The sequence below is a fragment of the Pseudonocardia broussonetiae genome, from assembly GCF_013155125.1.
Taxonomy (GTDB): Bacteria; Actinomycetota; Actinomycetes; order Mycobacteriales; family Pseudonocardiaceae; genus Pseudonocardia; species Pseudonocardia broussonetiae.
This window is the reverse complement of sequence record NZ_CP053564.1, coordinates 4168812-4226482: the sequence shown is the minus strand read 5'-3', so window position 1 is coordinate 4226482 and position 57671 is coordinate 4168812. Positions and strand designations below refer to the sequence as shown.

Below are 57671 nucleotides of genomic sequence, written 5' to 3'. Positions count from 1 at the left end.
CACCTAAGCGTTCGCCGTTGTTGTCAGAACCTGTGTCAAACGCCCCCCACCGCGTCGCGGTGAGGGGCGTTTGTGCTGGTGGGCGATACTGGGATCGAACCAGTGACCTCTTCGGTGTGAAGCAGGGGCACCTCGCCGTTGACCACGGTGACCACCCAGGTCAGGACGTGGTCGCAGTCCGTGCACGTCCGCCGTTGTCGGGTGCGGCACAGGGGTGTAGTCACTCAGGCCAACCGGACCCGGGACCCGCACCACCCCGATTCCACATAGTCCTTCCTTCAGCAGTCGATGACATCGACGTCGACGGCACCGGCTCGCCACAACACGTCCGCAACGCACTGGTTTCGGCGCTCGGCACGCTGGTCCCGCGTCTCGGAACCAGCCTCATCGATCCACGGTGGCCAGTGCGGGAACACGATGTCTGCCCGCCGACCGTCCGCGAGCCGACAGTTGGCCACCTTGTCGGCCAGCGTCAGCAGCATCTTGCCGAGCACGGTGATTTCCGTGCCCGGGTCGCCGAGCGACCAGCCGAGCTGCGCCATGCGACCAGCGACGTCGCGGCCGGACCAGCCGAGGACGTGGGCGCGGCGCCGGGTGGGCATGACTGGCCAGGCGAGCGCTGTGGCGACCCGATGCAGGCCGGTGCCGGGCTCCAGGGTCATCCGCAGCGCGATCGTGGTGCCGCTGGCCGCCAGCGCGTCGTCGCGGGCCGCGAACGTCTCTCCGGCGAGCACCGTGACCCGGAACCCGACGCCGGTACCGGACACCGACGGGCTGACGACGCAGGTGCCGGCGGTGAGCACGACGGGGCCGGGCCGCACCGAGCCGTCCACCAGTACTCCTGCCCCGCGGCGGCCGCTGACGGCCAGGCCGACCGAGCCCACGCGCAGTTCGAGGTGGTTGACCGACAGGTCGGCCGACGCGTCGGGCACGCCCAAGTGCCACCGGGCGCGGTCGGGATGATCCCGGAGGAAGCGGTTGTCGCGACGGCCGACAGACCAGACCTCGTCGGCGTTGACGTGCACCGGCGCGGGCTGGGAACCGCCGGGGGGTAGCAGCCCGTCGATGCGGGCCGTCGGGCCGTTCACATGTCCCCCTCGCGTGCGCTCACCACTCGGTCATCGCACCAGGGCGGTGTGTCGTTAACCGGGGAAGAACTCTTCGTCGACCGCGGCCACGTGGTCGGTAACAGTGGTCCCCACGCCCACGACAGCGTGCGTGACCCCCGAATGAAGGAGATCGTCATGGCCAGGATCGGTGTTCAGTCCGAGGAGCTTCGCGAGCAGTCCAGCCGGGTCGCTATGGGTTCGACCGAGGTGACCGACATCCTGAACCGCCTCACCGGTGAGATCGGTGCCCTGGCGGCCAGCTGGCAGGGTGCGGCGTCCGAGGCGTTCCAGAGCAGGTGGGCCGAATGGCAGGCCGGCGCCCAGCAGGTCCAGGCGGCGATGGACAACATGGGCGTGTTCCTGGAGCAGGCCGCGACGTCGTATGAGGCGACCGAGGACGAGCTGCGGTCCGCGGTCGGTCGCTGACCCGGACGCCGAGACGGACGAGCAGGCGATGAGCAGCTCCGGCGCGGTCCGGTTCTTCGTCGACATCGACGCCCTGGAGGACATCGGTCGGGAGATCCGGTCGCTCCTCGACGCGCTCGGCGACGGGGGGAGTCGGCCCAGCACCGACGACGGCGTCTACGGCGGCCACGACGTCGCCCATGCCGTGCGGTGCTTCCTCGGTGCGGCGACGCGCGGTCGCGACGACGTCGTCGAACAGCTACAGGCCTGCGCCCAGCTCGTCGATCTCGCCGCTCGCGAGTATGCGGCCACCGAGAGCGCGTTGTCCTGCCAGCTGGCACCCGCGTCGGGGGTGGCACCGTGAGCCCGTGGCCGGCGCTGGGCTACGACCCGGTGCCCGGTGACCCGTCCGCCGTACGAACCGCCGGACTGACGATCCGCGAGGCCGGGGACCGGGCAGCGACGCTGACCGACCGGTTGCGCAGTCTCGACGGCGGCGCCGGCGAACAGGTGTGGCGTGGGGATGCGGCGGACCTGTTCCGCAGGCTGCTGCGGGAGATCGGGCCCGAGCTGACCCGGCTGACCCAGGCCCACCACGACGCCTCCGACGCGGTCGTCACCTACGCCGGGGCGCTCGAGGACGCCCAGGGCACGGCGCGGTCGGCCGAGTCCGGCGCGGCCGGGGCCTCGGCCGACCGGGACAGCGCGGCACAGACCCGCCGGCGCTGGCGGGACCAGGCCGCGGATGCGGGCAGCTCGGCCGGGCGGCTGGAGTCGGACCTGCGCGGAGCCGGGGTGCGGCGCCTGCTCGCCCCGGGCGACCCCGTGTATCAGGCCGACATGGACCGGTACGAGGCCCAGCTGCACTCCGCGCTGGCGGACAACCGGACGCGCGCGGCGGACGCACGGACGATGGAGGCGGCCGCCCGCACGGCCGAGGACGCCGCCGCGGCCCGGGTGCAGGCCGCGCACCGCCTCGCCGAGCAGGCCCGCGAGATGCGGCAACAGGCCGCGGACCGGGCCGTCGGGCAGCTCGACGACGCCGCCGGGCAGCTCGGCGACCGGCCCGGCCTGCTCGTCCGGCTGGGCCGACAGATCAATCAGGGCCTCGGCCGGATCACCTCGAACCCCGAGTTCGGCCGGTGGATGCAGCGGATCAGCGACGCGGGCAGCGTGCTCACGACTGTGGGCACCATCGCCGCGATGCTGCCGATTCCCGGTGCTCAGGTGGTCGGGGGAGCGCTGTTGGCGGCAGGCCTGGTCGCGAAGTTGGTCGCGCTGGGTGGCACCGCGATCGCCAACCAGTACGGGAACGCATCCGGTCGTGATGTCCTCTACCGGGGCCTCGACCTTGGCCTCTCCGCACTCGGAGCGGGCCGAGCTGTTCTCGGAGCGGGCCGGGCGGCTCTCGGTGCGTACCGGGTGGCCCGCAGTCTGGGCGCGACCGGCGCGCCGCTGGCCCGGGCCACCCTTCTCGTTCGCGGGCGGTGGGGCGGACTCGTGGTCAACCGCACGCCGGGAGCGGGCGACCTTGCGGTCGCCCGGCGGCTGGGCATCCCCGACCCGCAGCGGTTCTTCCAGGTCAACCAGGCCGTACAGGCCGGCGGCACGGTGGTCGGCTCCGGGATGGAAGGGGTCGAGAGCGCCCGCCGCATCGCCTCGCCGAACCCGCAACGGCCCGACATGACCAGCCTGATCGGCCCGGCGATCGGAGCCGGCGGCGGCCAGGTCGCGACAGTGATCAGGGCGCCGATCGTGGGGGGCGCGGTGTCCGCGGTGGGCGACCCGATCGCCCGGGCGGCGACGAGATGAGGGACATGGACGAGCTGACGGCCACCGAGATCGTCCTGCACCTCCCCGGATCCTGGGTCGAGTGCGATCCTCGCGCGCCGGACCTGGTCGAGGAGCTCCGGAGAATGGTCGCGGTACCCGCCGGGGCGCGGGACGCGGCGGTCGACCTGCTCGCCCCGCTCGCACTGGAGCTGCGCCGGACCACAGTGGGCGCCGACGTGGTCCTGGTCGGCTTCTACGCCGATGCCGTGGAGATCGAGGGGGCCGCCGATCCGTTCGTGGTCACCGCGAACGTGACGCTGGCGATCTCACCGCCGGTTGCGGGCATCGAGGGGGCCACGGCCGCATTGCGGGACGCGGGCGCGGATGTCGCGCCGGTCGACCTGCCCGCCGGGCGAGGCGTGCTCGCGACCGGCGTGACGACGGTGACCGGTGAGTCCTGGGAGGGCGAGGTGACCGCTCGGACCCGCCGCTACCTCGTCCCCGTCCCGGGTTCGGACCGGATGGCGGCACTCAGCTTCCTGACCCCGAACCTGGACCTCGCCGGCCAGCTCGACGAGGTGTTCGACGCCATCGCGCACACGCTGGAGTTCGTGGTCGACGACACCGTTCACAGCCCCGTGAGGTCGGGGACCTGACCCAGCACGGGCTGGCCGTCGACGACGAGGTGGGCCCGCCCGGGTGGCCCGATGAACAGATCGGTCCGGGCGAGCTTGACGTCCAGGTAGCCCGGGCCAGTCACGGCGGGCGGGCTGAGCAGCACGATCGGGCCGAGCCGACTGCGCACCGCGCGGAGCAGCCCCTTGGTCGTGAAGCCACCCGCCTCCGGGCCGAGCACGACGGCCAGGCGGGGTTGGTCCGGGCCACACAACCGGGCGACGACGGCATCGTCCAGGGTCAGGCTCTCCAGATCGTCGACGGCCAGCAGGTCGAACCCGCTGTCCGCGCCCGCGACCAGGTCGAGCGGGCCCAGCAACACGACGCCGCGCTCCGCGGCGGCCCGGTGCACCGGTCCGGGGCGGCTGCTGACCAGCCCGGCCCGGGCCCCGGACAGCTGAGCGGACGCGGTGAGCGCCGCTAGGGCGGTGCTGCGGCCCGACCGTGGCGGTCCGGCGACCACGAGGTGCCCGGTCAGGCCGTCGAGGTCGCACCACAGCGGGGCCAGCCGGTCACCGCGGACGCCCAGCAGGATCGACCGCGCCGGTACCGGCCCGAGCCGGACGGCGTCGTCGAACCCGATCCCCTCGGGCAACGGGTCGAGCCGGAGCGGCCCGGCCTGCCCGTCCGGGACGCTCCAGCGCGCGTGCAGCTCCGCGCCGAACGCAGCAAGGGCTGCTGCCTGGGCGGGACCCGCGACGTCGGCGGCGAGCAGCGGTACCTGCACCTCGCTGCCGTCCGCCGCCCATAGCGCTCTTCCCGCAGGCAGGCCGGCGGGCTGGTTGCGGATGTCCAATCCGAGCAGCACTCCGTCCGAGGGGGTGTTCAGGCGCAGGCACAGCCGGTGCTCCACCCGACCCAGCAGGCGGGCCTTGAGCAGCCGCTCGTCCCCGGCCAGGCACACCGTCACCCCGGCCGCGGCCGTGCCACCCCCGCCGAGCAGGTCGTGCATGGCGGCCGAGGCTCCGGAGTCGGCGGTATCGGTTAGCCCCGACCAACCGTCGACCAGCAGCACGACGTGCGGGACGGTGCCGGGCAGCTCGGCGATCGTCGATGCGCCGTGCGTGCCGAGCTGTTTGCGACGCTCCCGGACCAGCTGCAGCAGCCGGTGCAGCAGCCGCTCCAACCGCTCGGCGTCGTCGACATCGGCGATCACGCCGACATGCGGCAGCGCGGCCAGCCCGGCCAGACCTCCGGACGGGTCGATGACGTGCAGGTGCAGCGCATCCGGCGGCATCGCGGCCGCCAGTCCGACGGCGACGGCACGCAGGGCGGCCGTGCGCCCGGTCCGGGCGCTCCCCACGATCGCCAGATGTCCCGAGCCGAGCGGGACGTGCAACGGTTCGTGCCGGTGCAATGCGTCGCGCGCGCCGATGGGCAGCACACCGGCGGCCGGGGACATCCGGTCGAGGGTGACGACGGTGGGCAGCGGGTCGGTGAACGGCCTGAACGGGGCCGCGAGGCCCTCCTGGGCTGCGGCGGCCCCGATCGCGGCGACCAGTTCGTCGAGGTCGGTGCGCAGCCCGTCGCGTGCCTCGGCGGGGAGGACGGGGGCGGCCACGTCGTCCCACCTCACCGGGACCGTCCGCCGCACCACCTCGGCAACCGCACCGAGGGGTGTGGTGATCCGGGCGGTCTGCAGGACCCGTACTGGGGGCCCACCTCGCAGTACCAGAGCCCGTCCAGGGCGGTCGGCGGGGATGTCGGCGGCAGTGGGGACGTCGACCACGTCGAGGCTGTCCGACGCGGTCGCCGTGCGTAGGCAGACCCGTAGGCCGACGTTCGCGCGGATCTGGCTGTCGATGACGCCGGCGGGCCTCTGCGTCGCGAGCACGAGGTGGACGCCGAGGGAGCGGCCGATGCGGGCCACGTTGACCAGGCCGTCGACCATGTCGGGCAGCTGTTCCTTCAGCTCGGCGAGCTCGTCGACGATGATCAGCAGCCGCGGGAATGGCGGCAGGTGCGGCTGGCCTGCGGCCCGGCGGAGGTAGTCGCCGCGGTCGGCGGCCCCGGCGGCGGCGAGCTGCTGTTGGCGGCGGCGCAGCTCGTTGTGCAGCGACGCGAGCGCGCGGGCTGCCAGCCGGTCGTCGAGGTTGGTCACCGAGCCGACGCGGTGCGGCAGCGCGTCGAGGTCCTTGAACGCGGCGCCGCCCTTGTAATCGACGAACAGCATCGAGAGCCGCTCGGGCGTGTTGGCCAGGGCCAGCGCCGCGGTCCACGTCTGCAGCAGCTCGCTCTTCCCGGCCCCCGAGGTACCAGCGACGAGCGCATGCGGACCGTCGACGGCGATGTCGAGGACCGCGGGCCCGTCGGCGTCGCGGCCCACCACGACCTCGGTGCGCTCGGGCGCGATCCGCCACGCCGCCCGGATCCCCTCGATATCGGGCAGCGGCTGGACCTCGGCGTAACGCACGCTGTCCGGGAGCCCGGCCGCAGGCCGGTCCCCGACGCGCCGCATCGGCGCGAGCCGCCGCGCGACGGTCTCGGCCTGCCCGGCCGCGAGCGCGTCGGGTAGCAGCGTCGTCTGCGCTCCCCGGTCCAGCCGCAGCTCGCTGCGTCCCCCGCCGCCGATGAGGACCGCCCGGCAGCTGTCGGGCAGTCGCCGGTCGTCGGTGTCGGTACAGATCAGCCGGAATCCGAGCGCCGGGCCGCGGGTGAGCAGATCGACGACGGCCGGGAGGTGGGCAAGTTCGCCGCTGTCGGTCAGCATCACCAGCACCTGCTCGACGGACCCGCCGCGATGTGCGCGTGCCTGCTCGGCGCGCCGGTCCAGCTCCCGGGTCAGCTGCCGCACCAGGTCCTCGACGCCGTCGGCGTCCCAGGCGACGAGCACCCCACCACCGCTGTCACGGACATGGGGCAGCCACCGCAGCCAGCCGAGCGACTTCTCGTCCGCTCCCGGCGCGAGCACGACCATCCGCAGCTCATCGGGGCTGTGCAGCACCGCGCACTGCACGAGCAGCCAGTCCAGGCGTGCGCCCAGCCATTCGCCGGGGCCGGCCAGTCCCAGCACACCCACGGCGTCGAGATCGACCCCGACCGGGACGCGGACGAGCACGGGCTCGACCCAGTCGGCGGGCTTCTCCCCCATCACCTGCACCGCCGCGGGCCGGTCGGCCGTGCCGAAACGCAGGCTCAGCCACTCGTCCTCCCCCGGGCGGCGCGACCACAGCTCGACGCGGGGCTCGACCGCGATCCCGGCGACCGTCATCGGGTCGGGCAGACGGCGGTGCGCGTCGGCGTCCTCGTCGGCGACCGCGCGCTCCACCGCGGCCCGCGCCACCTGCAGGGCCTCGGCGTAGGTGCTGTCCTGCGTGGCGCCGATCCCGGCGCGTCGTCGGCGCTCGGTCCACCAGTTCCCGCCGACGAGCAGCGGGCTCATCAACCCGAACAGCAGATAGAGAGGCGAACCGAGCACCAGCGCCATGACGATCGACATGGCGGCCGGGACCATCATCGGCAGAAGCGGCAAGCCGCGCCGCTCCTGCTCGTGGGGTCGGGTCGGCAGCGTCACGGTGGGCGCGGCGAACGGGGTGCGCCGGTCCGGGAAACGCCGGTTGATCAACACGGCTCCCTGCCCGTCGCGGGTGACGGGGGCACGCTGCTGCCTGGTCGACTCGAGCAGCAGCCGGCTCCCGCCCAGCTGCACGACCTCCCCGGTCCGCAGGGGGTGCGCGGACGGGCGGGCGTCGCCGTCGACGAACACCCCGTTGTTCGAGCCGAGGTCCGAGAGCGTCACCGATTCCCCGGCCGTGGTCACAACCGCGTGCCGGCGGGAGACGTCCGGGTCGTCCAGCACGAGCTGGGCGGCCGAGCTGCGGCCGATCTCCACCGCACCGTGTTCGGGCAGCGCGACCGAGCGCCCGGCGGACGGCCCCGACACCACGCGCAGCACAAGACCGGCCGGAGCCGGTCGTACACCGGCTGCACCGTTCCCGAAACCCACCAGCACCCCATCGGCGAGCACGTCCACCACCGGCGCGGCGAGGTCGACCGGGAGGCCCTCAATGGTCGGGGCACCCGGTAATGCGAGGTCGCGGACCAGCGGCCCGAGCGCCGCACCGACCGGGTCGGCCGGGTGGCATTCGAGGAACACGTCGGTCCGCAGACCCGAGTGGCCGTCAACAACGGTGATGCGGACGCGCACCACGCCTCCTCCACTGATGGCCGATACGCTCGGCCGTGTGACGCAACCGACGTTCCCCGGCTACTCGGACGTCTACCAGATCGGGCAGGGCGGCTTCGCCGACGTCTACCGGGCCCGCGAGGCCGGCCCGATGGGTCGCGACGTCGCGATCAAGCGGTTCCGGACGGCCTTGGACGACCCGGCCTCGGTCGAACAGTTCCGGCACGAGTGCCAGGCCATCAAGCGGGTCGACTCCCAGGACGTCGTACTCGTCTACACCGCGGAGATCCCCCGCGACGGCCAGCCCTACCTGGTCATGGAGCTGTGCGGAGGCTCTTTGCTCGACGAGATCCGCCGGCGCGGGCCGCTGCCCGTCGACCAGGTCACAGCCGCCGGCCGGTCGGTCGCCGCCGCACTGCGCTCCGCGCACGAGGCCGGCGTGCTCCACGGAGACGTCACCCCGCAGAACGTGCTCTACCGCCGCGGTGGCGCCGCGGTGCTGAGCGACTTCGGCCTGGCCGTCGCCCGGGACTACCGCGGCAACGTCGCATCGGGCTTCAACCCGGTACACGCGGCCCCGGAGGCTCTCCGCAGCGACGGGAGTGCCTCCGGAGCCAGCGACGTCTACGGATTGGGCTCCACGCTGCACCACGCGCTCACCGGGCAACCGCCGTTCCCACCCCGCGCGGGCGAGCGAGACCTCGCCCGCGCCCAGCGCGTCCTGACCGAACCGGCTCCGCGCGCCGCCGAGGCCCCCGCCTGGCTGGCCGATCTGGTGCAGCGGATGTTGGCCAAGGATCCGGCCACGCGCCCGACAACGAACGAGGTGCTGACGACCCTGCTCGAGGGCGGCACCCGAACCGCACCCGCTGATCAACGGTCCGCGGCGCACCAGCCCCCGCCTCCGGCGTACGGCCCACCGGAGGGGCACGCCGCCGTCTCGCAGGAGATGACCCGCGACCGCGCCGGGGCGGGCGCACCGGGTGGCACACCCGACGGCGGGTTGTCCGGGGAGCACACGAGGAACCGGCAGGACGGTGCAGGACGCCGGCCGGAGCCCCCGGCGCCCGCGCCGAACCGTCGCTGGGTTCGGCCCGCGGCCGTCGGCGTGGCGGTGCTCGTGCTGGCCGCCGCGGTGCTCGGCGTGGTCCAGCTGCTCGGCGCCGGGACCCCGGATGCCGCACCGGACCCCGCCGCGGCTCCGGCCGGGCCCGCCGGATCGGTCATCCGGCTCGACCCGCCGCGGGAGGAGGGCGACGCGGTGACGCTGAGCTGGAGCATCGACCGTCCGGTCGCCGACGTCGGGGTCGCCGTCGCCCGGGACGGTGCCGCAGCCGCGGTGCAGCCGGTGCCCCGCAGCGGTGGCGAAACCCCGACCTCGGTCACCCTGCCAGTGGACGCCGGCGCCGGCTACTGCTTCCAGATCCAGGGCTACGAGACCAACGGAGCAGTGTACGAGAGCAACGTGCAGCCGCTGCGCGGCGCGGTGTGCCGGTTCCAGGCCCCCTGAACTGATAACTCTCACAGCCGCGGCCCGGTAAGGGTCCGCAGCCGCAGCGCCGCCCGCACCCGTTCGGGCACGCGTCGTCGGGCCAGCGCACCGTCGACGGCCGCCACCGACGCCCAGGCCTCGTCCGCCGCCGCCCGGTCGGTGTCCGCCCCGGACCATAGAGCCGCGTCGACCCGGCGGGCGAGGCGCTCAAGCTCGTCGGGCGGGACGCCCACGGCCGGTGCCGCAGCCCGGCCCGCCTCGCGCACCGTCATGCCGCCGTGCACCGCGACGCCGTGGTCGCGCAACCGGTCCCGGGTCTCCAGCCACGCCCCGACCACGACGTCCGCGGGACGGCCCCGACGGCGCCTGATCCGCCGCACCCACTTCGCCACCGGGACCCCGACGAGCCAGGCGAGAACGACGGCGAAGAGCCCCGCCACCGTCGCCAGCAGTGGTCCGAGCAGGCCCGGTGCGCCGGGAGCGGGCCCCGGCTGCGGGGCACCGACGGGCTGCGGCGGGGCGAGTGCCGTGGATTCAGGCAGCCGGTCGCGGGCCTCGGCCGCGGCCCGCGACACGCTGCCGGGCGCCTCGGACTCCTGTTGGGCTCCTCCGGTCGGGTCCAGAGCCACCCAACCGACGCCGTCGACGGCGACCTCGGGCCACGCGAACGCGTCCCGGTTTCGCACCACGAACCGCCCGGCGGCGTCGCTTTCCCCGGACTGCCGGAACCCGACCGCGAGCCGCGTGGGTATGCCCGCCGCGCGGGCAACGAGGGTGTATGCCGCCGCGAACTGCTCGCTCGTGCCCTGCCTGCTCTCGTCGAGGAAGTAGAGCAGCGCGGCGTCGCCGTGGCCGGTGGACGGGCGGTCGGCGGGCGCGAGGGAGTAGGTGTCGCGGAACCACTGCTCCAGCGCCAGGGCGGCCGGGAACGACGGCCCAGCCCCGCGCAGCACCTCGTCGGCCACCGTGACGATCCCGGCGGGCAGTCGGTCCACCGCGAGCAGCGGTACGTCGGGGTCGACGGCGGTATCGACGAGGGCGTCCCCGGCGAGTTCCGGTGATCGCCAGCGGACGGTGTATGTCGGTGCGCCGACGGAGTCGGGCAGCAGCAGGGTTCCGGTCGCCTCGTCCACGGCGGGCGCGACGCCGGTGACCGAGGCCGTCCGGTTCTGGGTGGGCAGCCACGGCGCGTCCAGCCCGGTGTCCGGGGTGACGTCAGCGGCGAACGTGCCGGTCGCGGTGCGCACACCCGGATCACCAGGCAGGTCCACGCCGAGTGGCCGGTAGCGGGCGCTGCTGGTCCAGTTGACTCCGTCGTAGCCGTCGAGGACGACCAGCGTCCACCGGTCCACCGAGGCCTCGGTGGTGACGGTGAAGGCGATGTCGTCGGGGCGGGCGAGGCGGCCGCCGAGCTGCGCGAGCGGGCTGACCGCCGTCTCCGGAACCGGCGTGAGCGGGCGCTCACGCAGCGAGTACGCGGGCGAGCCCAGCGGGTCGGCCACGGCGAAGAGTGCCGCCGCGCTGGACGCGACCAGCGCGACGGGCAGCCCGAGGAGCACGACGGTGCGCAGCCCGGTGCGCCCCAGCCCCCGATCTGCCGTCAGCACCAACGCGACCGCGACGCCGTAACCGCAGGCCAGCAGCACAGCCGCCGGGCCAGTGGCGGTCGCGTAGAGCTGCGCGAGCACCAGCACGGCCGCGCTGGGAAGCAACGCGGCCAGCGGTGCGATGCCGCGACGCAGCCACTCCAGCCCGATCACCGCGGCCAGCAGGACCAGCAGCGGGACGAACGCCAGCAGCTCGGGATCCGGGCGCGCAGGCAGCGTCGACTCCAGCGTGCGCAGCCAACCGGTGCGCAGCCCGTCCAGCACCTGCGTCGGCGTCGGGCCCCCCGCCGTCAGCGCGACCAGACCGGCCGCGGCCCCGAGGGACGCCCCGAGCGGTGCGCGGAGCCCGGCGGGCACCGGCGTGCGCAACACGAGTAGGTCGACCAGCCCCACGGCGAGGACGACGGCGAGGACCGGGATGAGCAACGCCGTCGCCGCGAACACCGTCGAGAACCCGAGTCCGGCCACCAGCGCGGCGCCGAGCACGCCCACTCCGGCGTACGGGCGGGGGGTCACCGCGCCCGCCGGCGCACGAGGCCGGTCACCGCACCGCCATCGCGTTCCAGGCCCCGATCGCACTCTCGGCGTCCACGGCGATGATCGTCGGTGTCCGGCCGCCGGTGGGCGCATGCGATCCCGTCCCGGACAGGTCGACGGCCACTCCCCGACCGAACCGGCCGGCCAGCACCGACGTCGACGCCGACGGGATCCCGCCGACGTGCACGAACCATCCGTCGCCCCGGCGTCCGGCGGTCACCGCCGGGTCGAGAGGGCGATCGGGCCTGTCGGACTGGCGCAGCTCGCAGAGCCGGTCGAGCACCGTCCGCGCCCCCACGGCCCCACCGGCGGTGTCCACGACGACCCCGGAGGTGGTGCACAGCAGCGAGGGACGGTCCTGCTCGCACGACTCCCAGAGGATCGACGCCGCCACCTCCACGGCCTCGTCGAACGCCTCGGGCGACAGCGCGGACGCGCGGTCGTCGAGCACGACGACGCACCACGGCTGCGCCGGGTCGACGTATTCCCGCACCATCAGCTGACCGGTGCGCGCCGTGGCCTTCCAGTGCAGGTGCCGCGGCTCGTCGCCCACGACGTACTCGCGCAGCGACCGCATGTCCATCGAGCCGGCCATGGGGAAGGGCGGCGGGTCACCCTCGTGGTGGTGCCGGGACCTGCCAGCCGGCGCGAGCCGCACCGCGTGGCGCCGCGGGTACACCCACAGCTCGGCGGTGCCGCCGATCTCGCCGCGCGAGCGGGCGAGGCCCAGCAGGTCCGAACGCTGCACGACCAGCGGCCCGACGACGATCCGACCGCGGCGCCCGGTCGGCAGGTCGTACACCCGACGGGTGGACCCTCGCGCGGGCAGCGACCGGATCTCGATCTCCTGCACGGTGTTGCCGATCCGCTCCACAGCCGTGAACGCGGACTGGCGGGAGTCGGTGGGGTTGGCGACGACGAGCTGGGCGACGGCCGGGGTGCCGCGCTGCACCCGGTCCGGGTGCAGCTCCCTGGTGATCGACGGGCGCAGCCGACCGAGCGCCGGCACCACGGCGACCAGCACGGCACCCGCGGCGACGCCGGCCAGGGCGCGCAGCACCGGTAGGCCGAGCAGAACCCCGGCCGCAAGCAGGACGGTGGCGCAGACCAGCAACGCCACGCCGCGCGCGGTGAGCCGCATCAGCGCCGCACCGGCAGCGGCGTGGCGTCGAGGACCTCACGCAGCACGTCGGTGGGCCGGACGCGGTTCAGCTCGGACTCCGGGGTGAGGATCAGGCGGTGCTCCAGCACGGCCGGGGCCACGCCCTTGACGTCGTCCGGGGTGACGTAGGTGCGCCCGTCGCACGCCGCCAGCGCCCGCGCCGCCCGCACCAGCGCCACGCTGCCCCGGGGGCTGGCGCCGTAGCTCAGGGCCGGGTGCGACCGTGTGGCCGCCGCGACGCGCACCGCGTATCCCGCCACCTCCGGGTCGACGTGCAGCGACCGCACCTGACGGATCACCGCGGCGAGCGTGCCCAGGTCCAGCACCGGCGCGAGCTGGTCGGGGTCGACGCCCTGTGCGTCGCCCATCACCACCCGGACCTCGGCGTCCAGGTCCGGGTACCCCATCGACACCCGCATCAGGAACCGGTCGAGCTGTGCCTCCGGCAACCGGTAGGTGCCCGCCATCTCGATCGGGTTCTGGGTGGCGACCACGAAGAACGGCTTCGGCACCGCGTGCTGCTGCGCGTCGACCGTGACCACCCCCTCGGCCATGACCTCCAACAGCGCCGACTGCGTCTTCGGGGTGCCCCGGTTGATCTCGTCGGCCAGCACGACATTGGCGAAGATCGCGCCCCGGTGGAACTCGAAGGTCCCCGCCCCCTGGTTGTAGACCATCACGCCGGTGATGTCGCCGGGCAGCAGGTCGGGGGTGAACTGGATGCGGTTCCAGCCACCGCCGATGCTGCGCGCCAACGACCGCGCCAGGCTGGTCTTGCCCAGCCCGGGCACGTCCTCGATCAGCAGGTGCCCTTCCGCGAACAGGGCCACGACCGCCATGCGGACGATCTCCGGCTTGCCCTGGATCACGCGCTCAACGCTGTCGGCGAGCAGCCGGTAGGCCATGGCGGGGTTCATCGGGTTCCTCTCGGGGCAGGTCTGGGTTCAGCCACCGCAGTCGGCGGCGGGGTCGGCGGGATCGCAGGTGGGAAGTGCCACGTCCGGAGGGTCCGCAGGCGGCTCGGGGCCCGGTTGACCGGCACCGGGCGCGGCGCCGGTGGTGACGGTCACCGGGGCGCTGACGGACGGCCGGCTCGCTGCGGTCGGGGCCTCGATGCGGAGCTGCAGGGTGTACTGCGTGTCATAGTCAAGAGTCAACGAGATGCTGCTGCCGCCTACGTACTGGTCCTGGCGGCACTGGCCCCGCCACTCGACAACGCCGTTCGCCGTTATCGAGCACGCTGCGGTCGCTCCGAGGACGCCAGTACCGCGACCACGAATGATGTACGCGGAGGCGCCGTCAGCCCCCGCATCGTTGATGACCGCCTGCATCGTGCAGTCCCGATCGGCACCGATGTCGTGGGCCGCCGCAGCGCCGACCAATCGTTCGCCGCTCGGAGACCGGGTGATCGCACGGACCTGGGCCGGGTTGGGCTGACAGTCCATGGCGTAGGTGACGAACCGTCGCTCGGTCACCGAGGTCGTCTCGCCGTAGGTGACCTCGTAGCCAACCAGTTGGCCGCCGCCGAGAGCCGGTTCGTTCCATGTGACCGCGTACTGGCTGGAAAATCCGCCTGCTTCGGCCACCGTCGATCGGACACCGGTCGGCGCGGAGGCCGGGACCACAGTCGGCGGATTCGGATTCGGATTCGGATTCGGATTCGGATTCGGATTCGGGTTCGGGTTCGGGTTCGGGTTCGGGTTCGGGTTCGGGTTCGGGTTCGGGTTCGGCGGATTCGGGTTCGGCGGATTCGGGTTCGGTCCACGGACCGGGCCGAGAATCGGGACACCGGGGCCGGCGGGGCCGGCGACCGGGGCGGCGGGCCCTCGCGCGACGGGCCCGCCGGGACCGCGAGCGAGCACGGAGGTCGGTGGCAGCGGGCCGGCGCGCGGCACGACGGGGCTGCGGCGCTCCGGGGGCGCGGCGACCGCGACGAGATCGGGCTCGCCACCACCGGTCGCCACGGAGGTGAGGCCGCCGTCGGAGCCGACGACGTGGGTGCTGGCCCCGTCGGCGTCGTCGACGTAGATCTGTCCGTCCCCGCCGCGGGTGAGGGTGGCGGGCGCCCCCGGCGGCAGCTCGTGGGAGCCGAGCAGCCGTCCGGTCGGGTCGAACAGCAGCAGCCGGTTGGCCTCCTGCTCCAGCACGGCGATGACGTTGCCGGACGCCAGCGGCGAGGTGAACCGCCCGGGACCGAGCTCGACCGTGATCGGTGTGCCCCCGGCCCGCCCGGCGGGCACCCCCGAGCTGTCTGCGAGTACCAACCGGTTCGGGCCGGGGTCGATGACGGCGAGCCGACCGGTGGTGTCGCGGTCGGCGACGAGCGCGGTGTCGGGAACGTCGGTGCCCACGTCGACGGGCGCCTGCAGTGGCCCGGCGGTCAGCACGCCGAGCGCGTCGCGGCGGGTGCCGAGGAACGCGGGCTGCTCGGCGGCCACGGTGAGCGACCCGGGCTCGCCCGCCGCGGCGGTGGAGCAGTCCAGGACGTCGGTGCCGACGCTCAGCGAGCAGAACGAACCGTCGTCGGTGCGGTGCAGCCAGACCGTGCCGTCGTCGGTCCACACCGGCCGGGAAACCGGGCCTCCGACTGGCAACGACAGGGGCGGAACGGCGAGCCGAACGATCGTCCCGGCCTGCTGATACACCAGGTACGGGCCGCCGACGGTCTCAATGCCGACGGGCACCTCCGCGTGGTCGACCGGGATCGTCGACTCGACGGTGAGCGAGGAGCGCCCGAACACGCTGATGCGGTCGCGGGCCACGACGAAGCCCTGAGTGGGTCCCTGCACCGCGAACAGCGGGTCGCCCGCCTCCGTAGGCAGCTCCACCCGGGCGTCCACCTGCCGGGTGCCGCCGTCGACGTGCACCACGGCCGACTCGGCGCCGTTCACCACCCAGTGCCCGGTCTGGGCGAACGCGACGGCGGGCGCCACGCTGCCCGTCGCCACCGTGGCCACGGCGACGATCGCGGCCACGCACCCGGTGCTGAGCAGCACCGTCAGCCATCTACCGCGATCCACTTGCTCCCCTGCCCGTCCGCTTGATCCCTCTGTCGTCCGGTGACCGGCCGACGTAACAGTGATCACTACAGATGCCGCCGACTGCGCGAAGGGTGCGCCGAACGGCGGTCCGGGGCCAGGGAGAGTTCTTCATCGGCTGCCCGTGAGGCTGCATCCGGACCGCGGCCCGGAGCCGGTCCGGCACCGGTCGGCGGGCGAGGGCCCGCCGAACCTCCGTGGCGGCGGCCCACGCGTCGGTGACCAGCCGCGGGTCCGACGCCCCGGGTGACGCCCAGCAGGCCGCGTCGACGGAGCGGGCCAGCCGGTGCAGCGGCCCGACCCCATCGCCGAGCACCGGCGCCGCCAGCTCGGTCAGGTCCCGCGCGGTGTGCCCGGGCGAGACCGGCACGCCGTGGTCGCCGAGGGCGTCGCGGGTGTCGAGCCACGCCCCGTGCACCGCGCCAACCCCCGGTGCGCGGCGCCTTCGGAACCTGCGGACGCGTTTGAGCACCGGAACGGCGAGCACCGCCAGTACCAGCGAACCGGCCACGGCGGCGGCGATCCACCACCCCGCGGCCGAACCGCCGAATACCGGCGAGACGGGAGCGACGGACGGCGACCGCGGCACCGGCTGCGGCTCGGGGGCGCGGGCCTGCGCCGGGAGGTCGTCGCGGGCGGCGTCGACCGCCTCGGCGAGGCCGTTGCCGCCGGTGGGGTTGCTCGCGGCGTCCCCCGTTGGGTCGAGGGCGACCCAGCCGACCCCGGCCACCGCGACCTCCGGCCAGGCCAGAACGTCGGAGTTGTGGACGGCCACGCGGCCGTCGGCGTCGGCGAGCCCGGGGTTCCGGAACCCCACGACCAGCCGTGCGGGCAGTCCAGCGTCCGCGGCCACCAGCACGAATGCGGCGGCGAACTGCTCGCTGGTGCCGGTGCGGGTGTCCTCGAGGAACCGGCGCAGCTGCCGGGTGCTGTTGCCGGTGGCCGGGCTGCCCTCGGGGCTGCGCCGGTAGTTCTCCCGGAACCACCGCTCGATGTGCAGGGCGGTGTCGAACGTGGGGGCCGCCGCGGACACGCCACCCGTCGCGGCCGTGACGAGGTCGTCGAGCCCGTCGAGCGCCGCACCCGGCGCCACCGCGCCCGGCGCGGTCAGGTCCACGACGGCTCCGGCGAGCCGGCCCGGCTCCGGTACGGGTTCCTGCCAGGTGAACCGGTAGCCGACGCCGGGCTGTGGGCGCGGGAGGAGCAGCACCCCGGTGCGGGGGTCGACGGCAGGGGCGACGCCCTCGACCGAGCGGACGCGGAACCGGGTGGGCAGCCACGGTGAGGTCATCGACGGGTCGAGCTCGACGTCCGCGGCCGCGGTCCGGGTGGGCACCGTGACCGCGGGGTCGGCCACGAGCTCGCGTCCCAGGGGGCGGTAGTGGGCCGAGCTGGTCCAGTCCGCGCCGTCGAAGCCGTCCAGCACCGCGGTGGGCCACCGGTCGACCGCAGCGTCGGTGCGCACGGTGAACACGGTCCGGCCGGGTTCGGTGAGCCGGCCGCCGATCTCACCCAGCGGGCTGACCGCCGAGGACGGCGCCGCTGCGAGCTCGATCTGCTCGTGCATCGAGACGGTCGCGGCCGCCGGCAGGGCCGCGAACGCCGCCGCCCCGAGCGTGGCGACGACCGCCACGGGGACGACGACGACCACGACGTCCCGGACGGCCCGCCTGCCGTCGCCGGTACCCGCCGCCCGCCGGACAGCACGAGCGCGGCCGCCACCGCGAACCCGGCCGTCAGCCCGGCGAGCTGCCATCCGTCGGAGGCGGCGAACAGCTGGCCCAGCACGAGCACGGCCAGTGCGGGCAGCAAAGTCGCGAGCGGGACGAGGCCGCGGCGCAGCCACTCGATGCCGAGCACCGCGGCCAGCAGCACGAGCACCACGACGAACGCGGTCAACGCGGGTTCTGACCGGGCCGGCAGCGTCGACTCCAGCGTCCGCAGCCACCCGGTCGTTGCCCCCCGCAGCACCTCGTCGACCGCTGCCCCGAACCCCAGCACGTAGGTGCCGAGCGCGGCCGCCCCGCCGAGGAGCAGGCCCAGCGGGGCCCGGAGCAGCCCGGCCGACACCGGACGGGACGCGCGGCCCGTCAACAGGTCGGCGATCGCGACGCCCAGCACGACCGCCAGCACCGGGATCACCAGCGGCCACAGCCCGAAGGTGCCACCGAAGCCGGCGCCCGCCACCGCGGCGGCGAGCAGCACCCCGGCGGATCGACTGCCGGTCATGGGTACTTCAGACCGAGCACGATGCCGCTCAGCGGCTTCGCCGTGGCCGCGCCCTGGGCCTGGGCGGCCCCGAGGTTGGTGGCGACGTTGGCCGGCTGCGACGGCGCGCCCGCATCGTTCACGTACACGCCGATGATCTCCTGCGACAGGTTCGTGACCCGCAGGACGTAGGTCTCTCCCGGCACGGCCTCGATCTGCCCCACGTCGATCCGGGTCTCCTCGTTGTCGACCGAGTCGGCCTCCCCGCCCCCCAGGACCTGACCGCCGCGCAGCAGCTGGATCCGCAGCCGGTGGTTCGCGGCCGACGTGATGTCCGGGTCCACCCCGACGATCACCCCGATCGTCGTGATCACGTCCGCGGAGTTGGTGAACGGCTGCGACACCGAACCGCCTGCCCCGATCTGCAGCGACTCCGCCGTCCCGGACTGGGAGCTGATCCGGTAAGCGATCTCCTGGACCGGTTGCGCGGGCGGGGTGGGGTCGGCCCCTGTGGTGATTTGCACGGCCGGCCCGGTGCTGGTGCCGTAGGCGTTGGCCGACCGCACCAAAACCGCATAGGTCGTGTCGTACTCCGGGGCCTGCACGGTGGCCTGCCCGGCGCAGTCGATCGCGCCCGCGACGGCGCCGTCGAGCAGGACCACGCACTCCGTCGGCGGCTCGCCGGTGTCGTCGTCGAGCACCGTGACGGTGATGGCCGCCCCGGTCCCGGCCACGGCGGTGATCTGTCGGGGCGGGGGCGCACAGTCGTCGCCCTGCAGCGGGGTGATCCGCTGGGCCGCCGTCGCCCCGACGATCTCGGCCCCGTCCGTCCCCGCGGTGACGGCCCGGACCGCCATATCGGTGGTCGCGCAAGCGTCGTCGAGAGGCAGCCGTGCGACTGCGACCCCGACGCGGTCGGCGATCGCGCCGTCGACGAGGACCTCATACCGCACCAGTCGTCCCCCGCCCAGGTCCGGCTGGTCCCAGGTCAGGTCGACCGGCACGACACCGGCGGCGGTGCGGGCGCCCACGGCCGTCTGCAGCCCGGTCGGCGCGTCGGCCGGGGCGGCCTCGGCAGCCGCCTGCGGAGGTGCAGGCTCCTGCGGGTCCGCGGGCTCCGGCTCGTCATCCTCCGGTGGGACGACGGCCTGCTCGCCTCCGACGTCGCCGCCCTCGGCGGGTCCGTCCTCGGCGGGTCCGTCCTCGGCGGGGCCGTCCTCGGGGGTCCCGTCCTCGGCTGGGCCGTCCGGCGCGGGACCGTCGACGAGGACCTCTCCGACGGGCGGGACCGGTGCCTCTGGGGCGTCGGCGAGGACCGTGTCGGGGACGGGCGGCTCAGACGGGGTGGTCGTAGGGCTCGGCGACGGTGGAGCCACCGGCGGGACCGGAATGTCCGGGTCGGCCCCGGCCACCGACCCGTCGCCGGGTGCGGTGTCGACGGTCCGGATGGCACCGGTGTCGCGGCTGACGACGACGGTCTGCCCGCCATCCGCGGCGTCGAGGTAGACGTGGCCGTCACCGCCGCGGAACAACCCGGTCTCCGCAGGGGTGTCGGCAACCGTCTCGCGGGCCAGCTCGGTGCCGCGCTCGTCGAACGAGACCACGGTGCCGGTCGCCGGGTCGAGCACCACGGTCGCCGACCCGGCCGCCACCGGCGCCGCCCACCCGCCCGTCGGCAGCGGGGCGCGGACCACGGCCGCGGAACCGTCGACCGGGACCAGTACCAGCTCCGACCGGCCGGGATCGACCACCGGCAGCAGGCCGCCCGTGGTGACGTGGTCCGCGATCAGGGCGTCCGCCGGCAGGTCTACGCCGAGCGGATCCAGGCGCCCCGGGCCGTCCGCGGTGAGCACGGTGACGGTGTCGGCGGCGAGGTCGACGAACGCCGCGTCGGCCCCGATCGCGGTCAGGTCCCCGGGTCGGTCGGCCGGGTACCGCGCCACGCAGTCGAGCATGGCCGCGTCCCGGGCAAGGCGGCAGACGTCGCCGCTCCCGGAGCGGTGCAGCCAGACGGTGCCGTCGTCGGCCGCGGTCGGCCGCCGCACCGACCCACCGACCAGCACCGACACCGGCGGCACCGCGAGCCGGATCACCGTGCCCGCCTGGCGGTAGACCAGGTACGGGCCGCCCACCGTCTCGATGCCGACCGGGACCTCCGCGCCCTCGGGCAGCGGGATCAGCGCCTCGACCGCGAGCGTGGACCGCCCGAACACCGCGGCGCTCCCGTCGGACACCAGGTACCCGCGCTCCGGACCCTGCAGGGCGAGCCGGACGTCGTCGCCTCTGGAAGGCACCTCGACGCGGGCGCCCACGGTACCCGTACCGGCATCGACATGGACTGCCGCACCGGCAACGGCGTCGACGACCCAATGACCGGCCGGAGCCAGAGCAACAGCGGTCAGTGCGGGTCGCGCGGAAAGCAGCCCAGCGACGATGACGACCGCCACCACGAGGATCGACACCAGCGCGGTCAGCAGCGGTCCCCGCTGGGTGCGTGTCACGGTCTCCTGCATTCGCTCGGCGGACGGGCATGGGTACATCGGGGCCGGACGACGATCCGTTTCGGTCGGAAGGCGGCCGTAGTCAATTTTGTGGACGGCAGGCCGGCGCGTTCAGGAAGAGTTCTTCATAGGTGGTGCAGGCGCGGGTGGGTGATCGTCTGCATCGACGTCGTCGACCCCCGCGACGCAGATGATCGGAGCCCATGTCATGAACGCCTCCAACCCGGCCCCCCGCCCCCTGTCGGCCGCACGCCGACGCCTGCGCACCCTGGTCCTGCTCCCCGTGCTGATCGCCTCCGCGTTCATCGCACCCGCGGTGCTGCCGAGCGGCGCTTCGGTCCCTGCGGTGTTCCAGGTCGCGGAGGCCCAAGCGGCGCCGCAGGACTGCTACAACGTCGCGCGCCGCACCTTCGCCGTTACCCGCGGCAACCTCTACGCCGCCATCGGGGCCATCCGAGCCACCGGCGGCTGCGGCGACACTCTGGCCAACGGCATCTGCCACGCCTCGCGTCAGTGGTGGGGAGGCCCCGCCCGCGCCACCGTCCGGTTCATCACCGTCAACCAGTACAGCACCTGCTGAGCCGGCTGCACGGCGGCTGACGAGTGGGGAGCGGCGTGCGCCGCTCCCCACTCCACACGACCGGGTGCTGCCCGATGGCCTGGCAACCCGGCCCGCAGCCGGTCCCGGGGCACCGTCGACATGGGGCGGTCGGCGACCGACGGCCGACAATGTCGTTGGTGGTGTGCCCCGCGATTCTCGGAGTCGGGTAGCTGGAATCTTGGTCACCTGAGCCTCTGGGAGGGCCGTGGTGGGCAGGCGTGGGTATCCGCCGGAGTTCCGGCGAAAGGTGCTCGATCTCGTCGAAGCGGGCAGACCGGTCATCGAGGTCGCCAGGGACCTGGGCATCAGCGCTCAGTCGATCTATGTGTGGCGCAAGCAGGACCGCATCGACAAAGGGCTGGAGCCGGGGCTGAGCAGCGCCGAGCGCTCCGAGCTCGGCGCGGCTAAGCGTCGCATCGCCGAGTTGGAGACTGAACTGGCCGTGCACCGGCGGGCTAGCGCACTGCTGGGGAAGGTGGTGCCCCCAAAAGACGCTACGAAGCGATCGCGGTGATGGCCGGCGAGGGCCTGCCCGTCCAGGTCGCCACCCGCGTCCTCGCCGTGTCGGAATCGGGCTACTACGAGTTCCGCAGCCGCGGTCCCTCTGCCCGAGAGGTGCGGCACGCGCTGCTGACCGACGTGATCCGGGAGGTGCACCAGGCCTCGCGCGGCACCTACGGGTACCGGCGCGTGCACGCCGAGCTCACCCTCGGTCGCGGTCTGCTGGTCGCGCACGGCACCGTCGAGCTGCTGATGGCACGAGCCTGCTTGGCCGGGTTGACCGGGCGGCCGCGGTGGAAGGGCACTCGCCCGGACCTGATCGCCAAGGACCTGGTCGAGCGCCAGTTCAGCAGGGATGGGCCCAACCAGCTGTGGGTCACCGACATCACCGAGCACCACACCCGCGAAGGCAAGCTCTACTGCGCGGTTGTCCTGGACACCTACGCCCGACGGGTGGTCGGCTGGTCCATCGATTCCTCGCCGACCGCGGCGCTGGTGACCAACGCGCTCGGCATGGCCATCGACTCCCGCCGACCACCGCCGGGGACGATCATTCACTCCGACCAGGGCACCCAATTCGGGTCCTGGGCCTTCACCGACCGGGCGAAGGACTCCGGGCTGGTGCCCTCGATGGGCAGTGTCGGGGACTGCTTCGACAACTCCATGATCGAGGCGTTCTGGTCGCGCATGCAGGTCGAACTGCTCGACCGCAAGCGGTGGCGGACCCGGATCGAGCTGGCCAATGCGATCTTCGAGTACCTCGAGATCTGGCACAACCGGCGCCGTCGACACAGCGCGCTGGGGTGGCTGTCACCGATAGAGTTCGAGTCCAACAGCAAGATTGTCGTGGCCTAGCTTCCAGGAAGCCGACTCCGCGGAACCCGGGGCATCCCATTGGTGTCCGACCAGCGGGGGTCACTTCACGGACCCGGTTGACCAACGCCACGTACATCCACCAGCCCATCACACCGCGGTTGCTCATGCCGTCGGCTTCACGGCGCCGAGTGCGTTTGCCACCGCCCTCCGTCGACGGTTCGGGTGCGCACCCACCGATGGGCGCCGTGAGCTGAAGCCCGGCCGCGGCCACCAACGGGCTGCGGCTCAACAGGCGGGTTCCGGTTCCACCACGACGATGGCCCTGCCGCCCGTCGTCCGCGAGAACCCCCGCCACCTGCAGACGAGGCGTGACCTCGCAGCTGCACCGGTGGCGACAGCGCGCTGTGACGTCGATGGGACAATACTCCGATGATCGTCTCGGCCGCGTCCGCCCTGCACGCGCCCGATGTGACCGCAGGCGCTCGGTGGATCCGTGTGGACCTGCACCTGCACTCGCCCGGGGTGCACAGCCTTGCTGACCAACCGTCGTCGGTCGTCACGGTCCCCGAGGGTGCCCACCGACCGCACGGGCCAACTGGCGCTCGATGACACGCAGCGGCGTCGCATAGGCCGGTGACGATCCGGCTGGCCCCGATGATGAGCGGCGGCGGCAGCGCCCTGACAACAGAAAGGACTCACGAGCCCGAAGCGGTCCCCTCGCTCACTACGCGAAGTCGACCCGGGCCGACCCACTGGCAGATCGCTCCCGTGACCGCAGGCGGAGTCGGCCGAAGTGGTCACCGTTGTTGTCAGAATCTGTGTCAAACGCCCCCCACCGCTATGCGGTGAGGGGCGTTTGTGCTGGTGGGCGATACTGGGATCGAACCAGTGACCTCTTCGGTGTGAACGCTGACAGGAAACAGCACGGAAAGCCGTCAACACGCATTGGTGCCGGTCAGCCAGTGTGTTGGTCGCGGTCGGGCCCGGGCACACCGGTCGAGCGCTGAGGGTCATGCTGACTCTTTGCTGACGACGATCATCGAAGGTTTGGCGGTACTCAGTTCACGTTGACGCCGTAGTCGCGGGCGAGACCGGCGAGGCCGTCGCCGTATCCCTGGCCGACGGCTCGTAGCCGCCAGGAGCCGTGGCGGCGGTAGATCTCCGCGCAGATGAGCGCGGGCATGACCGTCGTGTCGGTCGGTCGGAACGTCAGCTGGCTTCTCTCGGCTGCGGGGTCGAGGATCAGCAGGGCCGTGCGCGCGACGTCGACGGTCGGGTCGGCGCCGCTCGCGACGAGGACGAGGCGTTCGCAGTGCTCGGGCAGCAACGACAGATCGATCGTGGCCCCGTCGGGGTTGTCCCCTCCGCGAAGCCCGATCGCGCCGTCGGCTGCCGTCGGGTTGTTGAAGAAGATGAAGTTGTCGTCCCCGGCGACGCGGCCGTCGGGACCGAGCATCAGCACGGACAGGTCGGCCGGTGAGGTCCACGCTTCGGGGAGGCTGACGTCGATCACCGGGCCGGTCAGTACGACGTTCTGACCCGCGCTCAGGTCCTGCTCTGCGCTGGGATTCAGGGGCTCCGGCCGAACAGGTACCGCGGGTCGGCGTTCGTCGGATCCAGGCGTAACGAGCGTCGGCGCCGGCGCGCTGTCGTTCACCGCTGAACCTGCGGTCGCCGGCTGTCCGACCTGCTCGGTCTCGGACGAGAACCGCAGATCGATTGAGTCGAAACGCACCATCGTCTCGACCGGGACGAGCGCGGCGGGGTCCCGGCTGACCCGGGCCTCGAGATGCCGCAGGCATGCGGCCGGATCCACCCGGCGCAGGTCGAGCTCCATGAATCGGGACCGGGTCGTCCCGAGCGCGACCAGGCACGGCCGGACCGGCCGTCCGGTCCCTGGATCCGTGGCAGTGACGTGCGCGTTCAGCACGACAGAGGCGACCCGTCCGGCCCGGTCGGACTCGAGGACCTCGTGCACCACACGGAGCACTGTCTGGGCCACGACCGAGCTGTAGAGAGCGCGGATCTGCGCCTGGGACCGGGCAACGGGAGTGACGGTGTCGCTGCTCTTGATGTAGCGGTAGGCCTTCGCCACCGGGACCACCTCGCGAGCGGGAAGCTCGTACTCCACGACGAGCTGGCGGGTCTCGGGTGAGTAAGCCAGGCGCCAGGCGTGCGGGAAACCGTCCGGGTAGGCCGCCGCTTCCAACACCAGGTCGAGGTATCCGACGACGGCGTCGGGTAGGCCCGCGGCAAGGCCACGCTGCAGGTCCGTGACCTGCTCGATCTGCTCACGATGCTCGACGGCCAGCCGCGCGACCTCGGCGTCGTGTCGTCGCCGGGCCGCCTCGAAGTCCCTTCCGTGCGCCTGCACCTGCACCTGGTGGGCTGCGGCTGCCCGCTCGAACGCTGCCTGCGCCTGCTGCACGCGTTCCTGATGGCGCGCAGCGCCGCCGAACGCCCGTCCCAGACCGGACGGCGCATCGGGCAGGAACTCCTCCAGTCGCGGCGCCGGGCGCACAACACCGGCGACACTCGGGTCGAACTGCGGCAGCACCAGTGGCCGCTTGAGAGTCTCCAGATCCAGGAAGTCGTCGATGTCCAGGGTCGAGGCGAGCACTCCCTCCAGCGCAGCGACTTCGGCCTCGAGCTCCGCGTTGTCCCCCGCGACCTCCTCGGCCCGCGCCAGGGCGTACAGGCGGGCTCGTTCCTTCTGGTCGGCCACCCGCTCCCGCGCCCGCGCGGCCTGCGATCGCTGCGCCTCGCGTGCCCGGCGCGCCGCATCGCGCTCACGTACCGCCCGTGCGCGCTCGGCCTCGCGCTGCATGCGCGCGATGCTGGCGACCAATCCCCGCCGTCGTGCCATGAAATTGCCCTTTCGGGTCACGTCCCGCTGAGTGGTGGAGTTCGTGCTCGACACCGTGCGGGTCAGTGCGTGCTCATGATGCCGTGATCAGGGCGGTGGCCGGTAGTGCGGTGTTCCTGGCCGGAACCGCGACCAGAGCGGCCATGGAGGCTTCGGAGAGGTAGCGGCGGTCGCTGACCTGCCACTCGTCGTGTTGCTCGGCCAGGACGGCGCCGGTGAGGCGGAGCAGGGCGGCGGGGTTGGGGAAGACCCCGACCACGTCGGCACGGCGCTTGATCTCTTTGTTCAACCGCTCCAAGGGGTTGGTCGACCAGATCTTCTTCCAGTGCGTGGGCGGGAACGCGGTGAACGCCAGCAGCTCCTCGGTCGCGGCCTCGAGCATGGCGGTGACCTTGGGGAACTGGCGGCCCAGCATCCCAGCGACGGTGGTGAGTTGCTCGCGCACCGCGGCCGCGTCGGGTTGGGCGAAGATGGTGCGGATCAACGCGGCCACCATCGCCGCGTGCGGCTTGGAGACCACGCCCAGCACGTTGCGCATGAAATGCACCCGGCAGCGCTGGACCCCGGCACCGAGCAGCACCGTACGCACCGCTTGGCCGAGCCCGAGGTGGGCGTCGGCGATGACGAGTTTCACCCCGCTCAGGCCGCGGGCGGCCAGGCTGCGCAGGAACCCGGTCCAGAACGCGCCGTTCTCGCTGTCCCCGACATCGAGACCCAACACCTCGCGGTGCCCATCAGCGCGCACCCCGATCGCGACGACTACGGCCTGGGACACCACCTGGTGATCGACGCGGGCCTTGCAGTAGGTCGCATCCAGGAACACATACGGGTAACTCGTCTCGGCCAGCGACCGGGCCCGGAACGCCGCGACCTGGTCGTCGAGATCAGCGCAGATCCGGGAGACCTCGCTCTTGGAGATCCCCGACCCGACCCCGAGCGCCTGCACCAGATCATCGACCTTGCGCGTACTGACCCCGTGCAGGTAGGCCTCCATCACCACCGCGAACAAGGCCTGGTCCACCCGCCGGCGGCGATCGAGCAGAGCGGGGAAGAACGACCCGGTGCGCAACTTCGGGATCCGCAGCGCCAGGTCCCCCGCCGTGGTGGACAGGATGCGAGGCCGCGAGCCGTTGCGCTGATTCGTGCGCCCCGGGCTGCGTTCCCAGGGCTGGGCACCGATCGTGGCCGTCACCTCGGTCTCGATCAGGGCCTGATACATCGTCTCGGCCGCGACCCGGACACGTTCACCGGCATCACCGGCCTTGAGTGCGTCGAGGACTTCCAATAGGGCAGCATGGTCCAAGGCCATCGTGCGTCGTGTCCTTCCGTGAGAACCCTTAGCCAGGTCTCACCGACCGTCGCACGATGGCCGTCTCCGTCAGGATCGCCACGCCAAGACCACGAACCCGAACTCCACCAACCCAGGGGACGTGACCGCCCTTTCGTGACGTGCCCGTTCCGGTCCCACCCTGATGGCGCGCCCCCCGTCGCCGGGTGGGCCACACCTTTCATGCCTATTGCCGACGCAACTGGACTCCGGCACGCCCGGATCCGGCCGCCGCGCTGTCCGGTGACGCCCCGTCCCGACTCTGCCGCCATTCCAGCGCCTCGGCGGTGTCCTTGTACTCGAGGATGTGATCGCGCCCGATCTCGAGCAGAACCTCCCGGACCGCGGCGGGTGAGACGTAGAAGAACTCACGCCGCAGGTTGACGCGATTGACGCGTTGGGCAGCGAACGCCCTGTGCAGGGCCGCCTCGAGACCGAGTGCGTCCGCGCTGAGGATCAGCGCGTGGACGTCGAACCGGAAGGGGACGCCGGCATTGCCCAACTCCCTGATCCTGTCCATCGGGTCGTAGCGCCGCGTCATCCCGATCTTGACCATCGCCTCCCCAAACGCGCCAGGATTGGAGATGACGTAGACGAAGCCGGCGCGGGTGTTGGCCTCACGCTCCCGCACGCCGGCCAGCCCGTTGTCGATGTCCCGGATCTGCTGACGGATCCGCTCCTGCGCCTCCACGTCATCACCCTCGAGCAACCGGGCCAGCGCCGTCTCGTAGTGCGACCGCTCCTTGAGGAGCCTCGCCTCCTCGCGCTGGAGCTCGGCGAGCGCCTTCGCGTCCTCGCGCAGCCGCTCGCGCTCGGCCCGCGTGTCCTCCTTCTCCTGCGCGGCCTTGGCCTGGAAGTCCGTGGTCAGGCGCAGTTCGTCCACCCGGAGCTGGTGGTAGGCGTCGTCGATGGTGATGCCCATGGAGGCACCGAGCTTCAAGATCGCGGCCCGGGTGGTGTCTAGCCGCTTGATCGCGGCCGCGAGGCTGTGCGGACGAACGGTGCGGACGCAGTTGTCCGCCTCCACGTTGTAGGCGCGCAGCATCAGCGTTCCGAAGTCCCGGACGAGCGCGGCTCCCTCTTTGGCCGACCCGTTGACCATCCACCCTGGCCGGCTCCGGACAGCCACCTTGTCCCTGATCGCCGCCTTGATCTTGCCGCGTAGTGCGTCGAGTCGCTCGCGGTAGGCCACTGCGTCATCCAGCGGGTGGCTGAACTGGTAGTAGCCGACTTCCTGGAGTAGAGCGAGCTCGTCGGTCTGCACCAGTTCGGCGCGGGCATCCCGGACGCGTTTGGTGAGCGAGAACAACTCGGCGGACAACGCCGCACGCTGCGCAGTGAGACGACGCAGGTCGCCGGCCAGGCCAGCTCTGTCCGCTGAGACCTGTTGATCGTCTCCGGACGCGCGCCGAGCGTCGGGCTCCTGCTGCGTTTCGGCGCCCTGCGACGAGGCCGGCTCGTCGTCCCCCGAGTCGTCATCGACCGCGATGCCGTAGTCGGTGGCGAGACCGGCCAGCCCGCTGGCCCACCCCTGACCGACCGCCCGGACCTTCCAGGACCCAGCACGCCGATACACCTCCAACAGCACGGCCGCGGTGACCCCGTCGAGCTGAACCGGGGCGAAGGCCAACACCGGACCGGCGCCCGTCCCCTGCAGCCGCACGTTCATGCCGGTCAAGGAGCCCTTGACCTCGACCGTCACCGCGATCACGATCCGGGCCACTCCCGCGGGCACCGCGCGGGGGTCGATTCGCAGCCCTGTCGAGGATGGATCGTCAGTCAGCGTGACAGCACCGCTGACGTGACGGGGGGCGTTGTAGAACACGAGATCGTCATCGCCGGCGACCTTGCCGTCCTCCCCCACCAGCAGAGCGCACAGATCGACATCCAGGCCAGAACGGACGTTCAGCCCGACGTCCCACAGGCCCGACGGCGCCACCACATTCTGACCAGCAGCAAGAACCTGCTCAGACATTCGCTGCCCTTGATCTGGGTCGGGCAGCGGCCGAGCACCTCGGCATCGTCAACACGGCACAGATCGCGGTCGCGGCACCGATTCGGCGCATCCTCGTCCCCCAAGAGATCGCTGCCCCCTCATCGCTGTACGTCAGGAAGCCGTTACCCGGCGTCCGCGGTTCCCGGGCAAGCGTCCCGGGTCGGAGCCGGACAGCCGATGAGGCAAGCGACCGTCTCGCCGTAGGTCCAGGTGTTGCACGAGCGCGCCAGCCAGCAGGGCGACGGGCCCGCCCCGGCATGGCGGGCCATGACCCCTGGCGGTCAGCGCGGGCTGGTCTCGGTGCCGAGATGCGCGAGCTCCTGCAGGGTGTGCTGCATGAGCGTGGCCAGAGACTCGAGCGCGTCGAAGGCAAGGGACATGTCATCGCAGAGGCGGGCGACGCGAATCTCGTCTCGGGCCTCGCAGACCTGGGCTTCGAGGACCGCGAGGCGGGTCGCGCGGGTGTCGGACTCAGTGATCTCGGTGGTGGCGGTGATGGTCATGAGGGCCTCCGGTGCTCGGCGTTGGGGGAACGCGGCGCAGCCTCAGCACGCCGGGGCGGGGGTCCCGGAGGGACGGCGGGGGTTCCGGCTCGCCCATCCCGGTGTGATCGCTTCGCCGACTGGCGGCCGATGTCGGATCCGCACGCGATCTCACCGGGATGGGCGGGCCGGGTTCATCGCCGCTCGCCCACGCCCCGGTGTGCTGACCTCCGGGCGATCCACCTGAGCGGAGCACCGGAGGCCCGACCCAACTCGACGACCCCACCTCGGGGCCGCACCCGCCCACCACCCCGCCGCATGATCCAGCGGAGTGTTGACAGCACCTCGTGCGCGAGGAGGGCGTTCCAGCGGCTGCCGCAACCGGCGATCGTCCGGAGCTACGTCCGGTTGTCGATGTCGTCGAGGCAGCGGGGAAACCGGGCGCCGTAGGCGAGTCCGTCGGATATGTCGCGATCGACCTGTGCGGCGGTGTAGCCCTCGACGCCGATGTAGCCACCAGCCGCATCGGTGAGCGCAGCGTGGGCGGCGGTCGCGCTGAGGGCAGATCCTCCGACCCAGTGCCCGAGCCTGCGCGCCGCGCGCAGCAGCGTCTGATGGCGATGTCCGACGGTCGCCGCGGCCACTGCGGCGCATTCGCCATCGACGACGGCACGCAGATAGGCCGCAGCCCTCGCGTTGGGAAGCGGCGTCTTCGAGATCCGGCGCGGCGTGCGAGCGGCCGGCGCCGGTGATGGGGTGAGCGCCAAAGCGAGCCAGGCCGGAAGTTCGGCGGCCGGGCGGCGCCTGACAACCCGGTAGATGCCTGCGACGCGGACCGACCCGGCAGCGATGACGTACCCGCCGTGCCCGCGGGTGTCCACGTTCGCTGCAAGTCCACCCTGGGTGTTGCGCAACCGCATGCCCTCGGGCTGGCGGAAGTACAGGTGCAACCCGCCCGGGGTCGCGACCGTGTAGGTGTCGGTGGGCGGTATCTCGCCGGCTGCGGCGGCGAGCCGATCCAGGATGTCGTATCCGCCCCGGACGCTGGCCCTGCGCGACGGCGCGGAGGCGCCGCGCCTGACGTCGAGGTCGACGACCAGCAACCCAGACGGTCCTGCACTGACGGCCACGTTCCACGGAGCCGACCGCCACCATGCCGTGATCTGGTCGAGATCGGTCGTGGCGGCGTTCTCCCAGTCGGCGATCGCCGGGACCTTGCCGCGGGGAACGGCGGGGAACACCCTCCACCCGTTCCCAGCGGCGCATGCAGCTGCGGCGCCGAGCCGGCCCAGCGCGGGCCTCGGCGCAGCGGGTGGACGGTGTTGAGAATCGTTCATGTTGTTCTCCCCGCGTCGGAGCACCGGGTCGGCCCGCGGTTCCGGATCACGCGCCGCATCGTGTCGAGGTGTGGGTGCTCGGGTAGCGGCTGGCGCGTGTTCCGGGTTCGCGGGCACGGTGCGACACCGACGCGAGGACGCCCACGGGCTAGGGCCGCCTCCAGGAACAGCGGCGGGCCCGGACCGCTGAGGTCCAGGCCCGCCGCTTGATCTGGCTCAGTCGGATCCGACGACGGTGAGCGCCGGACCCTCGACGGCCTCGGCGCGGTCCTCCGCGCGGTCGGGCTCATCGGCGGGCGGCGCTATGGCACCGTTGCGCGGGTTCTTGGTGAGCGTGGCGGTGGCGTAGCGCAGGCTCGCGGCGACGTCGGCGGCCTCGATCTGGATCCGGCGGACCATACTGCCGTCCTCGCGCTTGTAGCTGTCGTCGGTGAACTCGCCGGTGACCGCGACCGGGGTTCCCTTGTCCAGGCTCGCGGCGACGTTCTCGGCCAGGGCGTTGAAGCACACGACCCGGTGGAACACCGCGGGCAGGTCGACCCAGTTCCCGGTCTGCCGGTTGAGCCGGCGCCGGTTGGCCGCGATGGTGAACGTGGTGACCGGGACCCCGGAGCGGGAGTGGCGCAGTTCGGGCTTGCCGGTGAGGTTGCCGTGGACGGTGATCTTGTTCATGACAGTGTGCTCCCTGGTGCTCGGTGATGGGGTTGGTGACGCGGCCCTTGGCCTCAGCGCGCCGTAGGCGGGGTCCGTAGGGACGGCGGAGGTTCCGGGCTCGTCCGAGCGGGGTGGGAACGCCGAAGGCGTCCGAGCGCAGCGAGGCCCTGTCCCACCCGGTCGGACCGGGTCCGGGTTCATCGCCGCTCGCCCCGCCCGCGGTGTGCTGACCTTCGGGCGTCTCCTGCCCACGCCGTGCCCAGGGACGCCACCGGCCAACACAAGATCATCGCGACGGCACGCGACCGATGCCCGCGCCGGTGCACTCCCCGCCTCGGCCCGGTCGGGCCGACGTGTGTTGGCGCAGCAGGCGATGGACGATCCATCCCTGCATCGGCGGGGATGGCGGCCGCGCGCGGTCCCGACCGGGATGTGAGATGTCGTCGATGCTGATCGACCAGTCGCCGTCGCGTGCGTCGTCGTGGCGGTGGTGCCGGGTCCGGGTGTGCACGGTGAGCGGGTCGCCGGTGGGCAGGTGCGCGGTCGCGGTGATGTCGACGACGACGATCGCGCGGTCGCCCAGCACGGTTTCCGCGTAGTGCAGGCCGGTCGGGTGGGCGCCGGTGTGGCGGCAGGTCTCGACGAGCAGGCCGCGAGCCGTGTTGTGGGCGCCGAGCATGCCGACGCTGCCGCGCAGCGGGATGTTGCTACGCACCTCGGCGGGCAGCACGTAGCTGCGGCTCCAGTCGTAGAGGGTGAAGTGGTCGACCGGCATCGCGGGTACTCCTCTCGGTCGGGATCACCGGGCGGGGACCGCGGCGGCGCGGCCCCACCCGGTGACCGGGGTCAGCCGGTGGCCGCAGCCTCTCCGGCGTCCGTGGCGGCCCCGTGGTCCTCACCGTCGGTGTCGTGGTCCGCGGTGGCCCCGGCGTCGTCACCGGCGTCCGCGGCCGCGACCTCGTCAGCGGAGTCATCGCACGGACTGGGCGTCGCATCGACCTCGCCGAGGGCGAGCTCCTCGACCGGGGACAACGGGTAGCCCCAGTCCCGCAGCGCCGCGAAGTAGGCGCCGTTCTCCCGAGTCGGGTTGCGCCAGGTCTGGCGGCCGGTGGCGTCCTCGGCCGCGCCGAGCAACACCGCGAGGGCGAGCAGGGTCGCCCTCGCCGGGGTCGCGGTGGCGGTGAGGGCCTCGATCGGATTCGGCCGCCCGACATAGACGCTGCCGGTCGCGGTCAGGCCCAGCAGCTCACACGCGGTCGGGTGGCCGGACTCCATCGCCCGCCGCAGATCGTGCCCAGCGTGGGCGAGCGTGGCGGCGATGTAGGGCATGGCGTTGCGCGGGGCGGTACGGCGGGCCAGGAACGAGCGCAGCCACTCGCGGCGCACGGTCGCCGCTTCTCTGCACTTCGCAAGTCGACTCGCCCGTCACCGTGCGGCGAAGATCATTGCTCCTCACCGCCGAAGAGGTGTGCTGCGCCTTCTCCGGTGAGCAGGAAGGCGAAGCGAGCGAGGTCGTTGTGGAGCGTGTCGGTGGTGTAGCCGGTGCCGCCGAGGAACTTCTCCAGGGACGCGCTGAGGGTGTGGGGGTCGTTGGCGAGCCAGTCGCCGAGGAAGGTGAGCATCTCGGCGAGCTCGGCGGCGTCGCTGGTGTTGAGGTGCACGGTGCTCATGCGGGTGCTCCGATGGCGGGCATGCCGACTGGGGTGAGAGAGTCGCGGCTGAACCGGGCCTGACGCAGGGTTTCGGCGCGCTTCTCGCCGAGGAAGCGCAGCGTGAGGTCGATGCCTTCGATCTCACCGAGCCAGCCCTGGGCGTGGGCGTGGTCACGTCGAGCGAGTAGGTCGGTGTGGATCTCGTCAAGCCGGGCGATCATCTTGGGGTCGATGCGCAGCATCGGGCAGCGGACGCAGGCGTGTTCGTGTTCGCACGGGGTGGCGTAGGGGCGCCCGCAGTTGCCGAGCTCGACCTTTCGCTTGTCGAAGTGCTGCTCGAACTCGCCCCATTCGTCCTTGGTGACGGCCCGGTATTCACCGATGGATCGGCCGGCGCGTCGGTTGGCGAGGTGGGTCTGGTAATGGCGGATGACATCTTCGTGAAACACCGCAACGTAGCCGTGGAAGGTCTGCAGATTGAGATGACCCAGCAATGCGGCGCCGATGTGGATGGGCAATCCATGGTTGGCGAGGTCGGTGGCGAACAGGCGCCGGAAGTCGTGCGGGGTGAACCTGATGGTGGCCAGCTGGGGATGGGTGACGGCGAGGCCGGCGCAGAGCCGGAACAGCATCTCGCGTAGCGAGCCGGGGGTGATGACCTCGGTGCGCTGCCCGATGGTCCGCTGGAACAGGAACGGCTGCGGCTCGCTGGTGACGTGCTCGGCCTTGTCGTAGCGGGTGGCCAGCGCGATGGCGGGTCGGCCGCGGGTCAGCCGGCGGATGATGCAGGCGATCACGTGGAACAGCTCGGCGGTCATCGGGATGACCCGTTCCCGATCGGTTTTCGATGGGGCAATCACCAGCAGCGCGACGACTTCACCGTTGGGGCGAACGTATTGGCGGATGCTGAGCTGGGACAGCTCGAGAACTTCCTCGTTGCGGGCCCCGGTGTGCCGCAATGTTTCGACGCAGGCCCATTCCCAGAACGCGGTGTCCTCGCCGGAGGTGACGTTGACCGGGCGGCCGGACTGCTCGTCGAGGACGCGGATGTTGGGTCGGCCGTGGATGCGTTGGTGGCGGGCGTCGCCCGCGGAGAACAGCCGCGTGTAGTGGCGGTCGTCGACGGTGATGCGCTGCCCGGCCTCGGCCGTGGTGGCGGCGCCGAGTAGCTGCGCCATGTGCTCGCGCCGGTGCTCGACCGCGGCGACGAGCACCGGCAGCAGCGGTTGCAGGACGCGGGTGCGGTTGTCCATGCGCTCCTTGGTGCGCCGCCGGGCCTTGGCCCGGGCCTTGACGTCGCGGCTGCTGATCGGGCAGGTCGCCACCCAGCGGGCCCACTGCTCGGGTTCTTGGGTGGCCCAGCCCTGCAGGTCGAGATAGAGGGCGCGGACGTTGGTGACGATCGCGTCGGCTCCCAGCCGTGGTTTGCCGTCGCGCCGGGTGCCGAGCGCGACTCGCCACGCCTGATAGGTCCGCTCGGACAGGGCGAGATCGGACTGGTCGGGGTTGATGCGTTCGATCTCGCCCCAGAAGCTGCGACACAGGTCCGAGGCTAGGCACCGCAGCGAGGTGTAGTCCAGGTCGTGGCTGCGACGGGTGAGGTAGGCGATCAGCATTGCTCGGGCGTCCGGGTTGCCGACCTCGTGCAGGTCGACCAGCTCGGTCGGGGTGAGCGCCGGTGAGCGCAGCGCGGCGCGCAGCGTGGACGGCACTCGGGGTGGGAAGTGCCCGCTCTGGTGCAGGACCTCCCAGGCCAGGTGACCGACGTAGAGCTCGTAGCCGTGGCCGAAGTGGCCGCGGCGGGTCTCGGTGGCGTAGTGCAGGAACGCCTCGGCGGTGAGGTCCGTGAAGGTGATGCCCTGACTGGTTAGCGCACCGGCGATGTCGAAACGGGCGCAGCGCCGGTAGTGCGGCGAGGTGTCCTGGGCCTGCACCAGCCGCACGAACTCCTCGAGCTGCGGGTCGGCCTGGGCCGGCTCGAAATGCTCGTGGTAGCGGACGAAGCGGTTGCCCCGGAACGCCGCCAGCGACGGTCGGATCACCCGCAGGCAGCACAGCAGCATCAGCGAATGCGTGATCTCGCCGCGGGCCCAGTCGGTGTCGGCGAGCTCGCGCACCGGCCGGTCCGGAACGTCGAACCCCGATGCGAGCCACCGCTGCTGCCAGGTCGCGCCGGGGAACTCGGCCATCAGGTCGAGCAGCCGTCGCATCCCGCGCCGCCGGTCGTAGGTCCGTTGCGACTTGCGTGGCCACACCCTCTCGACGACGGCCATGATCTGCTCAGCCGACGCAGCGTCGAGGTTGCCGTGCGGTCGCGGCGGCACCGCCGGGGCTGGGGCGGGTGCCGGGGTGATGATCTGCCGCGTCGGTGTCGAACGGCGCGGCCGCGGCTCGGTGTCCGGGGTGAGCAACCGCTGCTTGGTGTGGCGCCGCAGGTCACCCACCGAACACCGTCCGGAAGTCGGCGGCGTCGTAGCCCGGCGTGAGCGTCTGCGCCGGTCGTGGCTGGGTGTAGTGCCGTTGCAGCCGCTCGAAGACGTCGTCCACCCGCGGCCGCAGATACGGATCCAGCGACGACACCCGCTGATGACGGCTCACCGCCATCACGTCGGGCAGCGACAGCGCCGGGTCCGAGGTCATCCGTTCGATCGTGGTGTGCCGCAGATCGTGCAGCGTCCAGTCCGTGCCCAGCAGCGCGTTGGCGCGCTGCAGCACCCGCCGGGCCGCGAAGTAGGGCAACGGCCGGGGTGTGCCGCGCAGGGTGCGCCAGATGATCTCGTCCGCCGCGGGTGTGCCGTGCTCGTCGAAGTAGCAGGCCAAGTGCCGCAACGCCTCCGGGGAGGCCGGCACCGGCTGCAGCGCCCGGGTGCCCTTCGAGACGACCCACACCTGCTGGCGTGTCCAGTCCACCTGTTCACCGCGCACGCCGAGCAGTTCACTGGCCCGCGCCCCGCTGGACAGGTAGAGCGCCAACAGGGCCCGGTCCCGGTGGCTGCGCATCGCGCCGACCAGCTCGTCGAACAGGCCGTCCGGGATCGCCCGCGGCAGCAGCACCGGCGGCTTCTGTCGCAACGGCGCCCGCCGATGCTCGCCCTGAGCCTCGATCGGGCTGCGGTGCGCCAGCCGAGCCCGCCGACTCGCACTCACCGGCACCGGGTTGCTGACCGGCCCGTGGCCGAACTGGGCGTGGAAGGCGTAGAACGTGCTCAGCACCGACAGGGCGTGATTGATCGTCGCCGGCGCGTAGCCCTGCCGCAGCGACGGCTTCCCGGTGCGCCGGTTCATCGACCCGGCCGGGGCCGCCGCCGGCCGGCGGCGGTGTCGCTGCGGGTTGTCCGCTGAGCGCATCCAGCCGACCAGCACCTCGACCTCGGAACGCGACGCGTGTTCCCAGGGCACGCTGAGCACGCTCAGCAGCCGCCACCACCGCAGCAGGTCGTGGCCGTAGGAGCGCGCCGTCAGCGGGCTCATGTCGGTCAACATCAGATCCCGCAGGAATGTCGAGATCGGCGCGATCTCGACGTCGTGGTCGTCGACCACCACGAACGGCAGCGACCCCGCCGCACCGGGGCGGACCCTCCCGACTCCCGGCAACGCCCGCCGACCGTCGAGCAGCGCCTGCCGAACTTCGTCCACCGCAACCACCTCCAGGAAGCCCTCGAAGAGGGCGAGATGGTGCAGTCAACAGAGCGGAGTCCCAGTCCTTGTTGTTCGCGATGACCCGGCGCCGTTCGGCCTTGGCCTGCTCGGCGGCCTGGGCGAGCTCGTGTGCCACCGCGCCGTCGCCCCCGGCGTCGGTTGACGTGACGCGGCCCCAGCGGGCGACGTGGCCGTGCTCGTCGGTGGCGGTGCACCAGTGGACGACCTTGACCTGGGGCTCGCGGTCCCAGCCGCGGTGCACCTCGACGGTGACCGCGTGGCCGGGGCACAAGCTGTGGGTGTCGGCGTCGAGCTCGGTCCCGCTGGGAGTCTGCGCGTCGAGCCGCAGCCCGCTGATCTGCGCGGCAGCGGAGTTGTTGTCGGGGTCGAGCACCCGCACTCCCTGTCCGGTGAGTTCGGCGACGGTGTCGGCGACCTGGCGGGCGTCGGCGCGTTGGTCGCGAAGCCGCTGGGCGACGTGCACGAACTGCGCGGGCTCCTTGGCCGCGGTCACGGTGAGCGCCTTGACCGCCTCGACATCCGGTCCGTCCGGACCGTCGAACTCGGCGATGACCGCGACCTGGTCCAAGGTGAGGTCGTAGCGCTCCATCGCCGCGGCGGCGAGCTCGCTGCGCGCGACCGCGGTGGTCTGCTTCACTCGGGCGGTCGGGACGTGGGTGCGGCGGGCGATCTGGCCGGCGGTCAGCCCGAGGTCGAGCAGCTGCTGGTGCGCCCGGACCTCGTCGACCTCGCTGGTCCCGGCGCGGTGCTGGTTCTCCTCGAGCTGATCAACGATCCGGTCGATCACCTCGGCACGGTCATCGGCGTCCGGGTCGTCGCCGGGTCGGCCGGTCTCGACCAGCACCGGGACAGTCGGGCGGCCGGTCTCGACCGCGGCGAGGGTGCGGCGCTTGCCCTTGCGCACCACCAGCGCGCCTTGGCCGTCGCGGCGGACGATGATCGGTTCCCGGACACCACGGTCGGCGATCGAGCGCAGGAACGGGCGGTCCAGCGCGACGTCGCGGCGCACGTTCGCGCCGATGACCAGCGTCCGCGGATCGATATGCAGCAGCTCGCCGACCGGCTCGTCGTGGCCGGTGGATATGTCGGCGTCGGACGGCTCTCCCGCGTCACCGGTCTGGGCGCTGGCGGTGGCGGCGTCGGCAGTCGTGTCGGCAGCGTGCGGGTCGTCGATGGCCGGCGGGTCGTCGACTCGCGCGAGGGCGGAGATGGGCTGGTCGGGGTTGACGATGAGGGTCACGGCTGGCTCCTGGGAGGTTGGCCGGAGCGCGGCTCCAGCGGTTCGCGCCCCGGTGCGGGGCGCACTCGTCCCGGGCAGCGCCGTCCGCGGCGGCGGGGGTTCCGGCTGCGCCACTCGGGGCGGACCGGCGGCGGCCCGGGCGTGACCGGCTCGGGGCGGCGGTGCGCCGGTTCACTCCGATGGCGACGGCCGGGTTCATCGGCCGTGGCCGCGGGTCGGCGATGCCAGAGTGCGACGCCGCGCACACCCGGGCGTCCGCGCCGACGGCAGACGATCAAGACCGGCATCACGATCAAACCGACAGCTCGACGTCACCACCCGCCCTGCTCACCCGACCCGGTCGACCGGCTACTCACCCAGCTGCACCTGGGCGGCAACGGCTGCGCGGGTTCCTCCGCGACACCGGCGCGGGCACCTGGTCCGGCAGACGGGCGACGGCAGCTGGTCACCGTCGACTCCGACCCCGGCAGGTTGCGGCGGGCTCGCCAGGGCGGACCGCAACCCCTCGGGGGAGCGTCGCAACCGTCGTTGCGACCACGCCGCTGACGCGCTCGGCCGCGTGTTCAGGCACGCCGACCGAGCGCAATCCACGGCTCAGTCCGAACGCTCGCCAGCATCGATGACAGGCGAGCGCTCCGCCGTGTGGTCGCTCACCGCCGCTCGGCCATCCAGGCGCCGGCGCCGGTCTGGGTGACGATCAATTCAGCGATCTGTTCCTCGGTCAACGCGGACCTACATGGCGGCGTCCCGGTCGGCGGTGTCCGGGCCGACCCGCAGGTCACGGGTCGAGGCCAGCGACGGCCCGTCCCAGTCGAACCGGCCCGGCCGGCACCGCCCACGGGAACGCCCACACCGGGTCCTCGGTCGGTGGACCGGCCAGCAACACCGCGACCCCACCACCCGGGGTGTCGATCACACACTCGATACCCACGGCGCGGACCAGCTCGGCGACCCGGTCCAGATCGACCACGGCATACCCGACGGCGAGATCGGGCGCATCATCGCCCGCCTACCGCACCACGTCGCAGGCCAGGTGGTGCGCTCCCCAGCGGCGGGCCGTCGTGATCACGCGGCCGTCGAGCTGGCCGACCGCGAGGTCCGGATTCGATCCCCAACCGGGCGAACCACTCGGAGACGATCGCGACGACGTTCCCGCCGTTCCACGATCCGTCGTCCTGCTCGACGCCCTTGAGCTGCACGAACAGGTCGAGCACGGCTCGGACGCCGGGCTGGTCGACATCCAGCACCAGGCGCTCGTCGGGCTGCGGTCCGGCCAGCAGGGCGGCCACCCCGGCGGCGGGCACCACGCGCGGCGGAAGCGGGTCACGGCCGCGCCATCGGTCGATCTCGGCGTCGACACCGACGATCGGGGGCAGGCCGACGCTGCGGGCCCGGATCTGGTCCATCAGCGCGATCGCCGCCCCTCGCCGGTGCGCGCGACGCCAGCTCGCGTCGGTCCACGCCCGCAGCCCGTCGTCGGGTTCGATCAAGTCCCGGCACGCCACCAGCACCCGGTCCATTGGCCGGTAGCTCGCGGGGGTGCCGTCGGGATGTGCGGTGTCGTACACCATCAGGTGCACCACGCCCTCGACCATGGCGACCCGGGCCACGAGGACGTACGTGGCGGCGCCGTGGTTGGGCTGGTGGAGGAGGTCCCCGACGCGCAACTGCCCGGCGGGGATGGTCGGGAACGAGCTCACGTGCTGGATGGTGGTCATGACGGTGGTCCCTTCTCGGAGATGAGCTGATAGGCGGGGCCGGCCCGGCAGACTCGCCCGGGCGCGGCCCCGCCGCGTGATCGATGCGTGGCTATGCCGCGTGGGCGGCGGCCAGGGCCATCGCGCGTAGCCCGTGGCGCTCCAGGTCGTGCGCGGCGTCGGCGTCGTCGAGGGTCTGCGCGGCCGAGGTGACAGCGTGCAGGACGCCTCCGGAGGTGATGTCGGAGCCGGAGATGAAGTGGGCCAGGATCGTGGCCTGCGCCTCGGCGGTGAACCGCAGCGCCTTCCCGACATGCTCCAACGTCGCGGCCGGGTCGCCGATCGCGACCTCGGCGTCACGGGTGATCTCGGCGAGTTTCGCCCGGACGTAGCCGTGGTCCAGGAACGTGGCCACGGCGTCGCGGGCCTGCTTCACGACCAGGTCGAGTACGGCGTCCTGGGTATCGGCCGACCAGCGCACCACACCGTCGGACAGCCGGCCACCGAGGTGGACCTCGCGGACAGCGTCCTTCGTGATGGTCATGCCGTTGTCGCAGACCTGGACCGTGAGCTGCGGGGTCAGCGAGAACGAACCGTGCCCGGTCTCGGAGTTCGACACCACGAACCCGGCGAACACCACCGGGTTGTCCGCACCCCGCGCCCCGGTGAACGGGGAGCGGTACCCGGCCAGCAACTCAGGGGCGTACTCGGCGACCTGCGGGGCGCGGACCTTCACATACATGCGGCGCTCGGTCAGATCGCAACCGGCGATGTCGACCGGCACGCCGGCGGTGCGGATGCCCTCCAGTACGGCCATCAGTACGTCGAGGTTGTCCACCATGCGGTAGGAATCCGACAGGAACGCCCGCGCCACCCCGGTCCCACCGTCCGGGTCGTGCAGGCCGCGGATGAGGAACCGCCGGTCCGGCTCCTCGCCGAGCCAGGTGTTGACGTTGGCGTCGTAGAGGCCGACCTGCTCCGCGCGCAGCCGCCGCAGGTAGGGCAGCGGGATGCCCAATTTCTCCGCGATGCCCGCGTCGGCGGTCGCGTTCGGACGGAGCAAGGTCTCGCCGACCGTGACGCCGTCCGCGGTGAGGTGCGGCTCGCCGACCCCGATCAGCCTCAGACGGCCGTTCTGAGCGAGGAGGTGGCAGGCGGACGCGACGACGTCGAGCTTCGCGGCGTGCTGGGCCTGCAGCAGCGCCACCAGATCGGCAACGGTCGCGTGGCGGGCGGTCAAGAACGAGTCGGTGCTGGTCACGATGACCTCCGAAGGTCGAGATTCGCCCGGCCGAGCGCCTGGCGGCCCCGCCTGGACGCGGTGGGGCGCGGCTCACCCGCCCGACGCCCGCCGAGCGCCAAGGTCCCGGGTGTTCGCTCGATCGACGTGAGACCGCATCGCGTCTGCGGCGATCGCGTCGAGATGATCTCGCCGGGCGGTCTCACTCGGATCGGGCCGGGCAGCCGCCCTTGGCAGGGGAGGTGAAGCGTCGGGCAGAGTCGACAGCCCTACCGACCCGAGGTCGACAGACAAGCTTGATGGTCGAGACCCCGCTGATCGGCGGCTGTTCGATGGACCGCGAGCTCGGCTCAGATGGCGTGGGCGAGACTGGGTGGTTCCGGTTCCTTGACGCCGATCCGTGCACCGCCGCCCCGGGTCGCCATGGAGTTCCGCGACTGCCATGAACGTCATTCGCGGACACTCGCGCAACGCACCGTGCGCGCGAAGCCCTTACGGCGTCATGATCGCCGCCGCCAGTACCACCAAGTACCGCCCCAGACCGCCAGCCGGAGGACAACCCGTGAACGAGCCAACCGCAGAGCAGGTCGCCGTCGCCGTGGTGGGCGGCGGTCAGGCCGGCCTGGCCATGGGACACGCACTGACCCGACGTGGGCTGCGGGGCGGGAGGGACTTCGTCCTCCTCGACGCCGCCGACCGCGTCGGGGCCAGCTGGGACTCCCGCTGGGACTCACTTCGCCTGTTCACTCCGGCCCGGCACACCGCGCTGCCCGGGCTCCCGTTCCCCGGACCTCCCGACGCGTATCCCGGCAAGGACGACGTCGCGTCCTACCTCAGGCGGTACGCGGCCCAGTTCGAGCTGCCGGTGCGCTCCGGCACCCGCGTGGAACGGCTGATCCGCGACCCCGCCGGTCCGGGATTCGTGCTGACGACGAACCGGGGCACCGTGCGGGCCGGCCGGGTGGTGGCCGCGACCGGACCGTTCCAGGTACCCGCCATTCCCCGGGTGGGCGTCGACCTCGCGCCGCGGGTGGTGCAGCTGCACTCGGGCGAGTACCGCAACCCGGCCCAGCTCCCGGACGGGCGGGTGGTGGTCGTCGGGGCGGGGAACTCGGGCGCCCAGATCGCCACCGAGCTCGCGGAGACGCACGACGTCACGCTGGCCGTCGGTACCCGGCAGCCGAGGCTGCCCCAACACGTCGCCGGCCGGGACCTGTTCTTCTGGTTGACCCGCACCCACATCATGGACATCACCGTCGGGTCCCGGCTCGGCAGGCGACTGGCGACGACGGAGGCGCTGATCGGCACCCGGCTGCCGGACGTCGCCCGGCGCGGCGTACGGCTCACCGGCCGCCTCACCGGGGTTGACGGGGACACCGTTTCCCTCACCGGCGGCGACCGGCAGCAGGTGGACGCGGTGGTCTGGGCCACCGGGTACCGACCCGACTACACGTGGTTGCCCACCGAAGCGGTCGGCGCGGACGGCTGGCCGCTGCACCGCCGCGGCGTGAGCCCGGTGCCGGGTCTCGGGGTGCTGGGGCTGCCGTGGCTGCACACCCGTGGTTCGGCGCTCGTCGGATGGGTGGGCCGGGACGCGAGTTGGCTCGCCGAGCAGCTCGGCTGAACCTCAGGGCCACGGGGCGGCGCCCGCGGGAGCGCTGCCCGCGCTGCCTCAGTCGTTCGTCGCGTCGAGCAGCTTCGACAGCAGCGCTCTGATGGGCCACGATGCTGGCCAGCAACCGCCCGGTGTACAGCCGGGCGAGGCCGAGAGGGATCGAGATGACCAGCAGCAGCGGCATGCGGGTGATCTCGAAGTGCGCCAACGAGAAGGTCACCGTCACGACACCGAAGGCCACCCAGCGCCCCGCGCCCAGTCTCTCCAGCGCGCCCCACAGCATGCCGCGGTAGAGGATCTCCTCGCAGACCGGCGCCACGAGAACGACGATCAGCATGATCAGCACCGCGGCGGCGGGTGCGGCGCGCTGACCGCCGAAGAGGTCGCCCACCGCGGACGTCTCGTCCGGCCCGACGATCGCGACGAAAACCGCGGTCGCGACGAGCCCGAGGACCAGGCCCCCGACCCCGAACGCCAGACCGATCTCGAGGTCGCGCCTCGACCACACCAGGCCGAGGTCGGCCTTCGGACCGTTGCCGCGCAGCCAGGTGATGAGCAGCGCTACCGCCGCGGCGAGCACGGTCGGCACCGCGAGGGCCGTGCCCAGCGCGACCGCGCTCGGGTTCTCCCCCGCAACAAGCGGGGCGACCAGGGCCGAGACGCCGAGGAACACCAGCTCGGCGAGCAGGAAGGCGCCGAGGCCCCAGCGGTGGCGGCGCTGCGGTGGCCCGGGTAGCCGCGTGTCAAAGCCGGCGGCGGCGATGCGCCGGCGACCGGCTCGGGTCTGCCGTGGGCCTGCGGGTCGGGATGCCCGAGCGGTGGGTTCGGCGGATACGTCGGGGCCGGCTGCTTCGATCCGGGCGGGTCGCACCGCGCGTGAACCGGCCCCACCCGGCCGGCGTGTTCCCCTCGGCTGAGCCCATGCCTCGACGCTACCTGCGCGGGCTCCTCCCGCCCGGCGACCGGCCGACGTCGCAGCCACGATGCTGGCTGCACGCCTGCACGCCGATCACGGCCTACGGCGCGCACAACAGGCCCACCGCTCCGCAGGTCAGACTTCGGTCCGCGGGACCCTGCGCCCGCCCGCCCGCCCGACGACGGCGGCGGCGGCAGCGGATGCACCGCGTGGAATTGTCTCCCACCCTCGCAGCGGTCCGCGGGATGTTGCTGTTCACCGGGTTGGCGTGTGCCGTCCGGACCGGCCGTGTCATACCGGTGTTGATCATTCGTCGATGGTCGAGGCCGAAATCGGCTCCACCCGGGATGTCACCAGCGATCTAGCTCGCCTGGTGCCAACTGGCCCTCTGTGGGCGACCGAAGTTGTCGGGAGAATCGGCGCCGTCCCACTCATGTCGGCCCCACGCGGCCGTCGATCGCGACGAAGCTCAGCGAGAGTGACTCCTTGCCGATGCTGGGGCCCCAGTCGAGACTGACCGCCTGCGAGGAGGGGCGATGGCGGGCGGCGAGCTACTGGGACGGGACCGGGAGATGACGCTGCTCGATGGATGGCTGGCGGAGGCTCATGCGGGGCAGCGTCGGCTCGTGCTCTGCTCGGGCGAGCCGGGCGTGGGAAAGACGCGACTGGCCGAGGAGTTCGCGACACGGGCCTCCGAACGGGGAGCGCTCGCGTTGTGGGGGCGCGCCTCCGAAGCCGACGGGGCACCACCGTTTTGGCTCTGGCGACAGGTGCTGCGGGCGGCGAGCCGGGTCGCCGACGCGCAGCGCATCGCCGGCGAGCTTCAGGTGGCGACGGACTTGGCGGTGGTGGCGCCCGAGGTTTTCCCCGCGGAGGCCGGGCGTGCCCGCAGCGGGGGTGCAGAGCAGCGGTTCCAGGTGTTCGACGCCGTCAGCCGGTTCGTTCGCGCGGTCGCCGCCGAGCGTGGGTTGGTCGTCGTGCTCGACGATCTGCACTGGGCGGACCGGCCCTCCTTGCTATTGCTGCGCCACCTGGTCGGCGATCCAGAGCCCGCGAGGCTGCTCGTGCTCGGTACCTTCCGCGACACCGAGATGGAACGGGCGGCGGCAGTGGCCGAGCTGATCCGCGAGCCTGCGGCCGTCCGGGTCGATCTGCGCGGCCTGACGATCGACGATGTCGCGCGACAGCTCGCCGCCGCGACCGGTGCGGCGGTAGCGCCCGAGCTGGTCGAGCGGGTGCACGAACTCACCGCAGGCAATCCGTTCTTTGTCAGCGAGCTGGCGAGAACGCTGGGCACCTGGCGGATCCCGGACAGCGTGCGGGAGGCGATCACGCGCCGGATGGACGCGCTCACCCCGCGGTGTCGCCATCAGCTGCGGGCGGCCGCGATCGTAGGCCGGGAGTTCTCCATCGCGGTGGTCGCCGCCGTGATCGGCAGGCTGGTGCTGCGGTGCCTCGACCCGCTGGACGAGGCGGTCCGCGCCGGCCTCGTCGAGCCGGCAGGCGTGCCAGGGCAGCACCGTTTCGTACACGCGCTGGTGCGCGACGCCGTGGAGGCCGGGCTCCCCGAGCGGGACCGGATCCGCATGCATCGGGCCGCCGCCGAGGCGGTTGAGGCGTTCCACGCAGGCGCGCTCGAGGAGCACCTGGCCGACCTGGCCCGGCACTGGGCCGCGGCCGCGGTCGGCGACCGGGCGGCGCGCTGGGCGGAGCTGGCCGCCGCGGAGGCCATGCGCAGACTCGCGTACGAGGAGGCGGCCCGGCTCTATCGCCTCGCGCTGGACGTCTCGTCGACCGATCTCCCCGATGCGGAGCGGTTCGGGCTGCTGCTCAGCCTCGCCCGTGCCCTGCAGCAGTCGGCCGACCCGGTGCGGACCCGCGAGACCGTCCGGCTGGCCGTCGAGGTCGCCATCCGGATGGGTCGATCGGACCTGGCCGCCGAGGCCGCCCTGCTGCCGGAGGTCACGGGCGTGCCCGACGTAGACCAGGCGCTGCGTACCCTGTGCGAGAACGCGCTGGCAAGCCTGGGTAAAGGCCGGCCCGACCCCACCAGGGTCCGGCTGCTCGCCCGACTGGCGGACGCGGCGATGGCCACAGGGGACATGCACGCAGCGGCCGCTGCGAGCCGCGCCGCCATCGACGAGGCGAACCGCTGCGGCGACCCGGCCGCGACGGTCGCCGCCCTGCATGCCCGGCACCTCATCCGCAGCGGACCCGAGCAGCTCGCTGAGCGCGTCGACCTGGCGGACCAGCTGCTCGCGATCGCCGGCGACTCCGGTGACGCCGCGTTGCGGGCGACGGCGCACGAGTGGCGCATCGACATCTGCTTCGCGCATGGTGACCTGGCCGGGGTGGCCGCGGAGCTCGAACGGTTCCGGTGGTGGTCGGAGCGGTCGGGCGGGCCGCTGACGCGGTGGATGCTGTGGCGCTACGAGGCCGCACTGGCGCAGGCCCAAGGGCGGTTCACCGAGGCCCGAAGCTGTGCGGACGCCGCGTTCGCTGCGGTCGCCGCGCTGCGGTACCCGGCGGCGGTGCCCGTCCGGCACGCGCTGCTCAACGCCGTCGACCACCACACGGGGGTGGACCCCCGCGCACCGCACATCGTCGAGATGCTCGCCGCAGGCCCCGGTGATCCCGCGACACCCGGGCACGGCTTCCAGATCATGAACCTGCTGGCTCCGGCGGCGCTGCTCGCCACAGCCGGGCATCTCGACGCGGCCAGGGCCAAGTTCCGGGCGGCAGGACCGGCGGGCACGTGGCGCACCCCGCCGTTCTTCGCGCTGAACTTCTACGCGGTCGGGGTGCGCATCGCGATCCGGGTCGGCGCCGACGACGAGGTCGCGGCGCTGCGGGGACTGCTCGACCCGCACCGGGGACGCCATGTCGTCTCCGGCAACGCGGTCGCCTACTACGGCGGACCGGTCGAGCTGTACCTCGGCCAGGCCGCACGGCACCTCGGCAGGCTCGACGACGCCGTCGGGGATCTCGAGAACGCGCTGCAGGTGGCGCGGGACAGCGGTGCGCGCGGGTACGCCGTCGAAGCGGCACACGGCCTGGCGGCCGCGCTGACCCGCCGCGGGAGGCCCGACGACCACCGGAAGTCCCGGGCCGTCGCGCGGGAATGGCACGGCGACGCGCTCGTGCTGGGGATGGAGCCGTTCCAGCGCGACCTGGCCGAGTGGGGCGCGACCTGGGACACCGGCGCGGCCGGGCTGACCCGCCGGGAGGACGAGGTCGCGGGCTGCGTGGCCCGGGGGCTAACCAACCGGGAGATCGCCGCGGCACTGTTCATCTCGGAGCGGACTGCTGAGAACCACGTTCAGCACATCCTCACCAAACTCGGCTTCGCCAACCGCAGCCAGATCGCGGCGTGGGTGGCCGCGCGGGGAAACATGAGTACCGCGACGGAGTAGTTCGCCGGATGGCACTGCGCGCCGGGCTCCTTAACGTCCGCGCCCATGACCTACGCCACTTTCACCCGCAGTCCAGGAACAACCATGCAACAGGTCCGGGCGTTCTCGGCCGCGCTGGGCGACGAACGCCCGGACGGCCTGCTCCACGCGGTAGTCGGCGAGGCCGATGGCGCTGTGCTGGCCGTCGAGATCTGGGCCACGCAGGCCGACGCCGATCGCTTCGTCGCCGAGCGGCTGCACCCCGCGTTCCTGGAGGTCGGTGTCGTGCCCGACGACCGCACGACCATCGTCGGTTTCGAGGCCGTCGACGTCTACCCCGCGCCTGCCCCGGCTGGATCGCGGTGAGCACCCGCGAGCGGGCCGCGGAGGCCGGGTCGGAGGCCAGGACCGAGGACATGGTGGTGATCCACCGCATCCTCCGGCGGGGCTTCCAGGAGCTGGCCGACCTGGTGCGGCACACCCCGGCCGGCGACACCCGCCACGCTGCGCTGGTCGCCGGGCACGCCGACTTCCACCTCAACGGCCTTCACCACCACCACACCGCCGAGGACGAGCACATCTGGCCGCGCCTACTGGAGCGCGCCACACCGAACGCCGAGCTGGTGGCCCGGATGCAGGCCCAGCACGACGGCGTCGCCGCGCTCACCACGGAGGTCCGCACGCTGCTCGTGCCGTGGCGCGAGGCCCCGGCGGCGAACGAGGCACTCGCCGCGGCGATCGACGGACTCGGCGTCGCGCTCGGCGAGCACCTCGACGAGGAGGAGTCTCAGATCCTCCCGATCATCCGGGCGCACATCACCCCGGCTGAGTGGCAAGAGGTCGGTGAGCGCGCGTTCGCGGGGTTCACCGACGACGAGAAGCTCATCGCGACGGGCCAGTTGGAGGAGACCGCCACCCCCGCCGAGACGGCCATGATGATGGGCGACCTCCCCCTGCCGATCCGGCTGTACTGGCGGGTCGTCGGACGGCGCCGCTACACCCGCCACATGCAGCAGGTCCGCAGGAACCTGCCGCGGGCGGCGAACCCCCGCTCCCGGGCACGAGGCGGAGTGTCGAGCCGCGTCCTACCCGCCGTGCTCCGCCGGGCCAACGCCGCCGCCGTCGGGCTCTACCGCCGGACCGACGGCCGGGTCGGCGGCACCGCCAAGGGCCTGCCCGCCCTGCTCCTCACCGTGCCCGGGCGGCGGACCGGGGTGCCGCACACCGTCGTGGTCGCCTACTTCCCGCACCGCGGCGGCTACCTCGTCGCCGCCTCGTCGGGCGGGGCCGAGGCCGAGCCGCAGTGGATCCGCAACCTCGCCGCGACGTCCACCGCGCAGGTCCAGATCCGGGGCACCGTCACCGATGTCGCCGTGCGCGTGCCCGACCGGGCTGAGCGCGACGCGCTGTGGTCGGACGTGGTGCTGGCGACGGCCCCGTTCTTCGCCGACTACGAGCGCAGGTCCGGCCGCGTGATCAAGGTTGCCGTCCTGACGCCCGCGTCGCGGTAACCGGTCGCCGCCCGAAACGAAGGAGGAGCCATGGACCCGAGCCGAACGACCCGACCCACCGCGACCGGCCCGACCCACATCGCCCGACCCGGCGGCGGGCCGCTCGGAGCGGCGCCGCTGCTGCTGATCGGTGCGGTCTGCGGGCTCGCCTGGGCCGCCGGTCTGCGGGCGGTCATGGCCGAGATCGCCGGCCCGGCGTCGACGTTCGACTGGGTGGGGACGTTCGAGGGGATCCTGCTACCCGGAGTGGTCACCGGTGTGCTGCTCGGCTGGGCCGAACACCTCCGCCGCACGGGCGGCCGCCGCGGGTGGCGCTGGCTGGCACTGGCCCCGCTCGCGTTCATCGCCGCCACCCCGGCCGTCCTGGTCTCGGTCTTCGCAGACGGCGGGATCGGCGGTGGCGCGATCGCGGTGCCGCTGTTCGGAATGGCCGGGGGCTACGCGCTATCCGGCCGCGGACGGCCCTGGGCGCGCGTCGTCGCCGGCGCCATCGCGCTCTCGCCGGTCCCGGTCTGGCTGATCCTCGCGTCGTTGATCGGCAGCGGCCTCGCCGTCGGCAACCCGCGTGGCGCGTGGGTGGCCGCCCTGTTCCTCTCGTCCCTCGCCGTGCTGAGCCTGGCCTGCGCCATCCCGCACCGGCCCGTCATCGCGGTGGAGGAGTGATGAACCCGAGACGGACCGCCCGATGGGCCACCGCGGCCAGACTCACCGGCCGCCGAGCGGGCGCGATGACTCGCGCGATTGCGGTCTTGCGTGGTGGTGGCCGGGTGGACGTGGCCGCCGCCGTGTGCGTCGCGGGTGGCGTCCTGGGGGCCGCACTCGCCGGCTACCTGGCGGGAGAGAGCGGGGCCGCCAGCGTCTACCCGCACCCCGTGCGGGGCTCCGCAGCCCTGCAGATCGTGCTCGCCCTCTGCCATGTTGGGCCGGTCCTCGGACTGCTGTCCCTCTGGTCGAGCGGCGTCGTGCCCAGGACACGCCGCGCCCGGCTGGCCCACCACGCTGCGGTGGCCGTGCTGGCCGCGCTCACCGTCGCCGAGGGCATAGCGATCTCGGTGCCGGTGTCGGCATTCGGCGCGACGCCCCGGGCCTTCGCCGTCGTCTACGCCGTCTACACCGTCCTGCTGGGGATCGCGTTGCTGGTGCTCGGTGTGGAGGTGGCGCGCCGCGGCACCTGGCCGGGCCTGCGGCGGTGGCTGACCGCGGTCCTCGGCCTGTGGCTGCTGGTCGCGGTTCTCCCGGCACTCGCGTTCGCGCCCGCGCTGGCCGGCTGGGCGGTCGCGGCCTGGTTGCTGCTGTTCGCTGTGCTGGGGCTGACGCTGGTGCGGCGATCCCGGCGGCCCGAGGCAGAGCGCGCGGCGCTCCCCGCCCGCGCCTTCGCGGTGGTGACGTGGGTCTACGTCGCCGGGTTCGGGAGCGCGAGCGTCCCCGTCGCCGCGTCGCTCCTCGAGTCCGGGCAGCTGCCGTCCTTCTTCGGGGTCTTCCGCATGTACGCCGGTCCGTGGTCCATCGGGGCGTCGCCCTCCACCCTCGTCGTGCTCACCACCGTCTTCTTGGCCCTCACCCTCACCGCAGCGTGGGCGGCGTGGCTGGTGCGGCACGGGTCGCGCGCCGGCGCCGTCCTCGCCGTCGTCCTGCTTCCCGTCGAGGCGCTGTTCTGGTACGGGCTGTCCCTGCCGATCCCATGGCTGCTCGGCGTCGCCCGCCTCGTCCTGCTGGTCGCGGCGTGGCGGACCGTGGGCGCCAGGTCAGCAGCGCTCAGAAGCTGAACGTCGTTGATCACTTCCGACCCCGCCCGCACGGCCCCGAACACCGTCACGGCGTATTTCGATGCCCCGCGTGACCGACGCCGACTTCCTGTTCGTGTCGTCCGGCCCTGGACACCCCCGACGACCCGCGCTTCGAGCAATTCCTTCGAGCGCTGACCGACAACCCGAACACCGCTCCTCTGCCGACGCAGGCGGCTGCGCACCGGTCTTCTGACGGGCTCACTACGGGTCCTGCTTGATATGGCTCGTCCGATAATGAGACACGACTAACTGTTGATGGTCACAGCGTCTATCCTTTCGGTTCATGCGCGCTGTCGCGGCACGTCACCAGAGTCATCAGTGCTGTTCACGACCCCACACCGAGGCCGTCGAAGACTTCCTCAAGGCGGTCTTCGACCTCACCACCAGCCGGGGTTCGGCGACCACCAGCTCCCTCGCCGAACTGCTGGGCGTAGCGCCGCCGTCGGTGTCGGCCATGCTCAACCGGCTGGCCGTCGATGATCTCGTCGTGCGGCCCGCAGCCCACCGGGTCGAGCTGACCGACCACGGGAGGCGGCATGCGGTGACGGTGATCCGCCGTCAACGGCTGGTCGAGGAGTTCCTCGTCAGGGTGCTCGGTGTCCCGTGGGAGGACGTGCATGCAGAGGCCGACATCCTGGAGCACGCCGTGAGCGAGCGGCTCCTTGAGCGCATCGACGCTTTTCTCGGACATCCGACGCACGACCCGCACGGCGATCCGATCCCGACGCGCCACGGCCACCACGACGATGGCAGGCCACCCGCGCTGAGCCAGGCCCACCCGGGGTCGCACGTCGTGGTCAGCCGGGTGTCCGCCCGCGACAGCACCGCCCTGCGCTATCTGGGAGAGCTCGGCATCCGGCCGGGTGTCGCGCTCGAGGTACTGGAGCAGGCCCCTTTCGGAGGGCCGCTGTGGGTCCGACTCGACGGGCGACGCATCCCACTGGGCCCGCAGCTGGCCGATCTCGTCTTCGGAGGAACCCCATGACGTCTCGACGGCGATTCCTGGCCGGTGCGGGCGGGGTCGCGCTCGCCGCGCTTCCCCTCCGTGCATCCGCCGACACTCCCCCGGACCACCACAGCCCGCCTGAGCCGGGCGGCGGAGCAGGCTCCGGTGGTGGCCACTCCGCGATGGGGGGCGCGAACGGCGCGACGTTCCGCGGCGGTGCCGGTGTCGACCACGCGGCCAACGGCTTCGACCCCCGCACTCTGCTGCGCGAGTTCGACTACGGCACGGTCTCCACCGAGAACGGCCGCACCGTGCGCGACTGGACAATCCGCGCCGAGGACCGCGACATCGAGGTCGCGCCCGGCGTGGTGTTCCCCGCGTGGACGTTCAACGGCTCCATCCCCGGCCCCACCCTGCGCGCCACTGCCGGCGACCTGATGCGTGTGCGCTTCGTCAACGACTCCGAGCACCCCCACACGATGCACTTCCACGGCATCCACCCCGCCGAGATGGACGGCGTCCCGATGGTCGGGCGCGGCATCATCTCCCCGGGCGAGGAGTTCACCTACACCTTCGACGCCGAGCCGTTCGGACTGCACCTCTACCACTGCCACGTCGGGCCGCTGGCCGAGCACATCGCGCGCGGCATGTACGGCACGTTCATCGTCGACCCGCCCGGCGGCCGTCCCCCCGCCGACGAGATGATCATGGTGCAGCACGGCTACAACACGACGTTCGACGGCGAGGGCAACCAGCTCTACGCCGTGAACGGCATCCCGTTCGTCTACATGAACGACCCGATCCAGGTCCGCCGCGGCGAGCTGGTCCGGATCTACCTGGTGAACATCCTGGAGTACGACCCGATCAACAGCTTCCACCTGCACGGCAACTTCTTCGACTACTACCCCACCGGCACCCGCCTGGAACCCAGCGAGTTCACCGACACCGTCATCCAGGCCCAGGGCCAGCGCGGGATCTGCGAGATCCGGTTCCCCTACCCGGGGAAGTTCATGTTCCACGCCCACAAGTCCGAGTTCGCCGACCTCGGCTGGATGGGCTTCTTCGACGTCGTGGACGGAGCCGAGTCATGAGCACCACCGAGGAGAGCCGCGACGCCGAGCGCCCGATGGACCCGGACGCCCGGGCTGACGCCGAGGGGCCGACGCCGGCCGAGACCCGCACCGGCAAGTCCGGGCGGGTCCCGCTGTGGGTCCTGGTCGTCGGCCTGGTCGCCGTCCTGGTCGCGGCCCTGGGCGGTCTGGCCGCCTACGGCGGGCAGACCCTGCCGGAACGGTTGGGCCCCCCGGTCGAGGAGCTGGCCGTCGAGCGCACGGTCATCGCACCGGGCTCGATCGAACTGGTGCTGCGCAACACCGGCCCGGACCCCGTCGCCGTCGCGCAGGTCTTCGTCAACGACTCCTACGTGGACTTCACCGGCGCGGATGAACCGATCGGCCGGCTGGCGGCCGACACCCTCGTGCTGAACTACCCGTGGCAGGACGGGCAGCCCTACACCGTCTCGATGCTGACCTCCACCGGGCTCGTGATCGAGCACGTCGTCGACGCCGCCGTCGCCACCCCGGAACCCGGGTTCGAGTTCCTCGGCCTGATGGCGCTGGTCGGCACGTACGTCGGCGTGCTGCCCGTGCTGCTGGGGATGCTGGTGCTGCCCATCCTGCGCCGCACCAGCGGACGCGTGGTCCGGGTTCTGCTGGCACTGACCGTCGGTCTGCTCGCCTACCTGGCCCTCGACGCCCTGCTCGAGGGCCTCGAGCTGGCCGCACTGTCCGGAGGCGCGTTCGGCGGCCCGGTCCTCGTGTTCCTCGGTGCTGGGCTGGCCTTCCTCGCCCTGACCACCGTCGACAAGGTGCTCGCGGGCCGCCGGCCCGACGAGCGCGACACCGGTTCGGCCGGGATGCGACTGGCGGTGATGATCGCCATCGGGATCGGCCTGCACAACCTCGGCGAGGGCCTCGTGATCGGGTCGGCGTACGCGGTCGGCGAGCTCGCGCTGGGCGCCGCCCTGATCGTGGGCTTCGCCGCGCACAACACCACCGAAGGACTGGCCATCGTCGCCCCGCTGACGACACGCCGCCCGTCGCTGTGGTCCCTGGTCGGGCTTGGCCTCATCGCCGGTGCGCCCGCCATCCTCGGCGCCGTCATCGGCGCATCGGTGGACAACGCAGGCCTCTCGGCACTGCTGTTCGGCGTCGGCGTCGGGGCGATCGTGCAGGTGATCATCCAGATCGTGCCCGGGCTGCGCGACCGCACCAGCGGCCGCCTGCTCGACCCGGCCATGCTCGGCGGGCTCGGCGCTGGCGTGGTGATCATGTATCTGACCGGTCTCCTGGTCGCCGCCTGATAGTGAGAGGCAACGTCCGGACGACCCGGACTTTCGCAAACCGGTCATCGTGGGGCACCCTCGAACGGTGAGCAGCGGGGTCACCACCGGAGACACCAGGTCGGCCCGCATGTCGTGAACGGATATGAGCACGCCGCCGTTGCGGTACGACGACTCGGCGTCCGCCTTGCGGCAGTAGCCGCTCTACTTGCCTTGGTCGCAGCCCTCGGCGGGGTCGCCTTCGTCGCGGCCTCCGCGCTGATGAGCAGCGCTGCGCGCCAGGGGGCGTGCACTCCTTCCGGCGCAGCGGTGCCGATCAAGCCAGCAGGCGACGCCGGGGTCAGCGGCGAGCAGCTCTCCAACGCCGCTGCCATCGTGGCCACGGGTCGCGAGCTCGGTGTACCCGACCGCGGCCTCTGGGTCGCCCTGGGTACCGCACTGCAGGAGTCGGGCCTGCGCAACCTCGACTACGGCGACCGCGACTCCCTCGGCCTGTTCCAGCAGCGTCCGTCGCAAGGCTGGGGCAGCCCCGCGCAGGTGCGGGACCCGCGCTACGCGGCCACCCAGTTCTTCGAGAGGTTGCTCGCGGTCCCCGGCTGGACGGAGATGCCGCTGTGGCAGGCGGCTCAGACCGTCCAGCGCTCCGCGTTCCCCCTGGCCTACGCGAAGTGGGAACAGACGGCCGCGGACATCCTCGCGGCGGCCGGCTCCGACGCCACCGTCCTCGCTGCATCCGCGAGCACCGCCTGCGCCCCCGGCAGCGCCGGATCGGTGCAGGCCCTGGAAGGCGCCGGCGCGGGCTGCACGGCCGAGGACCCGACGAGTACCCGCGGATGCGTGACACCCACGACCGCCTACGCCCTGGCCCAGGCCGAGGTGGCTTTCGGCGGGCTGAGGTCCGGACCGGTGATCCGATCGGCCGGCTGCTTCGCCGGCCGACCGGGAAACCCGACGAGTGACCACCCGCGCGGCAAGGGATGTGACCTGTTCCCCGGGGAGGGTGGACGCTTCGCCCGGGGCGCCGAGATCGACAACGGATGGCGGGCGGCCGAGTGGTTCCGCCTCAACGCCGACGCACTAGGTGTCGCCTACCTCATCTGGCAGGGCCGCATCTGGACTCCCGGCACGGCGGATCAGGGAGGATGGGGTCGCGCCTACACCGGTGGCGGGGTGTACGACCCGGCGGACGCGACCGGCGGCCACTACGATCACATCCACGTCAGCTTCCGCTCATAACGTGCATAATTCGTGTGGGACGACAACTGAACGGCTGGTCGGCCTACGGCGCGAACACCAGGCCCACCGCCCCACAGGTCAGGGCCACCATCGCGGCGAGCAACGGGTACTGCACGCGGGTGGCGATCGGCGCCGGGAACATCCGCAGCGAGCGGTCGTGTGCGCTCACCGTGGCCACGAGGTGCCCGATCACGATCGCGCCGAGCTGGACGAGCGCGATGGTCGTCGTGCCGACCACCGCGTAGTCCACGGTGCGGTTCGCGGTGCCGAACAGGTCGGTGCCGTTCCCCAGTGGATCGCTGGCCAGGATGATCGTCAGCTGGCCGTCGAACAACAGCAGCGAGAAGTAGTGGGCGATCGCGTAGCCGGCGGCGATCGGGATGAGGGTGGGGGCGTAACCGGCCGGGAGCGGGGCCCGGCCGGTGCCGGGCCCTGGGTCTGGCCGGCGGGTTGCGGCGAGGTAGAGCACGGCGACCGCCGCCGTGGCGATCACCAGACCTGCGGTGCGCCACGCCGGCCCGTCGGGCACGGCAGCGGCCCAGAACGAGGTCCGGGACAGCCCGTCGAACGCGGTGGATCCGACGAGCACGACCACGACCGCCACCAGCCCGGGTACGGCGGGCACCGAGCCCAGCCCGTCGATCGGGTTGCGCAACACGAGCCGCCCGTCGGCGCGACGGCCCAGCGGGGCGAGGGATCCCAGCAGCGTCGAGTACACCTCGAAACCGTCGCCGCGGTCGAACCAGGAGCGGCCGAACACCAGCGCGGCGACGACGTGGACGGCGGAGTATCCGAGGACGAAGGCGGCGACCAACCGAGGATTCGCCGGGTCCGGATGGGCGAGCTCCAGCCAGACGAAGACCCCCAGCGACGCCGCTGCGGGCCAGATCCCGATGCCGTCGGGGAGCCGGCGCAGACCTTTGTCGGGGTCGATGCGTGCCACGCGGGCCACGAGCACGTGCAGGAGGCGCAGCGGGTTGAGCAGCCGCCACACCGGCCCCAGCAGCAGGGATGCGGGGACCAGCCCGACCCAGAACGTCACGTACAGCGCCCACGGCGCCACGTTGTCGCTCGGGTCGTCCGGACCGAACAGTCCGATGACGACGACCGCGGTGGCGGCGAGCAGGCCGGCGACCCGCAGGGCCAGGCGCGGCAGCGAGCTGTCGAGCACCGCCGCGATCGGGCCGGGGAGTGGACGGCCCGCCGTGGTGCCGTCGGGCCGGGCGGTGCGCCACCGGAGTGCGAGTACGGCGAAGGAGATCACCACCGCGAGGCCGGCGCCGACTGCGGCGAGCTCGGCTGGGACCGGCAGGTCGCTGCGCGTGCCCACACCGTGGGCCAGCAGCATCAGCTCACCTCGAGCCGGGCGAGCGGCTCTCCCGACTCCTCGAGCTCGATCTCGAACACCCCGGGGATGTCTGCGGTGAACGACAGGGTGGCCGAACCTCCCGCCGTGACGGGCCCGGACAGGTCGTAGCCGTGTAGGTGCACCTCGTCCGCGACGTCGCTGGTGACGGTCAGCTCCACGGCCTCGCCGAGTGCAACGGCGATCCTGTCCGCGGCCCGGTCGGAGCGGCCGTCGGCGAAGGTCAGCGCGAGGACCGTGGCGGTCGGAACGGCGGTGATCGCAGCGCGGGAGTCGGCAGCCGGTCCGCTGCTGGTCGGGGCGCTGGCCGGGGGGGCCGCCGGCGCGCCGCAGCCCGCCGTCAGGACGAGTGCCCCGGCGAGGGCCGCAGCGACGATCTGCGAGGTCCGGCTCACCGCAGGCCCCCGGACCGCTCGGTGACGTCGGCGGTCGCGTCGTCTCCGCCTGGCGGCGGATCGTCGTCGCCCAGCGGGAGATCCGGGGTGAGGGCGCGGAGCACCGCGAACCCGGTGAGGAACAGGCCGAGCCCGGCGCCGAAGGTCAGCACCGTGGTGAGGCGATCGAGGTCGGCGCTCCACCCGAAGGGCAGCAAGGCGTTGGAGAAGCCTGCGGTGCCGAACGCGGTGACCATCGCGAGGACGGCGCCTGCCAGCCCGCACAGCAGCAGCCCGAATCGGCGCCCAATCACGGTCAGGACCACGCCCACCGCCCCGGCGAGCCATGCCGCGAGCCCGGGTCCGGCGCCGCTGACGACGACGAGGAGGTAGTACTGGTCATCCGGGACCAGCGCCGCGCCGAGGACGTGGACCACGTGCCCACCGACGACGAGCACGGTGATCGCCGCAGTCGCGAGGGCGGCCCACCTGCGGGTCAGGCCCATGGTCCCCATCGTTCCGGCGACGACGGCGGCGACGGCGGTGGCCAGCCACCACAGCCCCGCGGGCGGGGCCGGGGGGAAGACCTGCTCGCCGTGCACGGAGACCTCGCGGTCGCCGACGAGCAACGGGACCGACCAGGCCCGGACGCCCTCGGCCGGGATCGGGTGCATCGCGGCGTCGATCCGCGAGTCGGCCCAGCGGGCGGTCGTTGCGGGGGGGACGATCGGCTCCACCGCGCGGGTGGGCCCGGCCGGCACGACCTGCACGGTCTCGCCGGTGTCGTTGACGATGCGCAGCCGCGCGCCCATCTCGATGACCGCGACGGCGAGGCCGGGCACCGGTGGATCCACGGAGAGGATCCGGGCGATGCTCGGAGATGCCTCGAGCGCGCCCCCGTGAGCGGCGGCGGTGCCGGAGGTCAGGGGGAACAGGACGGCGGTGAGCAGCAGGGCCGCGCCGGCCCGGGCGGCGCAAGGCAGGAACGATCTCAACGCGGGGCATCCTCGTGGTCGGGTCCGGCGGCGTCCACCACGCGGTCGAGCAGGTCGGTCACCGGGTGCGGGGCCGACCGGTACAGGACGGTGTGCCCGTCACGCTCGGTGCGCACCATCTCGTGCGCGCGCAGCAGTCGGAGCGAATGGGACACCGTGGTGGCCTTGAGACCGCTCGCGGTGGCGAGATCGGAGACCGAGATCGGACCGGCGCGGGATATCAGGACGAGCAGCATGAGCCGGCTGGGATCGCCGAGCACGGCGAACCAGGCGGCCCAGCCGACGACCTGTCGCGGATGGCTCACCCGGCGCACTCCTCGTTCCGCGGGGGACGAGCCCTGTCCTATCCGGCAGAGGTGCCGACGGTGTTGCCGGAGCGCCGCCGCGACCGGCCGTCGATCAGCGCACCGAACACGAGCCCGACCACGGTCCACAGCACGAGCTGACCACCGATCGACGCCACCCGGAAGTCGTAGAGCACGGCCGCCGG

Annotated in this window: 43 protein-coding genes and 2 pseudogenes (1 of these 45 only partly in view); 18 read left to right on the top strand and 27 right to left on the bottom strand. The window is 72.7% G+C overall.

The genetic code is table 11. The annotated features are described in order from the left end of the window. Positions 1–278: 278 nt before the first annotated feature. A complete protein-coding gene (locus HOP40_RS20830; RefSeq protein WP_172161107.1) occupies positions 279–1088 on the bottom strand; it encodes a hypothetical protein in 810 nt (269 codons plus the stop codon). 141 nt (positions 1089–1229) lie between these two features. Here HOP40_RS20830 and HOP40_RS20825 point away from each other — a divergent pair, with 141 nt between their 5' ends. From HOP40_RS20825 to HOP40_RS20810, 4 genes are read left to right on the top strand one after another with little or no spacing between them, the layout of a single operon-like run. Continuing rightward, complete coding sequence (locus tag HOP40_RS20825; RefSeq protein ID WP_172161105.1) at positions 1230–1535, top strand: WXG100 family type VII secretion target; 306 nt, start codon at positions 1230–1232, stop codon at positions 1533–1535. 28 nt (positions 1536–1563) lie between these two features. Continuing rightward, a complete protein-coding gene (locus HOP40_RS20820) occupies positions 1564–1878 on the top strand; it encodes a hypothetical protein (protein WP_172161103.1) in 315 nt (104 codons plus the stop codon). Continuing rightward, a complete protein-coding gene (locus HOP40_RS20815) occupies positions 1875–3326 on the top strand; it encodes a WXG100 family type VII secretion target (RefSeq protein WP_172161101.1) in 1452 nt (483 codons plus the stop codon). The genes HOP40_RS20820 and HOP40_RS20815 overlap by 4 nt, the downstream gene beginning before the upstream one ends. A gap of 5 nt (positions 3327–3331) precedes the next feature. Next, a complete protein-coding gene (locus tag HOP40_RS20810; protein WP_172161099.1) occupies positions 3332–3943 on the top strand; it encodes a hypothetical protein in 612 nt (203 codons plus the stop codon). On the opposite strand, the gene HOP40_RS20805 is transcribed toward HOP40_RS20810, so the two are convergent. Beyond that, positions 3916–8109, bottom strand: a complete 4194-nt coding sequence (locus tag HOP40_RS20805; protein WP_172161097.1) for an FtsK/SpoIIIE domain-containing protein — start codon at positions 8107–8109, stop codon at positions 3916–3918. The two genes, HOP40_RS20810 and HOP40_RS20805, sit on opposite strands and share 28 nt — an antisense overlap. 37 nt (positions 8110–8146) lie before the next feature. Between HOP40_RS20805 and HOP40_RS20800 the strand changes: the two genes are divergently transcribed. Further along, on the top strand, positions 8147–9598 hold the full coding sequence (locus HOP40_RS20800) for a serine/threonine-protein kinase (protein WP_172161095.1): 1452 nt from the start codon (positions 8147–8149) through the stop codon (positions 9596–9598). A gap of 11 nt (positions 9599–9609) precedes the next feature. Here HOP40_RS20800 and HOP40_RS20795 read toward each other — a convergent pair whose 3' ends face one another. The 6 genes from HOP40_RS20795 to HOP40_RS20770 form a co-directional block, all read right to left on the bottom strand. Continuing rightward, entirely contained in the window at positions 9610–11703 is a 2094-nt protein-coding gene (locus tag HOP40_RS20795) for a transglutaminase TgpA family protein (RefSeq protein WP_172161093.1), read from the bottom strand. A gap of 25 nt (positions 11704–11728) precedes the next feature. After that, positions 11729–12865 (bottom strand): DUF58 domain-containing protein, encoded by a 1137-nt coding sequence (locus HOP40_RS20790; RefSeq protein WP_172161091.1) that lies wholly within the window; start codon positions 12863–12865, stop codon positions 11729–11731. Then, positions 12865–13803 carry an AAA family ATPase gene (locus HOP40_RS20785; protein ID WP_172161089.1) on the bottom strand — a complete coding sequence of 313 codons (939 nt, stop codon included), beginning with the start codon at positions 13801–13803 and terminating at the stop codon, positions 12865–12867. Before HOP40_RS20785 ends, HOP40_RS20790 begins: the two co-directional genes overlap by 1 nt. Positions 13804–13830: 27 nt before the next feature. Further along, positions 13831–15861, bottom strand: a complete 2031-nt coding sequence (locus tag HOP40_RS20780) for an NHL repeat-containing protein (protein ID WP_172153789.1) — start codon at positions 15859–15861, stop codon at positions 13831–13833. Between the two features lie 31 nt (positions 15862–15892). Beyond that, on the bottom strand, positions 15893–17575 hold the full coding sequence (locus HOP40_RS20775; protein ID WP_172161087.1) for a transglutaminase TgpA family protein: 1683 nt from the start codon (positions 17573–17575) through the stop codon (positions 15893–15895). A 574-nt stretch (positions 17576–18149) separates the two neighbouring features. Continuing rightward, positions 18150–20426, bottom strand: a complete 2277-nt coding sequence (locus HOP40_RS20770) for a hypothetical protein (protein ID WP_172161085.1) — start codon at positions 20424–20426, stop codon at positions 18150–18152. Positions 20427–20841: 415 nt separating this feature from the next. Here HOP40_RS20770 and HOP40_RS20765 point away from each other — a divergent pair, with 415 nt between their 5' ends. Then, positions 20842–21213: a hypothetical protein gene (locus tag HOP40_RS20765; RefSeq protein WP_172161083.1), complete on the top strand. Its 372-nt coding sequence runs from the start codon at positions 20842–20844 to the stop codon at positions 21211–21213. Positions 21214–21442: 229 nt separating this feature from the next. Beyond that, positions 21443–22590 (top strand): annotated as a pseudogene (locus HOP40_RS20760) (IS3 family transposase). A 1018-nt stretch (positions 22591–23608) separates the two neighbouring features. Here HOP40_RS20760 and HOP40_RS20755 read toward each other — a convergent pair. From HOP40_RS20755 to HOP40_RS20705, 11 genes are all read right to left on the bottom strand, one after another. Then, positions 23609–25378, bottom strand: coding sequence for a TerD family protein (locus HOP40_RS20755; protein ID WP_172161081.1), 1770 nt, complete (start codon positions 25376–25378; stop codon positions 23609–23611). A gap of 112 nt (positions 25379–25490) precedes the next feature. After that, positions 25491–26726, bottom strand: coding sequence for an IS256 family transposase (locus HOP40_RS20750; protein WP_172160996.1), 1236 nt, complete (start codon positions 26724–26726; stop codon positions 25491–25493). 205 nt (positions 26727–26931) lie between these two features. After that, positions 26932–28719, bottom strand: a complete 1788-nt coding sequence (locus HOP40_RS20745; RefSeq protein ID WP_172161079.1) for an SNIPE associated domain-containing protein — start codon at positions 28717–28719, stop codon at positions 26932–26934. A gap of 302 nt (positions 28720–29021) precedes the next feature. After that, on the bottom strand, positions 29022–29243 hold the full coding sequence (locus HOP40_RS20740; RefSeq protein ID WP_172161077.1) for a hypothetical protein: 222 nt from the start codon (positions 29241–29243) through the stop codon (positions 29022–29024). Between the two features lie 377 nt (positions 29244–29620). Further along, positions 29621–30559 carry a bifunctional DNA primase/polymerase gene (locus tag HOP40_RS20735; protein WP_275691301.1) on the bottom strand — a complete coding sequence of 313 codons (939 nt, stop codon included), beginning with the start codon at positions 30557–30559 and terminating at the stop codon, positions 29621–29623. 216 nt (positions 30560–30775) lie between these two features. Next, the gene (ssb, locus tag HOP40_RS20730) at positions 30776–31231 is read right to left on the bottom strand and encodes a single-stranded DNA-binding protein (protein ID WP_172161073.1); all 456 of its coding nucleotides are present in this window, start codon (positions 31229–31231) and stop codon (positions 30776–30778) included. Positions 31232–31499: 268 nt separating this feature from the next. Further along, a complete protein-coding gene (locus HOP40_RS20725; RefSeq protein WP_172161071.1) occupies positions 31500–31988 on the bottom strand; it encodes a hypothetical protein in 489 nt (162 codons plus the stop codon). Between the two features lie 71 nt (positions 31989–32059). Then, positions 32060–32599, bottom strand: a complete 540-nt coding sequence (locus HOP40_RS20720; RefSeq protein ID WP_172161069.1) for a hypothetical protein — start codon at positions 32597–32599, stop codon at positions 32060–32062. Between the two features lie 56 nt (positions 32600–32655). After that, positions 32656–32883, bottom strand: a complete 228-nt coding sequence (locus HOP40_RS20715) for a hypothetical protein (protein WP_172161067.1) — start codon at positions 32881–32883, stop codon at positions 32656–32658. Further along, on the bottom strand, positions 32880–35309 hold the full coding sequence (locus HOP40_RS20710) for a site-specific integrase (protein WP_205346850.1): 2430 nt from the start codon (positions 35307–35309) through the stop codon (positions 32880–32882). The genes HOP40_RS20715 and HOP40_RS20710 overlap by 4 nt, the downstream gene beginning before the upstream one ends. After that, positions 35302–36408, bottom strand: coding sequence for a tyrosine-type recombinase/integrase (locus tag HOP40_RS20705; RefSeq protein ID WP_240157177.1), 1107 nt, complete (start codon positions 36406–36408; stop codon positions 35302–35304). Before HOP40_RS20705 ends, HOP40_RS20710 begins: the two co-directional genes overlap by 8 nt. 313 nt (positions 36409–36721) lie before the next feature. Between HOP40_RS20705 and HOP40_RS36920 the strand changes: the two genes are divergently transcribed. Further along, positions 36722–38311 (top strand): hypothetical protein, encoded by a 1590-nt coding sequence (locus HOP40_RS36920; protein ID WP_172153788.1) that lies wholly within the window; start codon positions 36722–36724, stop codon positions 38309–38311. 452 nt (positions 38312–38763) lie between these two features. Here the strand turns inward: HOP40_RS36920 and HOP40_RS20695 are convergent, their stop codons facing one another. Next, the gene (locus HOP40_RS20695; RefSeq protein WP_172161065.1) at positions 38764–39483 is read right to left on the bottom strand and encodes a hypothetical protein; all 720 of its coding nucleotides are present in this window, start codon (positions 39481–39483) and stop codon (positions 38764–38766) included. 91 nt (positions 39484–39574) lie between these two features. Then, positions 39575–40723: a DUF932 domain-containing protein gene (locus HOP40_RS20690; protein ID WP_172161063.1), complete on the bottom strand. Its 1149-nt coding sequence runs from the start codon at positions 40721–40723 to the stop codon at positions 39575–39577. A gap of 541 nt (positions 40724–41264) precedes the next feature. Here HOP40_RS20690 and HOP40_RS20685 point away from each other — a divergent pair. After that, entirely contained in the window at positions 41265–42326 is a 1062-nt protein-coding gene (locus HOP40_RS20685; RefSeq protein WP_240157176.1) for a flavin-containing monooxygenase, read from the top strand. A gap of 148 nt (positions 42327–42474) precedes the next feature. On the opposite strand, the pseudogene HOP40_RS36820 reads toward HOP40_RS20685, so the two are convergent. After that, positions 42475–42654 (bottom strand): annotated as a pseudogene (locus HOP40_RS36820) (CPBP family glutamic-type intramembrane protease); the annotation flags it as partial. 1115 nt (positions 42655–43769) lie between these two features. Between HOP40_RS36820 and HOP40_RS20675 the strand changes: the two are divergent. The 9 genes from HOP40_RS20675 (at position 43770) to HOP40_RS20635 (ending at position 54446) form a co-directional block, all read left to right on the top strand. Next, positions 43770–46646 carry an ATP-binding protein gene (locus HOP40_RS20675; RefSeq protein WP_172161061.1) on the top strand — a complete coding sequence of 959 codons (2877 nt, stop codon included), beginning with the start codon at positions 43770–43772 and terminating at the stop codon, positions 46644–46646. Positions 46647–46730: 84 nt separating this feature from the next. Continuing rightward, complete coding sequence (locus HOP40_RS20670; RefSeq protein ID WP_172161059.1) at positions 46731–46991, top strand: hypothetical protein; 261 nt, start codon at positions 46731–46733, stop codon at positions 46989–46991. Beyond that, positions 46988–48136: a nitroreductase/quinone reductase family protein gene (locus HOP40_RS20665; protein ID WP_205346849.1), complete on the top strand. Its 1149-nt coding sequence runs from the start codon at positions 46988–46990 to the stop codon at positions 48134–48136. Before HOP40_RS20670 ends, HOP40_RS20665 begins: the two co-directional genes overlap by 4 nt. A 30-nt stretch (positions 48137–48166) precedes the next feature. Then, on the top strand, positions 48167–48799 hold the full coding sequence (locus tag HOP40_RS20660; RefSeq protein ID WP_172161057.1) for a hypothetical protein: 633 nt from the start codon (positions 48167–48169) through the stop codon (positions 48797–48799). Positions 48800–48903: 104 nt separating this feature from the next. Continuing rightward, positions 48904–49902, top strand: a complete 999-nt coding sequence (locus HOP40_RS20655) for a hypothetical protein (protein WP_172161055.1) — start codon at positions 48904–48906, stop codon at positions 49900–49902. A 304-nt stretch (positions 49903–50206) separates the two neighbouring features. After that, a complete protein-coding gene (locus HOP40_RS20650) occupies positions 50207–50908 on the top strand; it encodes a metal-dependent transcriptional regulator (protein ID WP_172161053.1) in 702 nt (233 codons plus the stop codon). A gap of 143 nt (positions 50909–51051) precedes the next feature. Beyond that, on the top strand, positions 51052–51960 hold the full coding sequence (locus tag HOP40_RS20645) for a multicopper oxidase domain-containing protein (protein WP_205346848.1): 909 nt from the start codon (positions 51052–51054) through the stop codon (positions 51958–51960). Further along, the gene (locus HOP40_RS20640; RefSeq protein ID WP_205346847.1) at positions 51957–53231 is read left to right on the top strand and encodes a ZIP family metal transporter; all 1275 of its coding nucleotides are present in this window, start codon (positions 51957–51959) and stop codon (positions 53229–53231) included. Before HOP40_RS20645 ends, HOP40_RS20640 begins: the two co-directional genes overlap by 4 nt. 192 nt (positions 53232–53423) lie before the next feature. Further along, the gene (locus HOP40_RS20635; protein ID WP_172161040.1) at positions 53424–54446 is read left to right on the top strand and encodes a VldE C-terminal domain-containing protein; all 1023 of its coding nucleotides are present in this window, start codon (positions 53424–53426) and stop codon (positions 54444–54446) included. Between the two features lie 43 nt (positions 54447–54489). On the opposite strand, the gene HOP40_RS20630 is transcribed toward HOP40_RS20635, so the two are convergent. The 5 genes in view from HOP40_RS20630 to HOP40_RS20610 are tightly spaced (at most 38 nt apart) and all read right to left on the bottom strand, a layout consistent with a single transcriptional unit that may run on beyond the window. Further along, positions 54490–55794 (bottom strand): hypothetical protein, encoded by a 1305-nt coding sequence (locus HOP40_RS20630; protein WP_172161038.1) that lies wholly within the window; start codon positions 55792–55794, stop codon positions 54490–54492. Further along, on the bottom strand, positions 55794–56207 hold the full coding sequence (locus HOP40_RS20625) for a cupredoxin domain-containing protein (RefSeq protein ID WP_172161036.1): 414 nt from the start codon (positions 56205–56207) through the stop codon (positions 55794–55796). Before HOP40_RS20625 ends, HOP40_RS20630 begins: the two co-directional genes overlap by 1 nt. Further along, the gene (locus HOP40_RS20620) at positions 56204–57181 is read right to left on the bottom strand and encodes a hypothetical protein (protein WP_172161034.1); all 978 of its coding nucleotides are present in this window, start codon (positions 57179–57181) and stop codon (positions 56204–56206) included. The genes HOP40_RS20625 and HOP40_RS20620 overlap by 4 nt, the downstream gene beginning before the upstream one ends. Continuing rightward, positions 57178–57486, bottom strand: a complete 309-nt coding sequence (locus tag HOP40_RS20615) for an ArsR/SmtB family transcription factor (protein WP_172161032.1) — start codon at positions 57484–57486, stop codon at positions 57178–57180. Before HOP40_RS20615 ends, HOP40_RS20620 begins: the two co-directional genes overlap by 4 nt. A 38-nt stretch (positions 57487–57524) precedes the next feature. Next, positions 57525–57671 carry the 3' end of a CbtA family protein gene (locus tag HOP40_RS20610; RefSeq protein WP_172161030.1) on the bottom strand. 597 nt of this gene lie beyond the right edge of the window, so 147 of the gene's 744 nt are visible here — the last part of the coding sequence; its start codon lies beyond the right edge, outside the window; its stop codon occupies positions 57525–57527.

What these genes read in the sequence shown, in the direction of transcription:
- HOP40_RS20825 (WP_172161105.1), top strand. Translation starts at nt 1,230, where the DNA reads ATGAAGGAGATCGTCATGGCCAGGATCGGTGTTCAGTCCGAGGAGCTT.
- HOP40_RS20820 (WP_172161103.1), top strand. Translation starts at nt 1,564, where the DNA reads ATGAGCAGCTCCGGCGCGGTCCGGTTCTTCGTCGACATCGACGCCCTG.
- HOP40_RS20810 (WP_172161099.1), top strand. Translation starts at nt 3,332, where the DNA reads ATGGACGAGCTGACGGCCACCGAGATCGTCCTGCACCTCCCCGGATCC.
- HOP40_RS20790 (WP_172161091.1), bottom strand. Translation starts at nt 12,865, where the DNA reads ATGCGGCTCACCGCGCGCGGCGTGGCGTTGCTGGTCTGCGCCACCGTC.
- HOP40_RS20785 (WP_172161089.1), bottom strand. Translation starts at nt 13,803, where the DNA reads ATGAACCCCGCCATGGCCTACCGGCTGCTCGCCGACAGCGTTGAGCGC.
- HOP40_RS20765 (WP_172161083.1), top strand. Translation starts at nt 20,842, where the DNA reads ATGAACGCCTCCAACCCGGCCCCCCGCCCCCTGTCGGCCGCACGCCGA.
- HOP40_RS20755 (WP_172161081.1), bottom strand. Translation starts at nt 25,378, where the DNA reads ATGCAGCGCGAGGCCGAGCGCGCACGGGCGGTACGTGAGCGCGATGCG.
- HOP40_RS20750 (WP_172160996.1), bottom strand. Translation starts at nt 26,726, where the DNA reads ATGGCCTTGGACCATGCTGCCCTATTGGAAGTCCTCGACGCACTCAAG.
- HOP40_RS20745 (WP_172161079.1), bottom strand. Translation starts at nt 28,719, where the DNA reads ATGTCTGAGCAGGTTCTTGCTGCTGGTCAGAATGTGGTGGCGCCGTCG.
- HOP40_RS20740 (WP_172161077.1), bottom strand. Translation starts at nt 29,243, where the DNA reads ATGACCATCACCGCCACCACCGAGATCACTGAGTCCGACACCCGCGCG.
- HOP40_RS20735 (WP_275691301.1), bottom strand. Translation starts at nt 30,559, where the DNA reads ATGAACGATTCTCAACACCGTCCACCCGCTGCGCCGAGGCCCGCGCTG.
- ssb (WP_172161073.1), bottom strand. Translation starts at nt 31,231, where the DNA reads ATGAACAAGATCACCGTCCACGGCAACCTCACCGGCAAGCCCGAACTG.
- HOP40_RS20725 (WP_172161071.1), bottom strand. Translation starts at nt 31,988, where the DNA reads ATGCCGGTCGACCACTTCACCCTCTACGACTGGAGCCGCAGCTACGTG.
- HOP40_RS20715 (WP_172161067.1), bottom strand. Translation starts at nt 32,883, where the DNA reads ATGAGCACCGTGCACCTCAACACCAGCGACGCCGCCGAGCTCGCCGAG.
- HOP40_RS20695 (WP_172161065.1), bottom strand. Translation starts at nt 39,483, where the DNA reads ATGACCACCATCCAGCACGTGAGCTCGTTCCCGACCATCCCCGCCGGG.
- HOP40_RS20675 (WP_172161061.1), top strand. Translation starts at nt 43,770, where the DNA reads ATGGCGGGCGGCGAGCTACTGGGACGGGACCGGGAGATGACGCTGCTC.
- HOP40_RS20670 (WP_172161059.1), top strand. Translation starts at nt 46,731, where the DNA reads ATGCAACAGGTCCGGGCGTTCTCGGCCGCGCTGGGCGACGAACGCCCG.
- HOP40_RS20660 (WP_172161057.1), top strand. Translation starts at nt 48,167, where the DNA reads ATGGACCCGAGCCGAACGACCCGACCCACCGCGACCGGCCCGACCCAC.
- HOP40_RS20650 (WP_172161053.1), top strand. Translation starts at nt 50,207, where the DNA reads ATGCGCGCTGTCGCGGCACGTCACCAGAGTCATCAGTGCTGTTCACGA.
- HOP40_RS20645 (WP_205346848.1), top strand. Translation starts at nt 51,052, where the DNA reads ATGGGGGGCGCGAACGGCGCGACGTTCCGCGGCGGTGCCGGTGTCGAC.
- HOP40_RS20640 (WP_205346847.1), top strand. Translation starts at nt 51,957, where the DNA reads ATGAGCACCACCGAGGAGAGCCGCGACGCCGAGCGCCCGATGGACCCG.
- HOP40_RS20630 (WP_172161038.1), bottom strand. Translation starts at nt 55,794, where the DNA reads ATGCTGCTGGCCCACGGTGTGGGCACGCGCAGCGACCTGCCGGTCCCA.